The sequence below is a fragment of the Meiothermus taiwanensis WR-220 genome (assembly GCF_003568585.1).
Taxonomy (GTDB): domain Bacteria; phylum Deinococcota; class Deinococci; order Deinococcales; family Thermaceae; genus Meiothermus; species Meiothermus taiwanensis.
Genome location: NZ_CP021130.1, coordinates 2399091 through 2454659 on the forward strand (window position 1 = coordinate 2399091; position 55569 = coordinate 2454659).

General features: G+C 63.6%; 55 protein-coding genes, 2 pseudogenes and 1 riboswitch (1 of these 58 cut by a window edge). Of the genes and pseudogenes, 32 read left to right on the forward strand and 25 right to left on the reverse strand.

Annotated elements, in window-relative coordinates; all coding sequences use genetic code 11:
• The 5 genes and pseudogenes from MTAI_RS11810 to MTAI_RS11830 all read right to left on the reverse strand — a co-directional run.
• Nucleotides 1-1087, reverse strand: a pseudogene (locus MTAI_RS11810) (integrase core domain-containing protein); it reaches 70 nt to the left of the window's first position.
• Between the two features lie 156 nt (nucleotides 1088-1243).
• Nucleotides 1244-2443, reverse strand: a complete 1200-nt coding sequence (locus MTAI_RS11815; protein WP_027888842.1) for an ABC transporter substrate-binding protein — start codon at nucleotides 2441-2443, stop codon at nucleotides 1244-1246.
• Nucleotides 2444-2523: 80 nt separating this feature from the next.
• A pseudogene (locus tag MTAI_RS11820) lies at nucleotides 2524-3317 on the reverse strand (carbohydrate ABC transporter permease).
• Nucleotides 3318-3378: 61 nt separating this feature from the next.
• Nucleotides 3379-4212, reverse strand: coding sequence for a carbohydrate ABC transporter permease (locus MTAI_RS11825; protein ID WP_027888844.1), 834 nt, complete (start codon nucleotides 4210-4212; stop codon nucleotides 3379-3381).
• Between the two features lie 127 nt (nucleotides 4213-4339).
• Nucleotides 4340-5395: an HD domain-containing phosphohydrolase gene (locus MTAI_RS11830; protein WP_223299629.1), complete on the reverse strand. Its 1056-nt coding sequence runs from the start codon at nucleotides 5393-5395 to the stop codon at nucleotides 4340-4342.
• Between the two features lie 498 nt (nucleotides 5396-5893).
• Nucleotides 5894-5979: riboswitch (cyclic di-GMP riboswitch) on the forward strand.
• A gap of 150 nt (nucleotides 5980-6129) precedes the next feature.
• Here MTAI_RS11830 and MTAI_RS11835 point away from each other — a divergent pair.
• From MTAI_RS11835 to MTAI_RS11905, 15 genes are all read left to right on the forward strand, one after another.
• Complete coding sequence (locus tag MTAI_RS11835) at nucleotides 6130-7458, forward strand: S8 family peptidase (RefSeq protein ID WP_147370701.1); 1329 nt, start codon at nucleotides 6130-6132, stop codon at nucleotides 7456-7458.
• Between the two features lie 2 nt (nucleotides 7459-7460).
• A complete protein-coding gene (locus tag MTAI_RS11840) occupies nucleotides 7461-8174 on the forward strand; it encodes a type I CRISPR-associated protein Cas7 (protein WP_027888847.1) in 714 nt (237 codons plus the stop codon).
• Nucleotides 8175-8340: 166 nt separating this feature from the next.
• On the forward strand, nucleotides 8341-10449 hold the full coding sequence (locus MTAI_RS11845) for a GGDEF domain-containing protein (protein WP_245392028.1): 2109 nt from the start codon (nucleotides 8341-8343) through the stop codon (nucleotides 10447-10449).
• Nucleotides 10450-10509: 60 nt separating this feature from the next.
• Complete coding sequence (locus MTAI_RS11850) at nucleotides 10510-11973, forward strand: lyase family protein (RefSeq protein WP_036197546.1); 1464 nt, start codon at nucleotides 10510-10512, stop codon at nucleotides 11971-11973.
• Between the two features lie 299 nt (nucleotides 11974-12272).
• Complete coding sequence (locus tag MTAI_RS11855; RefSeq protein WP_027888850.1) at nucleotides 12273-13280, forward strand: isocitrate/isopropylmalate dehydrogenase family protein; 1008 nt, start codon at nucleotides 12273-12275, stop codon at nucleotides 13278-13280.
• 189 nt (nucleotides 13281-13469) lie between these two features.
• Nucleotides 13470-14606, forward strand: coding sequence for a type IV pilus assembly protein PilM (pilM, locus tag MTAI_RS11860; RefSeq protein ID WP_043983346.1), 1137 nt, complete (start codon nucleotides 13470-13472; stop codon nucleotides 14604-14606).
• On the forward strand, nucleotides 14599-15264 hold the full coding sequence (locus MTAI_RS11865) for a hypothetical protein (protein WP_027887067.1): 666 nt from the start codon (nucleotides 14599-14601) through the stop codon (nucleotides 15262-15264). Before pilM ends, MTAI_RS11865 begins: the two co-directional genes overlap by 8 nt.
• A 1-nt stretch (nucleotide 15265) precedes the next feature.
• Nucleotides 15266-15862, forward strand: a complete 597-nt coding sequence (locus MTAI_RS11870; RefSeq protein WP_027887066.1) for a type IV pilus inner membrane component PilO — start codon at nucleotides 15266-15268, stop codon at nucleotides 15860-15862.
• Nucleotides 15859-16497, forward strand: a complete 639-nt coding sequence (locus tag MTAI_RS11875) for a hypothetical protein (protein WP_245453116.1) — start codon at nucleotides 15859-15861, stop codon at nucleotides 16495-16497. The genes MTAI_RS11870 and MTAI_RS11875 overlap by 4 nt, the downstream gene beginning before the upstream one ends.
• 3 nt (nucleotides 16498-16500) lie before the next feature.
• Nucleotides 16501-17307, forward strand: a complete 807-nt coding sequence (locus MTAI_RS11880) for an IS5 family transposase (protein WP_119342530.1) — start codon at nucleotides 16501-16503, stop codon at nucleotides 17305-17307.
• 42 nt (nucleotides 17308-17349) lie between these two features.
• Nucleotides 17350-17754, forward strand: a complete 405-nt coding sequence (locus MTAI_RS11885; protein ID WP_245453117.1) for a hypothetical protein — start codon at nucleotides 17350-17352, stop codon at nucleotides 17752-17754.
• Between the two features lie 9 nt (nucleotides 17755-17763).
• Nucleotides 17764-19287 (forward strand): secretin N-terminal domain-containing protein, encoded by a 1524-nt coding sequence (locus tag MTAI_RS11890; RefSeq protein ID WP_027887064.1) that lies wholly within the window; start codon nucleotides 17764-17766, stop codon nucleotides 19285-19287.
• 88 nt (nucleotides 19288-19375) lie between these two features.
• Nucleotides 19376-20527: a chorismate synthase gene (gene aroC / locus MTAI_RS11895; RefSeq protein ID WP_027887063.1), complete on the forward strand. Its 1152-nt coding sequence runs from the start codon at nucleotides 19376-19378 to the stop codon at nucleotides 20525-20527.
• 84 nt (nucleotides 20528-20611) lie between these two features.
• Complete coding sequence (locus MTAI_RS11900; RefSeq protein WP_027887062.1) at nucleotides 20612-21157, forward strand: shikimate kinase; 546 nt, start codon at nucleotides 20612-20614, stop codon at nucleotides 21155-21157.
• Complete coding sequence (locus MTAI_RS11905) at nucleotides 21138-22190, forward strand: 3-dehydroquinate synthase (protein WP_027887061.1); 1053 nt, start codon at nucleotides 21138-21140, stop codon at nucleotides 22188-22190. The genes MTAI_RS11900 and MTAI_RS11905 overlap by 20 nt, the downstream gene beginning before the upstream one ends.
• On the opposite strand, the gene ald is transcribed toward MTAI_RS11905, so the two are convergent.
• Nucleotides 22174-23277 (reverse strand): alanine dehydrogenase, encoded by a 1104-nt coding sequence (gene ald / locus MTAI_RS11910; RefSeq protein WP_027887060.1) that lies wholly within the window; start codon nucleotides 23275-23277, stop codon nucleotides 22174-22176. The genes MTAI_RS11905 and ald overlap by 17 nt on opposite strands.
• Before the next feature lie 109 nt (nucleotides 23278-23386).
• Here ald and MTAI_RS11915 point away from each other — a divergent pair, with 109 nt between their 5' ends.
• On the forward strand, nucleotides 23387-23836 hold the full coding sequence (locus tag MTAI_RS11915) for an Lrp/AsnC family transcriptional regulator (protein ID WP_027887059.1): 450 nt from the start codon (nucleotides 23387-23389) through the stop codon (nucleotides 23834-23836).
• A gap of 3 nt (nucleotides 23837-23839) precedes the next feature.
• Here the strand turns inward: MTAI_RS11915 and truB are convergent, their stop codons facing one another.
• Nucleotides 23840-24769, reverse strand: a complete 930-nt coding sequence (truB, locus tag MTAI_RS11920) for a tRNA pseudouridine(55) synthase TruB (RefSeq protein WP_027887058.1) — start codon at nucleotides 24767-24769, stop codon at nucleotides 23840-23842.
• A gap of 64 nt (nucleotides 24770-24833) precedes the next feature.
• Between truB and MTAI_RS11925 the strand changes: the two genes are divergently transcribed.
• The 9 genes from MTAI_RS11925 (at nucleotide 24834) to MTAI_RS11965 (ending at nucleotide 33938) form a co-directional block, all read left to right on the forward strand.
• Nucleotides 24834-25640 (forward strand): enoyl-CoA hydratase/isomerase family protein, encoded by an 807-nt coding sequence (locus MTAI_RS11925; protein WP_027887057.1) that lies wholly within the window; start codon nucleotides 24834-24836, stop codon nucleotides 25638-25640.
• Between the two features lie 32 nt (nucleotides 25641-25672).
• On the forward strand, nucleotides 25673-26530 hold the full coding sequence (locus MTAI_RS11930) for a pseudouridine synthase (RefSeq protein ID WP_036196880.1): 858 nt from the start codon (nucleotides 25673-25675) through the stop codon (nucleotides 26528-26530).
• Entirely contained in the window at nucleotides 26436-26966 is a 531-nt protein-coding gene (gene hpt, locus MTAI_RS11935) for a hypoxanthine phosphoribosyltransferase (protein WP_027887055.1), read from the forward strand. Before MTAI_RS11930 ends, hpt begins: the two co-directional genes overlap by 95 nt.
• Nucleotides 26967-26976: 10 nt before the next feature.
• The gene (locus MTAI_RS11940; protein WP_027887054.1) at nucleotides 26977-27654 is read left to right on the forward strand and encodes a queuosine precursor transporter; all 678 of its coding nucleotides are present in this window, start codon (nucleotides 26977-26979) and stop codon (nucleotides 27652-27654) included.
• A 464-nt stretch (nucleotides 27655-28118) separates the two neighbouring features.
• Nucleotides 28119-29558: an FAD-linked oxidase C-terminal domain-containing protein gene (locus MTAI_RS11945; protein WP_027887053.1), complete on the forward strand. Its 1440-nt coding sequence runs from the start codon at nucleotides 28119-28121 to the stop codon at nucleotides 29556-29558.
• Between the two features lie 6 nt (nucleotides 29559-29564).
• Nucleotides 29565-30635 carry an FAD-binding protein gene (locus MTAI_RS11950; RefSeq protein ID WP_027887052.1) on the forward strand — a complete coding sequence of 357 codons (1071 nt, stop codon included), beginning with the start codon at nucleotides 29565-29567 and terminating at the stop codon, nucleotides 30633-30635.
• A gap of 17 nt (nucleotides 30636-30652) precedes the next feature.
• Nucleotides 30653-31930: a glycolate oxidase subunit GlcF gene (glcF, locus tag MTAI_RS11955; RefSeq protein ID WP_027887051.1), complete on the forward strand. Its 1278-nt coding sequence runs from the start codon at nucleotides 30653-30655 to the stop codon at nucleotides 31928-31930.
• Between the two features lie 32 nt (nucleotides 31931-31962).
• Nucleotides 31963-33213: a glycerate kinase type-2 family protein gene (locus tag MTAI_RS11960; RefSeq protein ID WP_027887050.1), complete on the forward strand. Its 1251-nt coding sequence runs from the start codon at nucleotides 31963-31965 to the stop codon at nucleotides 33211-33213.
• A 29-nt stretch (nucleotides 33214-33242) separates the two neighbouring features.
• Entirely contained in the window at nucleotides 33243-33938 is a 696-nt protein-coding gene (locus MTAI_RS11965) for an alpha/beta hydrolase (protein ID WP_027887049.1), read from the forward strand.
• On the opposite strand, the gene MTAI_RS11970 is transcribed toward MTAI_RS11965, so the two are convergent.
• The 9 genes from MTAI_RS11970 to mreB form a co-directional block, all read right to left on the reverse strand.
• Nucleotides 33935-34606: an RNA-binding protein gene (locus MTAI_RS11970; protein ID WP_027887048.1), complete on the reverse strand. Its 672-nt coding sequence runs from the start codon at nucleotides 34604-34606 to the stop codon at nucleotides 33935-33937. The genes MTAI_RS11965 and MTAI_RS11970 overlap by 4 nt on opposite strands.
• 23 nt (nucleotides 34607-34629) lie before the next feature.
• Nucleotides 34630-36303, reverse strand: a complete 1674-nt coding sequence (locus MTAI_RS11975) for an ABC transporter ATP-binding protein (RefSeq protein WP_027887047.1) — start codon at nucleotides 36301-36303, stop codon at nucleotides 34630-34632.
• A 66-nt stretch (nucleotides 36304-36369) separates the two neighbouring features.
• Nucleotides 36370-37557, reverse strand: a complete 1188-nt coding sequence (locus tag MTAI_RS11980) for a glycosyltransferase family protein (protein ID WP_223299585.1) — start codon at nucleotides 37555-37557, stop codon at nucleotides 36370-36372.
• On the reverse strand, nucleotides 37547-38332 hold the full coding sequence (lpxA, locus tag MTAI_RS11985; protein ID WP_027887045.1) for an acyl-ACP--UDP-N-acetylglucosamine O-acyltransferase: 786 nt from the start codon (nucleotides 38330-38332) through the stop codon (nucleotides 37547-37549). The genes MTAI_RS11980 and lpxA overlap by 11 nt, the downstream gene beginning before the upstream one ends.
• A complete protein-coding gene (gene fabZ, locus MTAI_RS11990) occupies nucleotides 38329-38772 on the reverse strand; it encodes a 3-hydroxyacyl-ACP dehydratase FabZ (protein ID WP_027887044.1) in 444 nt (147 codons plus the stop codon). The genes lpxA and fabZ overlap by 4 nt, the downstream gene beginning before the upstream one ends.
• 36 nt (nucleotides 38773-38808) lie before the next feature.
• Nucleotides 38809-39771 carry a Gfo/Idh/MocA family protein gene (locus MTAI_RS11995; RefSeq protein ID WP_027887043.1) on the reverse strand — a complete coding sequence of 321 codons (963 nt, stop codon included), beginning with the start codon at nucleotides 39769-39771 and terminating at the stop codon, nucleotides 38809-38811.
• A 132-nt stretch (nucleotides 39772-39903) separates the two neighbouring features.
• Nucleotides 39904-40668: a UDP-3-O-acyl-N-acetylglucosamine deacetylase gene (lpxC, locus tag MTAI_RS12000; protein ID WP_027887042.1), complete on the reverse strand. Its 765-nt coding sequence runs from the start codon at nucleotides 40666-40668 to the stop codon at nucleotides 39904-39906.
• 12 nt (nucleotides 40669-40680) lie between these two features.
• Nucleotides 40681-41673, reverse strand: coding sequence for a UDP-3-O-(3-hydroxymyristoyl)glucosamine N-acyltransferase (locus tag MTAI_RS12005; protein WP_027887041.1), 993 nt, complete (start codon nucleotides 41671-41673; stop codon nucleotides 40681-40683).
• Nucleotides 41674-41751: 78 nt separating this feature from the next.
• Nucleotides 41752-42798 (reverse strand): rod shape-determining protein, encoded by a 1047-nt coding sequence (gene mreB, locus MTAI_RS12010; protein ID WP_027887040.1) that lies wholly within the window; start codon nucleotides 42796-42798, stop codon nucleotides 41752-41754.
• A 195-nt stretch (nucleotides 42799-42993) separates the two neighbouring features.
• Here mreB and MTAI_RS12015 point away from each other — a divergent pair, with 195 nt between their 5' ends.
• A complete protein-coding gene (locus MTAI_RS12015; RefSeq protein ID WP_027887039.1) occupies nucleotides 42994-44649 on the forward strand; it encodes an acyl-CoA mutase large subunit family protein in 1656 nt (551 codons plus the stop codon).
• 68 nt (nucleotides 44650-44717) lie between these two features.
• Here the strand turns inward: MTAI_RS12015 and MTAI_RS12020 are convergent, their stop codons facing one another.
• Both MTAI_RS12020 and MTAI_RS12025 read right to left on the reverse strand, forming a co-directional pair.
• Entirely contained in the window at nucleotides 44718-45254 is a 537-nt protein-coding gene (locus MTAI_RS12020) for a phosphoribosyltransferase family protein (RefSeq protein WP_027887038.1), read from the reverse strand.
• A gap of 109 nt (nucleotides 45255-45363) precedes the next feature.
• A complete protein-coding gene (locus MTAI_RS12025; protein ID WP_013012980.1) occupies nucleotides 45364-45906 on the reverse strand; it encodes a phosphoribosyltransferase family protein in 543 nt (180 codons plus the stop codon).
• Nucleotides 45907-45991: 85 nt separating this feature from the next.
• Between MTAI_RS12025 and MTAI_RS12030 the strand changes: the two genes are divergently transcribed.
• Together MTAI_RS12030 and MTAI_RS12035 are read left to right on the forward strand one after the other, a co-directional pair.
• Nucleotides 45992-46423: a bifunctional nuclease family protein gene (locus tag MTAI_RS12030; RefSeq protein WP_027887037.1), complete on the forward strand. Its 432-nt coding sequence runs from the start codon at nucleotides 45992-45994 to the stop codon at nucleotides 46421-46423.
• Nucleotides 46420-47187 (forward strand): metallophosphoesterase family protein, encoded by a 768-nt coding sequence (locus tag MTAI_RS12035; RefSeq protein ID WP_027887036.1) that lies wholly within the window; start codon nucleotides 46420-46422, stop codon nucleotides 47185-47187. The genes MTAI_RS12030 and MTAI_RS12035 overlap by 4 nt, the downstream gene beginning before the upstream one ends.
• A 1-nt stretch (nucleotide 47188) precedes the next feature.
• Here MTAI_RS12035 and MTAI_RS12040 read toward each other — a convergent pair whose 3' ends face one another.
• The gene (locus MTAI_RS12040; protein ID WP_027887035.1) at nucleotides 47189-47515 is read right to left on the reverse strand and encodes a histidine triad nucleotide-binding protein; all 327 of its coding nucleotides are present in this window, start codon (nucleotides 47513-47515) and stop codon (nucleotides 47189-47191) included.
• Nucleotides 47516-47575: 60 nt separating this feature from the next.
• Here MTAI_RS12040 and MTAI_RS12045 point away from each other — a divergent pair, with 60 nt between their 5' ends.
• The gene (locus MTAI_RS12045) at nucleotides 47576-47941 is read left to right on the forward strand and encodes a hypothetical protein (protein ID WP_027887034.1); all 366 of its coding nucleotides are present in this window, start codon (nucleotides 47576-47578) and stop codon (nucleotides 47939-47941) included.
• A 5-nt stretch (nucleotides 47942-47946) separates the two neighbouring features.
• On the opposite strand, the gene MTAI_RS12050 is transcribed toward MTAI_RS12045, so the two are convergent.
• Both MTAI_RS12050 and MTAI_RS12055 read right to left on the reverse strand, forming a co-directional pair.
• Nucleotides 47947-49251, reverse strand: a complete 1305-nt coding sequence (locus MTAI_RS12050) for a MiaB/RimO family radical SAM methylthiotransferase (protein ID WP_027887033.1) — start codon at nucleotides 49249-49251, stop codon at nucleotides 47947-47949.
• Nucleotides 49252-49292: 41 nt separating this feature from the next.
• Complete coding sequence (locus MTAI_RS12055) at nucleotides 49293-49772, reverse strand: hypothetical protein (RefSeq protein ID WP_027887032.1); 480 nt, start codon at nucleotides 49770-49772, stop codon at nucleotides 49293-49295.
• A 261-nt stretch (nucleotides 49773-50033) separates the two neighbouring features.
• On the opposite strand from MTAI_RS12055, the gene MTAI_RS12060 reads away from it, so the two are divergent.
• Entirely contained in the window at nucleotides 50034-50948 is a 915-nt protein-coding gene (locus MTAI_RS12060) for a threonine/serine dehydratase family protein (RefSeq protein WP_027887031.1), read from the forward strand.
• Between the two features lie 6 nt (nucleotides 50949-50954).
• Here the strand turns inward: MTAI_RS12060 and MTAI_RS12065 are convergent, their stop codons facing one another.
• Both MTAI_RS12065 and MTAI_RS12070 read right to left on the reverse strand, forming a co-directional pair.
• Nucleotides 50955-52130: a M28 family metallopeptidase gene (locus MTAI_RS12065; protein ID WP_027887030.1), complete on the reverse strand. Its 1176-nt coding sequence runs from the start codon at nucleotides 52128-52130 to the stop codon at nucleotides 50955-50957.
• A 172-nt stretch (nucleotides 52131-52302) separates the two neighbouring features.
• A complete protein-coding gene (locus MTAI_RS12070; protein ID WP_342585816.1) occupies nucleotides 52303-52515 on the reverse strand; it encodes a hypothetical protein in 213 nt (70 codons plus the stop codon).
• 158 nt (nucleotides 52516-52673) lie between these two features.
• On the opposite strand from MTAI_RS12070, the gene MTAI_RS12075 reads away from it, so the two are divergent.
• Nucleotides 52674-53171 carry a hypothetical protein gene (locus MTAI_RS12075; protein ID WP_027887028.1) on the forward strand — a complete coding sequence of 166 codons (498 nt, stop codon included), beginning with the start codon at nucleotides 52674-52676 and terminating at the stop codon, nucleotides 53169-53171.
• On the opposite strand, the gene MTAI_RS12080 is transcribed toward MTAI_RS12075, so the two are convergent.
• Together MTAI_RS12080 and MTAI_RS12085 are read right to left on the reverse strand one after the other, a co-directional pair.
• Complete coding sequence (locus tag MTAI_RS12080; RefSeq protein ID WP_027887027.1) at nucleotides 53147-53785, reverse strand: thiamine diphosphokinase; 639 nt, start codon at nucleotides 53783-53785, stop codon at nucleotides 53147-53149. The two genes, MTAI_RS12075 and MTAI_RS12080, sit on opposite strands and share 25 nt — an antisense overlap.
• A 14-nt stretch (nucleotides 53786-53799) precedes the next feature.
• On the reverse strand, nucleotides 53800-54801 hold the full coding sequence (locus MTAI_RS12085) for an ABC transporter ATP-binding protein (RefSeq protein WP_027887026.1): 1002 nt from the start codon (nucleotides 54799-54801) through the stop codon (nucleotides 53800-53802).
• A 68-nt stretch (nucleotides 54802-54869) separates the two neighbouring features.
• On the opposite strand from MTAI_RS12085, the gene MTAI_RS12090 reads away from it, so the two are divergent.
• A complete protein-coding gene (locus tag MTAI_RS12090) occupies nucleotides 54870-55559 on the forward strand; it encodes a cytochrome c biogenesis CcdA family protein (protein ID WP_027887025.1) in 690 nt (229 codons plus the stop codon).
• Nucleotides 55560-55569: the final 10 nt, after the last annotated feature.

A 55569-nucleotide genomic window follows, 5' to 3' on the forward strand; every position in this document is an offset into this window, starting at 1 on the left:
TGCACTGTGATTGCTGTCAAGACGGTGTAATCGGTCAATACATTTGAGACTCCAGGGGAACCGACACCTCCTGTAGCTTAGCCAGGTACTCCACCGGCGCCAACCCCCCCAGGGCCATGTGCGGCCGGTGCAGGTTGTAGTGCTCCAGATAACCCTCCAGCTCCCCTTGAATAGCCTCTATCCCCAGCGGTAAAGCCCGCGTGTAAAACTCATCCCGAAACGTCCGCTGCAGCCGCTCTACCATCCCGTTCAGCTTCGGACTCCTCGGCGGCAAAACAAAAAGCTCTATCCCCAATACCCGACAACCCTCCTCAAACTCCGCCATGAACTCGCTGCCCCCATCCACCTGGATCGCACGGATGACACAAGGACATCGCCGCACCAGCTGCTGCAGAAAATCCAGCGCCGTCTTAGCACTCGCCCGGCTGTACACCCCCGCCGTCCCCCAGCGGCTTACCGTGTCCACCGCCGTAAACTGCCGCAGACCCGTCCCGTCCCCCAGATCCACCCACAGCGTATCCACCTGTACCAGATCCCCAGGCCGCAGCGCCGTGTACTCCGCGGGCTTCCTCCGGGCATAGGGCCGCTGGCTCTTCCTGCGCAAACGGGCCTTACGGTTTCTGGCCAGGAAAGCGCTCACCGGCTCCACCCGGCCGCTTCGCTCCAGGTAGCTCAGGATGCGTCCTACCGTGCGTTCGCTTAGGGTGTAGCCCTCTCTGTGCAGTCTCTGCCCGATGCGCCAGCGGCCCCAGGTGGGGTTTTGTTTGCGCAGCCGCTCTATGCGTATGAGGACATCGGGTTTCCAGTGTACCTTCCGGCGCAGCTTCCTGGGTTTGCGGCTTTTGGGTTTGAGGCCGGCAAGGTCTTGTTCTTCGAGTCTTTTTTTCCAGCGGTGGTAGGTGGCCTTGCTGATGCCTACCAGCTTTTGGACTTCGTCCCAGGGAACTTTCTTTTTTCTGAGGGTCTCTACCAGTTTGAGCTTCCGCAGGCGCTCGGCCACGACGGGGTCGCCGGCGCCTGCTTGTTCGAGCTGGCTGGCTTGGTTGGCGGCTTTGAGCAGGGGTTTTCCAACTGTAGTAAGCTGCATCTGGGGGAACCTCCTTTCCAGAGTCGGTTCCCCCTATTCTCTTTCGCTCAGAGTCTCACATGTATCCGGCCGAGCACAGACGGTGTAATCTTGTCTTCTCTGCACCGTCTCCCTCGTCAGAGCACGTTGGCGGCTGCCCCCAGACCAGCGGCTCTGTCAGCGGCGCTCAACGCTGTTGGCGCGGCGCTGGGCCTCTTCCAGCACCTGCTTAGCGTTGGCGTTGCCTTTCAGGGCGCGCTCGAGGGCATCCTCCAGGAAGCTGTACCAGATGGTAAACTCGGGATCCTGTAGCCAAACATCGGCGTGCTCTACCTGGCTGAAGGCCACCCGACGACGGGGGTCTTCTTTGTAAAAGTCTTCCAGCAAAGGCTGAGCAGCCCGGCGCATGGGCATGTAGTAGGTGGCCTTGACCCATTTGGCGATGTTGGCCGGCTCCATAGCGAAGCGCCAGAAGGCCACAGCACCGCGGGCCTGCTGCTCGCTAGCCCCGCGGAGCACCACTAAGCTGCCACCGGCCAGCGGCACTTTTCCACCCTCCACACGGGGCACTGGCGCCACCCCGAGCCTGAAAGGGATAGGGGCACGGTTTTCGATCAGCGGCCACAAGGTAATGGGTGCGATGCCCATAAAGGTTTTGGTGCGCAAAAAGTCGGCAACGGAGAACTGGGCTTCGGCGATGTTCCGGCTCTGGGATATGTTTTTCCGCACCATGTCCTGCAAGAACTCGAGGGTCTCCACCACCTTGGGGTTGGTAAAATCCGGGCGGCCCTGGCTGTCCACGATAGACCCTCCGCGGCTCATCACCAGCACCACAAAGCTGTAGATGTCGCTCGAGACCGTGTAACCCTTGGCGGCCCGGGTGGTTAGGCGCTGCGCCGCTGTGACCACATCGTTCCAGGTGCGCGGAACGCCCAACCCCCTCGCAGCAAACTGATCGGCGTTGTAGAAAAACACCGGCACCGAGAGGCCTATCGGCAGCCCATAGGTACGGCCCCGTAGCCTGCCGGTCTCCAAAAATCCGGGGTAAAAATCCCCGGGTAGGTTGCCGAGGTACTCGTCCAGGGGCTGGGCCACATTGTCCTGAACCATCCGACCGAGGAAGGATATCTCAGCGTGAAACAGCGCCGGCGCTCCTCCAGAGCGTAGCGCCGCCAGGAGCTTTAGGCCCCCCTCGCGGTAGTCCCCCACAAAGCTAGGTACAATCCGATAGTCCCGCTGACGGCTATTAAAATCGCGGATTATCTCTTCTAGGGGCTCCTGGCCTGGAGGCCCCGCTGTATGCCAAAAAGGGATATCGACCGGGCGCTGGGCCAAGGCCCATCCCAAACCCAACAACAGCACAACCAACCAGCGCATCTGCTTCATCCTCCGTGGTTCACCCGGCTTCAGTTTGCCATAGCCTGCATGAGAAAAAAGTTCGAATCGTCAAAAGGGGCTTACCCTTTGAGGCCTTCTTCAAAGGTTTCCACAATCCGGCGCTCATAAAGCAAGTAAATGATCACCAGGGGCAGGGTGGCGGCCAGCGCCGCTGCCGACAAAGGCCCCCAGTCGGCGGGATTCTGGCGCTGCAGGTCGGTAATCCAGGTCTGCACGGTTTTGAGTTCCTTACTACCCGCTACAATCCGCGGATATAGCACCAGGTTCCAGTGAGCCGCAAAGGCCAGCACCCCGGCTGCAATCAGTTGAGGGCGCAGAAGCGGCAACAGGATGTGCGTGAGCAAAACACGGTGACCTGCCCCATCAATCCGAGCGGCCTCGAGCAGTTCTTCCGGAACGGTGCGCATCCCCTGGAACAGCAAATACACGATGAACGGACTGGCCGCAAAGGGCAGCACCAAAGCCCAGATGGTGTCTAAAATCTTCAGCCCTACCAGCAAACCGTACAAAGGAACCAGCAGCAGTTCAACCGGAATAGCCAGCAGTACCAAAAAAACGGTAGGAGCCTGGCCCCCTCCTTGAGGGCATAGGCCGCCAGAAAGCCGGTGGTGAGCTGAAGAAGGGTCACGCTCCCGGTCAGGAGCACCGAGAACAGCAGGCGTCCCCAGAAGCCCTCCCAAAAACCCTCCCGGCCCAGCACCTCGAAGTTGGCCAGACTGAAGCCCAGTTGTCCGAAGATGTTGCCACTAAAAACCGCCTCGGGTGGAATGAAGGCCGCATAGGCCATCCAGATGAAGGGCAGGGCTACCAGGAAGGCCACCGTCCACACCAGCAGATGACCTAGCCAGCGCACAGGCACACCTCCGCGCGGAAAGCACCAAGCCTGGGTTGTGCAAGAAAAACCAGCCCAAATTTCATTTCTCCTCCCGCAGCAGCCGGGCCTGCGCCAGGGCAAAGGCCAGCGTCAACAGCAAAATGATCACCGTGAGGGCCGCAGCATAGCCGAGCCGGCCCGCTTCGAAACCCGTCTTGTAAAGATAGTAGCCAAGCACCTCGGTGCCTCCAAAGGGGCCCCCGCGGGTCAACAAAAACACCGCCGTGTAGCCTTGGAGGGTCAAAACGGTGCCAATCACCACCAGAAATGTAATTGCCGGGCGCAGCAGAGGCAGGGTGATAAAGCGGAAAGACTGGGCGGGGGTGGCACCGTCCACAGCGGCGGCCTCGAGCAGGGTCTTGGGGATTGCCTTAAGCCGGGCCGAGACCACCAGCACCCCATAGCCAATGTGCCGCCAGATGGTAAAAAGCATGATCAGGACTAAGGCCCAAAATGGACTTTGATCCCAGCGGGGCACCGGAATCAGCGAAGCCAGGGCGCCGTATTCGGGCGAAAAGAGGGTGTACCAGGCCACCGCAGCCCCTCCCAGGGTCACCAAACCCGGCAAAAAAAGCAGGGCTTTGATAGGGCGTTCGTAGGGCTGACCATCCAGGGCCAGGGCCAGCAAAATTGAAAGCACCACAAACGGTACTAAGGTCATCACGCCAAAAACCAGGGTGATGCGCAGGCTGTTGTAAAAGTCCGGGTCGCGCAGTATGTCGCGGTAGTTCTCGAGGCCAACCACCCGAGGCTCCGACAACCCCGACCAGTCCCAGGTCGAAAAGCGCAGCACGTCCAAAAATGGGTATAGCAAAAACAGTCCCAGCGAAGCGACCGCTGGAAGAGCAAACCAGAAAGCGTTATTGCGGCCCATGGGTCATCCCCTGTCTAGCCGTAGCCAAACAGCACCAGGGTACTATATCAAAACACCTTCTCGTTCTCGTGTGTTCGCTACGCATTTTTGCGCAGACCTGCTTAGCGCCTGCCCCCAGGCGGAGGGCCTACCCACCCGCCAGTGCCTCTGGTAGCAAAACATCCCCGGCACGAACGCACCGCAAGAACGCCTCAACCGCTTCGGGATCAAAATGAAAACCCGCCTGGCGCCTAATTTCTGCCACAGCCTCCGGCACCGGCCAGGCTTGCTTGAAGGGTCGTTGGCTCACCAGGGCATCGAACACATCCACCACCGCTACAATGCGGGCCTCCAACGGGATGGCCTCGCCCTTCAGGCCGTCCGGGTAGCCGCTTCCATCAAAATGTTCGTGGTGGGAGCGGGCAATGCGCTGGGCCATTTGCAGGTAAACCGACCTACCCCCCTCGAGCATCGTCGCACCCACCACGGTGTGGCTTTTCATCAGCTCGTACTCCTCGGGGGTGAGTCGGGAGGTTTTTCGGAGAATAGCGTCTGGTATGGCGATTTTACCAATGTCGTGCAGGGGTGCAGCCCGACGGATCACCTCAACCCAGCCGGCCTCCAAGCCCAAACTCTGCGCCAATCGGCTCGCGTTTTCCGCAACCCTGTGTACGTGTGCGCCCGTATCGTCATCGCGAAACTCTGCTGCATAGGCTAAACGCTTTAGCACATCCAGGTGGGCTTCATGCAGCTCCTGGGTACGGGCCCGCACCGCCGCCTCCAGGCGCAGGTTCTCGTCCTTTAGCCGCAGGTGCAAATAGCGGGTCTCCAGCAGATGGCGCACCCGGAGCACCACCTCGAGCGGATCAAAGGGCTTTTGTAAAAAATCAGCAGCCCCAAGGTTGAGGGCCCGGTGCTTGGCCTCAGCGGTGGCATCGGATGTGAGCACCAGAACCGGTAAATATCCGTTGTTCTCCCGGCGTTCTTGTAAAAATCTGAGTATCTCCAGGCTGCTCCGCTGCGGCATGTGCATATCCAGCAGGATTACGTCGGGATCAAGCCGCTGCAAAAACTCCTCGAAGCGGGTTGGGTCGGTGGTTGCGTATATGCGGGAAAATCCTACACGCTCGAGGGTTCTCTGCAGTAACGCCACGCTGGATGGTTCATCGTCCACAATAAAAACGGTCATGTCTTCCAGTTGCACGAAAAGCCCACCCCTCACAACAACACAACCTTAGCGCTTGTTGGCGCATTCAACCAACATCCTCCACAAGGGCGAAATTTTTATTATTTTACATTTCAGAAAACCTGCTGGTTTATTTGCACATACGGAAGCGATCACAAAGCCAAAGGCCTCCCACAGCGAATTTTTGGTTTATCACCCATCCCATAGCCCAGAGGTTGCGAGCGGGAGCTCCTATGGGAGTTATAGCCGTTGCGAAGGGACTTAAGAGCCTCAGCCGCTTCTGTGTGCTTTCTAAACTCAACCCCCACCCCCACCCCTCTATGCTGCTGTTGGGTGGTCAGCCATGCCAACGCTTGTAGGAAGCATCGCAATCAAACCTTACCCCAGATGCGCGGCTTGCGCAGAGCTGACCTTGGCGGCGTTGAAGACTGTTTTGCGGGATCGGGATATCGAGAACAGTCGGAGCCTGGTATGCGTCCCGGCCGTAGCTGCCGGTCTCGGTATCCCAAACCAAAAACCAAGTTCGGAGGTGATGATCCGTGATTCCCAATCTGGGCACCAAGGGAAACGGGGAGCCAGTGGTGCAACCGGCCGAACCCAAAAGTACTGCCGTTGCTTGCTGGAGAGTCCCTACAGTTAGGAGCCTTATCGGCTTCGTTATTGCGGGCTGGATCAGCCTGACCCTAACCTCGTGTACAACCAGCCAGGGCCTTTCGAGTTTTGAGGCCAGCCCCCCTTGTGCCGATGTCGGTGTGCAAAGCCCACGAAGCGCAGTCAGGACGTTCAATAAGGTGGGGCTGGGCCGCTTTGATGTTCCGCACGTAGCGGGGCGGCTGCTGGTATATCAGCAAAAAGGGCTGAGCCTGCAAAACCACAACGCCGGTGCGCAAACCCTGGGGGCTCAGTGGGTGCAGGATCTGGGTGGAGGCTGGGGCCTGTACCGCACCCAGCCGGGAGAGGAAGCCCAAGTGGCCCAAAAACTGTACCAGCAGGGCCTAGGCCAGTACGTGCAACCCGAATACCTCTACCAGCCCACCACCCTGGCCGTACCCCCCAACAACCGCAGCTACCCGACAGAGCAGGCCCTCCTATTCCAGCAGATGAAGATCGAACAGGCCTGGCAAAAGCTGAGAGCGGACATTGCGAGCTGCCAAAAACCGGTCATCGCCGTGATCGACACCGGAATGTACACCCAGCGGAGCGATCTGGCCCCCAACCTAACCCCCCCGGATAGCTGGTTGGATGTGGTGGGTAAAGACCTCAACAACCCTCGGCCTGCCCGGGGCACAGTACAGCCCGAGCCCGGTACCGGTGCCAGCCATGGCACGCAGGTGGCCAGCATCATCGCTGCCACTACCAACAATGGAACGGCCTTGGCCGGTGTGGCCTATAACCTGCTGCGCGTACTGCCCATCAAGGTATTTGATGCCGGCCAGCGGGCCGGTACACTGCAAATAGCCCAGGCGCTGGAATACGCCGCCGGAGCCACCCAAATTGCCGGTCAGCTCTTTGTCAACCCCACGCCAGCCCAGGTCGTCAACCTGTCCCTTTCCATCTCTGCACCCGGCTTTAGCGACCCTTACCTCGAGCACGTCCTGGAGCAGGTAACCCAGCAAGGCCTGGTGGTGGTGGCCTCGAGCGGCAATGCCGACTTACCCACGGTGGGTTACCCTGCCTCCTCTCCTTTCGTGATCGCGGTAGGGGCCACCGATGCCAGCCAGGCCCGCGCCCACTGGCTGAGCGGCTACGCCTCCAACTATGGTGAGGGGCTCGAGTTCGTAGCCCCGGGCACCGGCGTGCCGGTAGCCCACGGGCCCAACCAAGGCGAGTATGCCCTGGCCTATGGCACCTCGGCCTCGGCACCTTTCATCAGCGGGGCCATCGGTCTGTATCTGTTGCAACAGCAGCTGCTGCGCCAGACACCCCCCAGCAACCCCAGCGCCCGGCTGGCCCAGGTACGCGCTTGTCTCACAAGTGCCGCGCAAAACCCCTCGACCTGGGACAGTCAGATCGGCTATGGCCTGGTCGATCTAAGCAAAGTGGTGGAGCCCAGCAACCCAGCCTGCTTCCCCAGGGGGTAACCATGATTCACCGCCCCGATCTGCACCACAAGTTTGTGCTGCTGTTCGATATCAAAAACGCCAATCCCCTGGATCTATCGTTTCTGGGCAGCGCCCATCAGCTCTTGCGAGATGTGCGTTACGGGCTGGTGCCCGATGAGGCCATCAAAAAAGCGCTTAACCAGTACTTCCAGCGCAACGAATCGCTACCAGTGCTCGACCAATGGCCCATCATCGAACATGTGTATGCGACCAAAGGGGGCCGGGCTTTATGCCAAGCGTATTACAACCTACGGCTCTTTGGCGCTGCACACCCCTCGGGGCGCACCCTGCTGCCAAGCCCGGTTCGTTTCTCGCTGGCCCGCTCAATTGACCCCATCTTTCCGCTTGCCGCGGGGCACAGCACCGCTTACGGGCTGTACCGCATGCATGGGTGCTACCACCCCACCGCTGGGCTGCACAACGGCGTAAGTGCGTCTGACCTGCAGTTGCTGTGGAAGGGGCTGTCTAAAGTGTTTGTTTCGGATGCCTCGAGCCAGCCCGTCGAGGTCTCTATACGGGGTTTATGGATCTTTAGCCACGAGGCCCAGCCTATTTCAGCGAAAGAGCTGTTCGGTCTGGTACAAACCCCGGCCCTGAAATTCCAGGCTGCTCAGTTCGCCAATTACAGCATCTCCTCCCCACCACCAGGCCGCCTCGAGGCCATACCAAACGTATTTTTAGCCCGCCTGGTTTGAGGTTGCTATGAAACCCAGAGTGTGTCTGCGCGCCCACAAGCACGCGAGCGACCCCCACCCCCACACCAGCAAAAGGCTGTATAGGAGTCTGCTAATCCCAGCCTTGCTGATCTCCGCGGGAGCAGCTGTGCTCGGTTGGGGAGAGATCTTTCAGCTCTTCGGATTCATGCTCCTAGTAGGCGCTTTAGGGGCCGGCTATGGCCTGTTGCCCAGCCTCTTTACAGCGCTGGCTCTTGCGGCGCTTAACTTCTGGCTCAACCATCCATCGGCAGCCTCGAGCCTGTGGGTTTTATTGGCGCTGGGGGCCACAGCCCTGATATCTGCGGGGGTTCGAAAAGCACTGCAACAACAGCAGGAAACCCCCCATCAGCTTGCTTTGCTATCCCACGCCTTGCAGGCCCTGCTGGCCGCCAACCGTCGCGAGCAGCTGCTAACGGCCATACCCAGGCTGCTCGAACCCCTAGGCGTGCAGGTCGGGGTATGGGGGCTTCAGCACAGGGAATTGCGGCTGCATTACATCAGCGACCCACGGGAAACCGAGACCCTCGAGCAGGTAGCCATGCAAGCTCACGCCCAGGGTGCAGCGGTGTATACGCGGTGCGGGCAGTCCCTTCACAGCTGTGCGGCCATTCCCCTGTACGAGCGCAACAGGATGGCCGCCGTGGTCTGTCTAAAACGCCGCCGGGCTTTTGGGCCTCGAGCGCGAGACTACCTCGAGCAGTTTGCCCAGGCCGCAAGCAGCCGCCTGACCTCCATCATCGAGCAGGCCGAAGCCCATCTGATGCACCAGCTCTCCATTTCTTTGGTCGCGGCTGATTCGGTTACGGCGCTGGCCGAGCGGGCCCTGGCCCTGCTGACCTCAGCGTTGGGCATACAGCACGGAATTATCCTGCAACAACAGGGCAGCCGGATGCGCATCCTGGCCCGGCTTGATGTACAGCAGCCCCCAGACGATTGCTGGCAGGCCCTCATATCCGATAGCCAGGGGCCCTTTTGGACGGTTTACCGCACTGGACAGCCCATCTTTATCGACCAGCTAGAGCAAAACCTTTCGATACAGAGCATTGCCGTTCATCCCATTGGCGTTTCCGATCGGCCTCGAGCCCGCGTGCTGCTGGGGCTGGCCCACCCCCAGCCATACCCCTGGCTGCCCTGCACACAGGATTTGCTGGCTATGGCGTGCCGATCGATAGGTCTGGCACTGGAGGGGGCCATCGCCCGGCAGCGCTTGGAGCGCGTGCTCGAGCTCTCACACAAAGCTGCACTGGAAGACTCCGAGAGCCTCTACCAGCAGGTGCTAACCTCAGCCGTCGAGCTGATACCGGGTGCCGAGGCCGGCAGCCTGTTGGTGCGCAAGGGCGAACGCTTCCACTTCCAGGCTGTGGTTGGATACGACCTGGAAAGCCTGCAAGGCCTCAGTTTTAGCGAGCAAGACCACCTCAAGTGGTACGGCCAGCACCCCGCAGGGTGGTATGCCGGTGAGCCGCGCCTCCTCTCCAGCGAACAGGCCTCCATCCAGGAGCGCAGCGCCAGCAGCTCTTCAGGGCAGACGAACCTGATCGCCCATACCAGGTGCATTCAGTCCAACCTGGCCGTCCCGGTGCTGTATCAGGGCAGCGTGCTGGCTTTGCTCAACCTGGACAACTTTCACGACCCCTGGGCGTTTGGTTCGGACTCTCTGGAGGTCGCCCGCTTCTTCGCAACCCCGGTTGCAGCCCTGCTGCATCAGGCACACACCCGCCAGAGCCTTGCAGAGGCCGCCTTGAGCGATGCGCTCACCGGCCTGGCCAACCGCCGGGCTTTCAACAAGTTTTTCGATGAGGAACTGGCCCGCTCGAGGCGGTATCAGCAAGCATTTGCACTGCTTGTGTTGGATCTGCAAGGTTTCAAAACCATTAACGACCAACTGGGACACGCCTCTGGCGACGAAGCCCTGGTGCAGGTGGCCCAGGCCCTCCAGAAAACGAGCCGCAAGAGCGATGGTCTGTTCCGCCTGGGCGGGGATGAGTTTGCTGCTATTCTGCCCCGCACCACGACCGATCGTGCCATACATGTGGCCCGGCGCTATGCCAAAGCCATTCAAGCCATCCGCATCGGGGGGATACCTTTAGGGGTCAACATCGGGCTGGCGGTCTATCCACAGGATGGCACCAGCAAAGAAAACCTCCTTCACCTAGCCGATCAGCGGATGTATGCCGCCAAAGCCCAGGGCGTTAGCGTTTTGAGCCAGGACAACCCGGCTTCATACAAAACTCTGAGTTTGGCGATACCCTGAGTTTATAGAGCACACCCCCTACGGCTGGGCCGGGTGTAGGCTGGAAGCAGGGTGAACAACATGCGTTGGCACAACCTGTACCGTCGCTGGGTATTACAAAGACATTTTCGCTTCGCCAAAGAGCACCTAGGCGATCATTTTTTCGATGCCCTCACGGCCTATGCCCTGGGCCTGGGCAAGCTTGGTATTGTGGAGGCCAAGGAGGCCGCCTGGGCCCTCAGCCAGCTCCGCAAGGATCCCATTCCGGGCTTTAGTGGGCAGCTCGAGGATGTGTTTTTTACCATAGACTTCTACCTGCGCGAGCGCTTTGGCGCCGAGGTTGCCAGCGCACTGCGCCGGGGCCTCTCCCGCAACGACCTCGACCTGACGGTGTTCCGCGCCTATGCCTGCGAGCGGCTGCTGCGGGTTTTGACCTCGCTATCGGATCTAAGGCGGGAACTGCTGGGCCTGGGCCAGAACCACCGCCAGACCCTTCTCACAGCCTATACCCACCACCGCCCGGCCCAGCCCACCACCCTGGGGCACTACCTGACCGGGGTGGAAAACCTGCTCTCACGCGACTACCAGCGGCTGCGCGCAGCCTTCCAGACCACCGACAAGTGCCCGCTGGGGGCCTCAACCCTGGCCGGCAGCCCCTACCCGGTAGACCGCAAGGCCTTAGCCCAGTGGCTGGGGTTTGGGGGCACCCTCGAGCACACCTACGACGCCATCGCCGCCGGCGACTGGGCCCTGGAGATCGCCTACGCCCTGGCGGGTATGGCCACCAGCCTCTCGCGCCTGGTGGCCGACCTGTTGTTCTGGGCCGAGCAGGGGGGGTTCCTGGTGGCCGAAAAAATCAGCCAGGGCTCCTCGATCATGCCGCAGAAGGTCAACCCGGTGGTGCTGGAGCACGTGCGGGGCTTTCTGGCCGAGCTGATGGGCGGCCCCACCACCCTGGGCCACCTCAACTACAGCACCCCCTTTGGCGACGTCAACGACCACGGGCCGGGGGTGCTCGAGCCCCTTTACAACCTGTTCTATGCGGCCGAGGGGGCCGTGGCCCTTCTGCGGGTGGCCCTGCAGGAAAGCCGCTTTGTGCCCGAGGTGCTGGCCCAGGGCCTGCGCGACCGCAGCGTCCTGGCCTCCGAGCTGGTGGATGTGCTGGTAGCCGGAAAGCGCCTTTCGCTGGCCGAGGCCTACCCCAAGGTGCAGGGCATGCTGCGCGAATTGAGCAGCAAAGGCCGCACCGTGGCCGAGCTGGGCCTGGATGATCTGCAAAGCCACCTGGGGTTTGGCGACCCCGAGCTGTTGCAGGCCCTGGAGCCTGAGCGCTTTATAGCCCGGCGTAAGGTGCTGGGCGGGGCCGCCCCCGAGGCCCAGGCGGTCTATCTGGACTACGCCCTCAACCGACTCAAGCTCGAGCGCCTGGAGCTCAAGGAGCTCAAAAGCCGCCGCCGCAAGGCCCTGCGCACCCTGGCCCAGGAGCCTTTAAGCCTGCTGGGCGGCGCACATCCACCCAGTCCGGTTCAATCCTACCGAGCCTGAGCCGGCTGCAAGCCTCCGGTGCAGATCGAACGCTTCAGGGCAGCGTGGCTTCCAGGCCCTATGGTTTCGCCGAGCGTGGCGAGGGTTGTGCCCTTGGATGCAACAAGATAGCCGCTGAATGCTTTTCGTTTGAAGATTATCTTTATTGAATCCTAGAGCACTCCCTTCCAAGGGGCGGTATCGCCCTCCGCTACGCGGATAACTGCGGCCGGGTTAGTTCGCCACCATTCGGCGACGAACTAACCGAATCTGGTATCAGAAGGGGCCGGGGCAGGTTATAAAATAACCGGGGTGATATTGTGAGCAAAACCTACAGAATCTGCTTAATTGAGGGCGACGGCATCGGTCACGAGGTAATTCCAGCCGCCAGGCTGGTACTGGAGGCCACCGGACTCAAGTTTGAGTTCGTCGAGGCCCAGGCCGGTTGGGAGACCTTCGAGCGAATAGGCACCTCGGTGCCCGAGGCCACCCTCGAGGCCGTTACTCATACCGATGCCACCCTCTTCGGTGCAGCCACCAGCCCCACCAAAAAAGTACCGGGCTTCTTCGGAGCCATCCGCTACATGCGGCGCAAACTAGATCTGTTCGCCAACGTGCGCCCGGCCAAACACCACCCTGTGCCGGGCTCGAGGCCAGGGGTCGACCTGATCGTGGTGCGCGAGAATACCGAGGGGCTTTATGTAGAGCAGGAACGTAGCTACCTCGAGGGCGAGATCGCCATTGCCGATACGGTCATTACCCGCAAAGCCAGCGCGCGCATCGGCGAGTACGCCGCCCGGCTGGCGGCCAGCCGCCCCCGCAAGCAGCTCCATGTGGCGCACAAAGCCAACGTGCTACCCATGACCCAGGGCCTGTTCATGAACACCGTGCTGGCCGAAGCGGCCCGCTTCCCGGAGGTCAAAACCCAAGACATCATCATCGATAACTGCGCCATGCAGCTCGTGCGCAACCCCGAGCGCTTCGACGTGATCGTGACCACCAACCTGTTCGGCGATATCATCTCCGATCTCACCGCCGGGCTGGTGGGCGGCCTGGGCATCGCGGCCAGCGGCAATATTGGCATCAAGCACGCTGTGTTTGAGCCGGTGCACGGCAGCGCACCGGATATCGCCGGAAAGGGCATTGCCAACCCAGCGGCCACCATCCTCTCAGGCGTGATGATGCTGGATCATCTGGGCGAACACGAAACCGCCCGCCGGGTAGAAGCCGCTGTGGATAAGGTGCTCCAAGAGGGCCCCCGCACCCCCGACCTGGGGGGCAACGCCACCACCCTCCAGTTCGCCGAGGCCGTGGCCCGGGCTCTCTAGGCAACCGCCAGCCCCTTGCCCGGCCCCCTTGCGCCCAACTCCTTAGGCGAGGAGCATTAAGATTGGATGTGCAAATGCACGGCCCAAAGGTTAAGGCCTGGGCTAGAGTGGTCAACATGACCGCTGCAGCGCAGATTTATCGTGCTATACTTACAGCTAGTTTGAGATTCATGTGGGAAAGGGGGCAGCGTGCGTGATTTCTTTGGCGGGTTGCTGAGACCCAGAATCGAGGCGCTCGGCCTCGAGATCGGATCGGCCAACATCAAAATGGTCGAGCTGTCCGGAACCCCCCCCAGCCTGAAGAACCTAAGCATCAGGCCCACCCCACCAGGGGTGATCCAGGAGGGTTCGATCATCGAACCGGGCGCTCTGACCGACGTCATCAAGGAAATGCTGGCTGAGATGCGCACCCGCAAGCGCTATGTGGTAACCGCGGCCAGCAACCTGGCGGTTATCACCCGCACCTTGCAGGTGCCCAAGATGCCCATCAAGCAGATGGAGGAAGCCGTACGCTGGGAGGCTGAGCGTTATATACCCTTCCCAATTGACGAGGTGGTGCTGGATTACGCACCCCTCGACGCTTATGAGTCCATACCCGACGGCGAACAGATGGACGTGGTGGTAGGGGCTGCCCGGCAAGAGACCGTGGCCAGCCTGGTCGAGGCCCTCAAAGCCGCGGGGCTGGAACCCCTGGTGATAGACGTTAAGCCATTTGCCGGTCTGCGCACCCTGGCCGCCCGTCTGGTATCCACCGACCGCGAACCCATCACCCTCTTCCTCGAGATCGGGGCCGAATCCTCGGCCCTGGTTCTGACCCGCGGCGAGCGGCTGCTCCTGAACCGCGTTATCAACCTATCCGGCAAGGACTTCACCGCTGCCATCTCAAAGGCATTCAACATCGACGTGGTAGCCGCCGAAGATGCCAAGAAAAACTACGGCCTGGCCACCATCCCCACCGAAGACGAAGACCTGCTCCTCGACTTCGACGCCGAGCGCGAGCGCTTCAATCCAGCCCGTATGTACGATGCCATCCGCCCGGTGCTGGTCGAGCTGACCACCGAGCTGCGCCGAAGCCTGGAGTTCTTCCGGGTTCAGGTGGGCGACCTGGGGGTGGATCAGGGCTTTGTGGCCGGAGGGGGTAGCAAACTGAGAAGCCTGGTGCCGCTTTTGTCTGATACGCTGGGCATCCCACTGGAAACCGCCGACCCCTGGCAGGGTCTCCAAATCGACAAAAGCCGCTTCGATCTGGAGTACCTGCGCAGTTTGGCACCCGAGTTTACGGTACCGGTGGGCCTGGCCCTACGGGGGGTGAATCCGCTTGATTAAACTCAACCTCCTGCCCAAGAACCTGCGCCGTCGGGTTGAGCCCGGCTGGTGGCGCCTGGCCGCTGTGGCGGTGGTGCTCGCGGTGCTGGGGACGGTGGCCTTTCTCCATCTCTCTACGCTCTCACGGGTTCAGGCACTGGAGAACCAGCGCGACCAGCTCCAAGTAGAGGTGGATGTGCTACGCCCCTTCATCGCCGAGCAAAACCGCCTCAATCAACAACAGCGCGAGCTCGAGCAGCTCCTGGCCGTGCGCAACCAACTGCGCGAACGCTTCGTGCCCTGGTCGGATAATCTGGCCCTGGTCATCAATCAGATTCCACGGGAAGGCCGCCGGTTTGGGGTGGCCCTGCGCAGCATCGGCACCAAGCTTCTCACACCCCAAGAAGTGCAAAGCAACGTACAGAACGGTCTATACGACGGCAAACCGGTCAACGTGGAATTCAACCTCCAGGGCGAAGCCATCGGCCAGAACGCCCTGATTCGCTTCGTTGAGGCCTTCGAGACCTCACCGCGCTTCGGCATTAACTTCCAAAGCGCCAGCCTCGATCAGCAACGGCAGCTTTACACCTTTGGGGCCACCATCGGCCTGATTCGGCCAACCTCGGAGACGGCCAGCAACACATCGGGAGGTGAAGATAGTGGTAGCCCTTCTCGCTAGAATGGGCCAGCGTGAGTGGGCCATCGTTGCCATAGTGGCCGCCTTGTTGCTGGGCATGATGTGGTACTTCTTTGTGACCCAGCCCCTCCAAGGGCGCATCCTCGAGTTGCAGGCCGAGGTGGATCGCCTGACCGTTGAGCGCGACCGGGGCCGTGCAGCCCAGCGCGCCTTGCCCCAGCTTCGCGAGACCATCGCCCGTCTGGATGCCGAACGGCAGCAGTTTTTGCGTGAACTACCCCCCACCGAACAGCTCGGCCGGGTGTTGAGCTCCCTGGCGCAAACCGCCCGGGAAAGTGGGGTGGTGCTGCGCACCCTGAGCCGCAGCCCTGGCGACAACCAGGGAGTTGCCAATGTGCGGGCCACCAACCTGGCCTTGCAGGTTGAGTCGCCCTTCCCCGAGTTGTACGTATTCTTGCGCAGCCTCGAGGGGCTGCAGCGCTTCGCCACCGTCTCAGGCCTCAACCTTACCCTTAGTGGCAGCGGGGCTGCCGCCACCGAAGCCCAGGCCACCAACCCCATCATCAACACCAGCCTGACCATGACGGTCTACACATACACCGGTCAGGGTCAGCCCAGCCAGCCTGGAGGTCAGCCATGAACTTCCTCCAGCGCATGCCCCAGGGAGCCAAGGTGGCGCTGGTTGCAGCCCTCTTAGTAGCGGCTGTGGCCGCTTGGTACATCAGCTTCTTCCGTCCCAACCAGGCCGCCCAGCAGCCTGCGACCCCCACCCCAGCACCCGCACCGGAGCCCAGCGCTCCCCTGACCACCGCCCGGCCGCTCGAGGTGCTTCCCGTGCCCTTTCTGGTTACCGAGGCGCCCCGCACAGAACAACCACAGGAACAGGATCAAAGGCCAGCCGCTGCTGCAACCACCCAGCCACGGGTAACGGTGCCGCCCAACCCCTTTGTACCCCTGATCATCGAAACGGCGCCGACCGCTGTGGCCCAGCCCAACCCGCCAGCCCCGGCCCTCGCCAGCCGTCCAGTCAGCGCGCCGGTAACTCCGCAGCCCATCCCAAGCCAGACCACCCAGATACAGGTGCGGCAGCCCACCACCCCGCTGCCACGTCCCAGCCTGCCGGGCACCCGGCCCACCCCCAGCGCGGTCGCCCCCTCCACTCCTTCCACACAACCCCGCCTGGCCCAGGGCACCACCCGCGCCAACCTACCACCCACCATCAACCTAGAATCTACAAACCACCTTACCCAAATCAGGCACTGCAGTTATGTTTAGAGCATGAACCGCCGTGCTTACCCATCGGACGTCCGTGATGAGGAATGGGCTCTGGTGCTGCCCTATTTGACCCTCGCCCCGCTGGAAGCACCCCAGCGCAAGTACGACCTGCGCGAAGTGTTCAACGCCCTGCGCTGGATGGTTCGAACCGGTGCTCAGTGGGACTACCTGCCCCACGACTTCCCACCCCCCCATATCGTTCAGGCGCAAGCCTACCGCTGGATGAACCGGGGGGTCTTCGAAGACCTGGTACACGACCTGCGCATGACCCTGCGAATGCTCCAGGGCAAAGCCGCCCATCCCAGCGCTGCCATCTACGATGCTCGCACCCTACAGTCCACCCCGCAAAGTGGGGAGCGGGCCGGATACGATGGGTACAAACGACGCAAGGGAAGCAAAGTTCACCTGGCGGTAGATACCCTGGGGCATCTGCTGGCCCTGGTAGTAACGGCGGCCAGTGAACAGGAACGGGCCCAGGTGGGAGCCCTCAGTCAACAGGTGCAGGAAGTGACGGGGGAGCAGGTGGAAGTGGCCTTTGTGGATCAGGGTTACACTGGGGAGGAAGCGGCACAAGCGGCAGAGGCGGAAGGCATCGCCCTGTGTGTGGTCAAGGTGGAAGGGGCCAAACGAGGATTCGTGCTGCTGCCGAAGCGTTGGGTGGTGGAACGTTCGTTTGCCTGGACATCCCGGTTTCGCAGGCTGGCGCGAGACTATGAGCGGCTGGCTGAGACCTTGCGAGGTTGGCACTGGTTGGCTTTTTCGATTCTGATGACAGCGAAAACTGTGGAGCTTTTACGAACAGCTAGTTAGCAGGCTCTAGGGTCGGGTGCGCTTCCCATTCGCCTCACCCCTTTGGAACGGGAGCTGAGCAGCACAGGCGCTTCCACCACAGCCGCAGCAGCCCTGGACGTCCAGCCCACCAGCGGCGCCAGCAGCAGCAGCCTCGAGTTCGCACGGGCCGAGATCGACGCCCGGCTCACCCAGGTGCTCGAGCCCAAAAGCAGCCTGGCCCGTGCACAGGAAACCACCCAGGAAAGCAGCCTGGCCCGCTTCGTGCGCGAGCAAAATCTCAAGCTCTCGGGGGTGGTGCTGGGGCCAACCAGCGTAGCCATCTTCCAGAGCAAGGACGGTTTTACGGTGCTGCCGGTGGGCCGCACCCTTCCCGGTAGCGATGTGCTGCTCAAAAGCCTGAGCGCAAAAGAAGCCCTCTTGGTACAAGGTTCGGAAACCCTGAACCTGACGATGGACAATCCCTAGGCGGTGAATATGAAGCGTTTGATTGCTCTTTTAGTGGTGTTGAGTCTGGCGCTGGCCCAGGGTACTTTGCCCAGGGATGCCCGCTTCGACCAACCGGTCAGCAACATCGGTACCAACCTGCCTCTACCGGCCCTGCTAGACGCACTGGCCCGCAGCGTGGGGCTCTCCCCCATCCTGCGCGACATTCCCAACGTCAACGTTACAGCCGATATCGACCAAAAACCCTTCCGGCAGGTCTGGGACCTGCTCATCAACACCTACGGCGATGGTCGCATCACCTACGCTTTGCTCGAGAACAACGTAATTGTCGTGGGGCCCAAGGAAGTGGTGGATCGGGCCCGCGGCCAGACCGCCCAGCCTGCCCAAACCAGCGAGCCTGTAGCGCGTGAGTTCTACCAGGTGCGCTCGGGCGACCCGGCAGCCCTGGCTACTTTTGTTCAGCAGGAGGTGCCAGGGGTTACCGTGCGGGCCGTACCCGGACAGAATGTGCTCTCCATCAGCGGCCCGTCCCGGGCTGTAAACGACGCCCTGAACTTCCTGCAGCGCATCGATGTACCCAGGGCCACCACAGCGGCCATACCGGTGGTGCAAAAGTCGTTCGCGCTCTCACACGCCCGCGCCGCCGAACTGGCCGATGTGCTGGGCAAGGCCATCACAGCCCAGGCCCAGGGCCAGGCCGCCCCGGCCCAAGGGCAGGGGCAGGCCCAGCCGGCACCGCAGGTGACGGTGGTGGCCGAGCCCCGCACCAATACCCTGATCGTTACCGGCACCGCCGAGCAGATTGCTCTGGCCGAACGCCTGATTCCCAGCCTGGATCGGCCCGTGCAGCAGGTGCAGCTGCAAATCCGGGTGCAGGCGGTTTCGGGTGAGGTCATTCGCAACCTGGGTATCAAGTGGGAGACCGTCTCAGGGGGCAACCTGATCGCCAGCTTCCTCTCCACCGGTCTCAATCTGATTTTTGATGCCACCCGCAGCCTGGCTTCCCTTAACATCCGGGCGGTGCTGGACGCCCTGGAAAAGCAGCAGCTTTCCCGCCGCCTGAGCGATGCCAACGTTCTGGTGGAGGACAACTACGGCGCCGATACCTCCGACCTGCGGGCCACCGGGGCCAAGGGCGCGGAGATCAAGGTGGGAGGCCGGCTGCTCATTCCCATTACCATCGCCGATCAGGTCACGGTGCGGGAGTTCGATTACGGCCTGCTGGTGCGGGTGCGCCCGCAAATCTCGGCGGATGGCAACATCCTGCTCGAGGTCTTCACCCAGACCGGCGGCGACCCGGCCGATGGCCCCGCCGGCAGCATCCGTATCCCCCAACAGACCACCCTCTCCAAGCTCCGCATCCGCGACGGCCAGACCGTGGTGCTGGGGGGCCTCGTGCAAAAAGTCACCGATACCTCCGAGAACAAAATCCCCCTCCTCGGCGACATTCCCTTGCTGGGTGAACTTTTCAAACAGCGCACCTCGAGCGTCAAGGACGATGAGCTGATCGTGATCATCACCGGTAACATCGTCAAGGACTCGGCCCAGCGCTGAGCCCCGATAGCCTCTAGCAGCCGGGCCCTGTCCCGGCTTTTTTATATGGCGGTTTTGGACTTGGCCGCGGTTATGCTAGATTCTGTTCATGCGTTTTCTGACTGCTGGAGAATCCCACGGGCCCCAGCTCACTGGCATTGTGGAGGGCCTGCCCAGCCAGCTCCCCCTGACCGTTGAAGACATCAACCCCTGGCTTAAGAAGCGCCAGGGCGGGTATGGGCGCGGGCGGCGGATGGTCATCGAGACCGACACTGTGGAGTTTATGAGCGGTGTGCGGGCCGGTCGTACCACCGGCGCACCGGTGACCCTGGTCATCAAAAACTCCGACTACCGCAACTGGGTCGAGATCATGGATCCGGCTCCCGGCAACGAACCGCGCAAAAAAGCCCTTACGGCCGCCCGGCCCGGCCACGCCGACCTGGCCGGAGGGGTTAAGTACGGTCACAAAGACTTGCGGGATGTGCTCGAGCGGGCCTCGGCGCGCGAAACCGCCATGCGGGTGGCCATCGGGGCCATCGCCCATAAGCTGCTCTCGTTTTTTGGGGTGGAAAGCGCCTCGTTCGTGGATGGGATGGCCGGGGTCTGGAGCCAGGTTCCCTTCGACTGGAGTCTCAAGGAGCGCATCGAGGCCAGCCCGGTACGGATGACCGACCCCCAGGCCGAGGCCGAGGTGATCCGCCGCATAGACGAGGCCAAGGCCGCCGGCGATACCCTGGGCGGCATCATTGAAGCCCGCTTCAAAGGGCTGGTGATGGGGCTCGGCTCCCAGATGCACTGGGAGCGCAAGCTCGACGGACGCATTGCCCAGATGGTCATGAGCATTCCAGCCATTAAGGGGGTGGAGATTGGCCCCGGTTTTAGCAATGCCATGAAGCCGGGATCGCAGGTTCACGACCCCATCTACTGGGAAGAGGGCCGGGGCTATTACCGCCAGAGCAACCGTTCCGGGGGCACCGAGGCGGGTATGACCACTGGAGAAGAGCTGGTGGTGCGGGCTGCGCTCAAACCCATCGCCACCCTGATGAAGCCCCTCCCCACAGTGGATGTGGTCACACACCAGCCCGCCGATGCTGCCCGGGAGCGCTCCGATGTGACCGCAGCACCGGCGGCCAGCGTAATTCTGGAGGCCCTGGTGGGCATCGTGCTGGCCCAGGCCTACCTGGAGAAATTCGGTGGCGACACCCTGGACGAGCTGGTTGAACGGGTCGAGCGGTACAAGCAACGGGTGCTGGCCTATTAGTCGCTGCAACCCCAAAGCCGACGGCCCCCAACAGGTGAGGGATGTCCATACCACACCCCGAGGCCCATTTCCCTATCCCCTTTTATGATCGAGATTGAACGCCCCGTTACCTGGGTAGCCCTGACCGGCTTTATGGGTGTGGGCAAAAGCCGCATCGGGCGGGAGCTGGCCCGCGAGCTGATGCTGCACTTCATTGACCTCGACCGCTACATCGAACGGCAAATGGGGCTCTCGGTGGCCGATATCTTCCGCCACTTAGGGGAAGCCACCTTCCGGCAGCTCGAGGCTGAGGCGGTAAACGAGCTGACCCAAAAAGATTTCTTGGTGCTTTCCTTGGGGGGCGGTACCTTTGTTAGCCCAGAGAATCGGCAAAAACTCTTGCAGCGGGGGCCGGTGGTGGCGCTATGGGCCAGCCCTACCACCATCCTGGAGCGCATCAGCCGCCGCCCCGGTCAGCGCCCCATGCTGGACAACCCCGATCCCTACAAGCGCATCCAGCAGCTTTTGGCCGAACGTGAGGCCGTTTATCGCCAGGCCACCCTCCACGTCTCCACAGACAACCGCCGCGTTCCCGAGGCGGTCAATGAGATTATCAAGCAGCTATGGGATTATGCAAAAACTAGAGATTAGGCACCCCGTTCCCTACCCGATTCACCTGGGGTTCGCGCTCGAGCTCCCCCAAGCCCCGGGCCCCCGGGCCCTCCTCTACGACCTGGCGGTACAGGATTACGCCCAACAGGTGGCCGCCCGCCTGGAGATTCCATTCAGTCTGGGGCTGCCCGGCGGCGAGGAGGCCAAAAGTCTCCACAGCTATGGCCGGGTGCTGTCCTGGCTGGCCCAGCAGGCCCTGCCGCGCAACACCACCCTGTACGTGCTGGGCGGGGGGTGCCTGACCGACCTGGGCGGGTTTGTGGCGGCCACCTACCTGCGGGGGATCCAGTACATCAGCCTGCCCACCACCACCCTGGCCATGGTAGACGCCTCGGTGGGCAACAAAACCGGCCTTAACCTGCCCGAGGGCAAAAACCTGGTCGGGGCCTTCCACGCCCCGGCAGGGGTGTATGCCGAGCTCAGCACCCTCCGCACCCTCCCACCCCAAACCTTTAAGGAGGGGCTGGTGGAGGCCTTTAAGCACGGCCTCATTGCCGGTGATGAGCTGCTGGTTGATGTGGCGCCGATCTCGCCCGATTGGGAGGGCCTCGAGCCCTACCTGGCCCGCGCCGTCATGGTCAAGGTAAGGGTGGTGGAGGCCGACCCCACCGAGCGGAACGAGCGCCGCCAGCTCAACCTGGGGCATACCCTGGGCCACGCCCTCGAGGGGGCCACCCACGGGGCCATACCCCACGGGGTAGCGGTGGCCTACGGGCTGCTCTACGCCGCCCTGCTGGGGCGGGCCCATGGCGGGGCGGATCTGGTACCCAAGGTGCTAAAACTCCTGCAGTGGCTCTCCCCTCCGCCACCCCCCCGCCTGAGCTGGGCAGACCTTACCCCTTTCCTCAGCCGCGACAAGAAGAAGGTGAGCCAGGCCCTTAACTGGGTCATACCCATGGACATGGGGCGGCTCGAGATTCAGCCCGTATCAGAAGAGGTGCTGGTGCGCTGCTACCAGGAATTCCTCGAGGTGCTGCTTTCCCTCGAGCGCAGCCCTACAAAACCGCTTTAGGCTCGAGATAGGGCAGGCCAAAGGCCTCGGCCACCCCCCGGCAGGTCAGCCGGCCCTGGTGGGTGTTGAGGCCCTGCAGCAGGGCGGCATCCTCCCGCAGCGCATCCAGGCCCTTCTCGGCCAGCTTGAGCAGGTAGGGCAGGGTCTGGTTGGTGAGGGCGAAGGTGGAGGTGCGCGGAACCGCCCCCGGCATGTTGGCCACCCCGTAGTGCACCACCCCGTCGACCACATAAGTAGGCTCGGCATGGGTGGTGGGGCGAATGGTCTCGACACAGCCCCCCTGATCCACCGCCACGTCCACAATCACCGCCCCTTCCTTCATGGTGGAGAGCATCTCGCGGGTAACCAGCTTGGGTGCCTTGGCCCCCGGAATCAACACCGCCCCAATCAACAGGTCGGCATGGCGGATGGAGGCCGCCACATTGGCCTCGGTGGAAGCAAGGGTGATCACCCGACCGCCAAACACGTCGTCGAGATACTGCATACGGGCTTTGCTTACGTCCAGAATGGTCACCTGCGCACCCATGCCCAGGGCAATTTTGGCTGCGTTGGTGCCCACGATACCGCCACCAAGAATCACCACGCTGGCCGGGGCCACCCCCGGCACGCCCCCCAGCAGCACCCCACGCCCGCCGTGGGGCTTCTCCAGGGCCGCCGCCCCCACCTGCGGGGCCATGCGCCCGGCCACCTCGCTCATGGGGGTGAGCAGGGGCAGGGAACCGTCCTCGAGCTGCACCGTTTCGTAGGCAATGGCGGTCGTACCCCCAGCCAGCAAGGCCTTGGTAAGCGGCTCATCGGCGGCCAGATGCAGGTAGGTAAAAAGAATCAGGCCCTTGCGCAGATACTGGTACTCCTCGGCAATGGGCTCCTTGACCTTGACCACCAGGTCGGCGGCCCAGGCCTCCTGGGCGCTTACGATCTCGGCCCCGGCCTTTTGGTACTCGGCATCGGAAAGGCCCGAGCCCACCCCGGCCCCCTGCTGCACCAGCACCTTATGCCCACGCCGCACCAGGCTGGTCACCCCGCCCGGCGTGAGGGCCACGCGGTTCTCGAGCGTCTTGATCTCCTTGGGAACACCAATCACCATAACAACCTCCCGTTTTTCCCAAGCCTAGAACGCCCAAGGCGCAAAAGAAAGTAAGAAGTTAAGGACAAATACCAGATTTGCCTGAACTTTTTAAGGCATAATAGGCCTTATGCTTTCCAAACTTTTAGACAAATTCAACATCGCCATTCTGAACGAGCTACAACGCGACGGGCGGCTCTCCTTCAGCGAGCTGGGCCGCCGGGTGGGGCTCTCGACCCCGGCCGTCACCGAGCGGGTGCGCCGCCTCGAGGACGCCGGCGTTATCGCGGGCTACGGGGCCCGGATCAACCCAGGGGCCCTTGGCTACACCATCACCGCGCTGATCGAGGTGGCCACCCCGCCGCACCGCTACCAGCAGATGCTCGAGTTTGCCCAGGCCACCCCCGCGGTGCGGGAGTGCTACTTCGTCACCGGTGAGTCGTCGTTTGTAGCCAAGGTGATGACCGCCTCGGTGGAGCAGCTACAGGAGCTTATTCAGCAGCTTGGTTTTTACGGCAGCACCCGCACCTCGGTGGTGCTCTCACAGCCCATCATCAAGGAAATCTTTGAGGTGGGCTGACCGCTACGTCTTGAACACCCGCTTGATGCGCAGCTTGAAGCCGTCGCCCTCGGCGATAGCCACCAGGCGGCGCTTGGGGCCCACCAGGGCCACCAGACCCTTAGCCGGAATAGCCAGGGGAACCCCCTCCATCACCCGCTTGGCCTCGGCGTGTGTGAGTTCCACGCTGGGGCAGGAAAGGGCCTCGAGCTCGTCCAGGGTTCTGCTCACCTCCAGGCGTTCGATCTCCTGGGCCTGCTCGAGGCCAATCCTACCCACCCGGGTACGCACCAGCCCCGATAGAAAAGCCTGGGTGCCCAGCCGCTGCCCCAGGTCGCGGGCAAAGGAGCGCACATAGGTGCCGGGCCCCACCACCAGACGAATCACCGCGGTGGGGTAGTCGCCCAGCGGCTTTGGCAGTTCGACCGGGCGACCCCGTGGGGCCAGCTGCCAGCCGGTGGCCGAGGGGGCAATGCGGTGCGGTACAGGTGCGGGATCGTAGGCCAGCAGGCTCACCTCGCGGTAGACCACCGGGCGGGGGGTCAGCTCGAGGGCCTGCCCCTTGCGGGCCGCCTCGTAGGCCTTGACCCCCCCCACCTTCACCGCTGAGTAGGCCGGTGGGGTCTGCTCGGTCAGCTGCAAAAACCAGGGCAGGGCTGCTTCAATCTCGCGCTGGCTTGGATGGCCTGTATCGGGGCCCAGCACCGGCCCTTCGGCATCGAGGGTTGCGGTGGTGACGCCAAAAGAAACCCAGGCGATGTACTCTTTTTCTTCTGCGGACAAAAAAGGCACCAGCTTGGTGGAGGCCTCTGTGGCGAGGATCAGAACGCCCGTGGCCAGGGGGTCGAGGGTTCCGGTGTGACCCACCCGGCGCGTGCCGAGCAGCTTACGGGCCATATCCACCACGTCGTGCGAGGTGCGCCCCAGCGGTTTGTTCACGGCGAACAGGGCCATGCCAGCGGATTGTACCCATAAATAAGCCGGCGCGGCTAGTCGGGGTTTTGCGTAAACTCTTAGCATGAACTGGCGACAACGCTACCAGCGTCTGAGGTTTGCCGAACCCAGCGAGGGGGTGCTCGAGGTCATCCTCTCCAACCCAGGCCGGCTCAATGCCGCCGATAGCCAGATGCACCGCGAGCTGGCCTATGTCTGGCGGGATATCGATGCCGATGAAAACATCGGGGCGGTGCTGGTGCGGGGCGAGGGCGGGGCCTTTAGCAGCGGCGGCGACTTCGAGATGATCGAGGAGATGATGCGGGATTACGAGGCCCTGCTACGGGTCTGGAAGGAGGCCCGCGACCTGGTGTACGGGGTGGTGAACTGCGCCAAGCCCATCGTGTCGGCCATCGAAGGGCCGGCGGTAGGGGCCGGGCTGGCCGTGGCGCTGCTGGCCGATATCAGCGTGGCTGGGAAAACCGCCCGCATCGTGGACGGGCACGTGCGGCTGGGGGTGGCCGCTGGCGATCACTCGGTGCTGATCTGGCCCTTGCTGTGCGGTATGAGCAAGGCCAAGTACCACCTTTTGTTGAACGAGCCGCTCACCGGAGAGGAAGCCGAGCGCATTGGGCTGGTATCGCGCTGTGTGGAAGACGGCGAGGTTTACAACGAGGCCCTCAGAATTGCCACCCGGCTGGCCCAGGGCGCCGCTGCGGCCATCCGCTTCACCAAGTACGCCCTCAACAACTGGCTGCGCATGATGGGGCCCAGTTTCGACACCTCGTTGGCCCTCGAGTTTATGGGCTTTCTGGGCCCCGATGCCCAGGAAGGGCTGCGCTCGCTGCGCGAAAAGCGCCCGCCCCACTTCCAGAAGAAATCGCCCATATAAAACACGCTGGCCCGGCCAGTAATATGGTGGGTATGCGTCTACAGCAATTTTTAGCCCGCGCCGGTATCGCCAGCCGCCGCAAAGCCGAGGACTTAATCCGCGCGGGAAGGGTCACCATCAATCAGCAGGTGGCCAGCATTGGAGCGGTCGTTCAGCCCGGCGATATCGTGCATCTCGACGGCGAGCGGGTGCGGCTGCCGCAAAAAAAGGTGGTGATCGCCCTGCACAAGCCCAGGGGCTACACCACCACGCACGAGGACGAACACGCGGAGAAAATCGTCTATGAGCTGGTTCCCAAGCACCCCGGCCTGCATGCGGTCGGGCGGCTGGACAAGGACACCGAAGGGCTGCTGTTGCTTACCAACGATGGTCACCTCACCCAACTGCTCACCCATCCCCGCAACCAGGTGCCCAAGCTCTACCGGGCCTGGTGCAAAAACGGTCGGGTTAGCGTCAAAGCCTGCCAGCAACTGGTGCAGGGGGTGATGCTGGGGGATGGGCCGGCCCAGGCCCTCGAGGCCCACCCGGCCAAGAATGGGGTTAAGCTGGTACTGACCGAAGGACGCAAGCGCGAGGTGCGCCGGATGCTGAGCAAGGTAGGGTATCCGGTGGAAAGGCTGGTCAGGCTTGCAGTGGGGCCGATTGAGCTGGGGGAGCTCGAGGCCGGCGAGTGGCGCTACCTTACCCCCGATGAAATTAAGCTGCTATACGCCAGTGCCCAGCCTCAATCCCCAATTCAAAAACCCACAGCCCAAGCCGGTGTACGACCTCAAAAGAGTACCGTAGAATCTAACAGTGGACGTCTTTCGACCCGGCAACGGCAAAGTACAGATAAGCGAGGCTCAAATCTCCAGGCGCATACGCGAGCTGGGCGAACAAATAAGGCTTGATTACCAGGGCCAGGAACCCCATCTAATTTGCGTCCTAAACGGTGCGTTTATCTTTATGGCCGACCTGGTGCGGGCCATTGACATGCCCTTAACCATGGACTTTCTGGCGGTTTCTTCGTACGGCGACAGCCAGAAAACCAGCGGCGAGGTGGAGCTCATAAAAGACCTGCGCCTCCCGATTGCAGGCCGGCATGTGATTGTGGTTGAGGACATTGTGGACACCGGCATTACCATCAACTACCTGCTGCGGATGCTGGAGGCCCGCCAGCCCGCCTCGCTCAAAATTGCCGCTTTGCTCTCCAAACCCTCCCGCCGTCAGATTGAAGTGCCCATTCACTACCTGGGCTTTGAAATCGAAGATGCCTTCGTGTATGGCTATGGCCTCGACCGTAGCCAGTTCGACCGCAACCTACCCTTCATCACCTCACAGGCATAGCATGAGCCGTATGAAAAGCTATCGTTATCTCGATCTCATCACAGCCCTTTTCGTAGTGGTGTTGGTGGTCTCCAACGTCGCCTCGACCAAAGTGGTGCTTTTTGGCCCTTTTACCTTTGACGGGGGCACCCTGCTGTTCCCCCTGGCCTATATCTTTGGCGATGTACTCACCGAGGTTTACGGCTACAAAAGAAGCCGCCGGGTGATCTGGACTGGTTTCTTCCTATTACTGCTTTCTGCCCTCACCTTTGGCCTTGTGAGCGCACTGCCCACACCCACCGATGAGTTTAGTCAAAAGTCGGCCGAGGCTTTCTCTACCATCCTGGGTCTGGTGCCGCGCATCGTGCTGGCGAGCCTGGTGGCCTACTGGGTGGGTGAGTTTGCCAACAGCTATATTCTGGCGCGGCTTAAGGTAGCCACCCAGGGGCGCTTTTTGGCCTTGCGCACCATCGGCTCTACCCTGGTAGGACAGGGCCTGGACACCGCCATCTTCCTGCTGGTGGCCTTTTATGGCATCTGGGACAACAGCCTGCTCTGGACGGTGTTTGTTTCGAACTACATCTTCAAAGTTGGCATAGAGGTGCTTTTTACACCCCTTACTTACGCCGTGGTGGGATTCCTAAAGCGCGCCGAAAACGAAGACTATTACGACCGCGACACCCGTTTCAACCCCTTTGCGTTCCGCTAAGCAACTAGCCCCGCATATCTGGTAGAATGCGCGAACCCCAAGCAGGTGCCAAAACCCAGGGGGGTTCGCGCAAGCCGAGAAATCGGCCAGGGGACATTGAAAACCCGCTTTTCCTTTACCTTCCCCCACCCTGCACTCGGGCGAGAGCTCGAGTGAGGATTGAAACATGTGGGCCTTGAGCGATGCGGCCAGGGCATCCAGAGGTTGCACTCGGGCGAGAGCTCGAGTGAGGATTGAAACGAGCCACAGCCGGGACAAACCCGGAAGGACGTATCCGGTTGCACTCGGGCGAGAGCTCGAGTGAGGATTGAAACCCGGGGGTTGAAAGCTCGCTCTCGGTTGGCTGATAAAGTTGCACTCGGGCGAGAGCTCGAGTGAGGATTGAAACTTACCACTGCCTGGATCTGCCCCCGCTCGTCCCTAATGTTGCACTCGGGCGAGAGCTCGAGTGAGAATTGGGAAGCATGACCCTTCTAGAGGAGTTGGGCAGGTTTTTTCCGCCGGGGCGCTTGTTGCACAAGCCGGGTGAGCTGGTGCCCTACGAATCCGACGCCCTTACGGCCTTCCGGGCCCGGCCCCTGGCGGTGGTGCTGCCCGAGAGCCACGAGGAGGTGGTGCAGGCGGTGCGCTGGTGCGCCAGGCACCGGATACCCTATGTGGCCCGGGGCTCCGGCACCAGCCTTTCGGGGGGCTCGCTACCGATTGATGGCGGGCTTTTGATTGGCCTCAACAGAATGAACAAACTGCTGCGGCTGGATCCGCAGGAACGCATCGCGGTGGTGGAGCCGGGCTTTATCAACCTGCAGGTCTCGAACGCTGCCGCCCCCTACGGCCTTTACTATGCCCCCGACCCCTCCTCCCAGCCGGTCTCGACCATTGGCGGGAACCTGGCTTTTAACTCGGGCGGGGCCCACTGCCTCAAGTACGGCATGACCTCCAACCACGTGCTTGGGGCCAAGGTGGTGCTGCCCGACGGCGAGACCGTGGTGCTGGGCAGCGAAAGCCTGGAAAACACCGGCCCCGACTGGCTGGGCCTCTTTGTGGGCAGCGAGGGGCTTTTGGGCATTGCCACCGAGATCACCCTGCGCCTTTTACCCAAACCCGAGACCTATCACACCGTGCTGGCCGCCTACGACGCACTGGAAAAAGCCGGTGAGGCGGTGGCCGCGGTGGTGGCCTCCGGGCTTCTGCCGGGTGCCATGGAGATTATGGACTCGCTGGCCATCGAGGCCGCCGAGGCCGCAGTCAGGGCTGGTTATCCAAGGGAGGCCCGGGCCCTGTTGATTGTGGAGCTCGAGGGCGAGGCACCCCAGGTGGAGGCCGAGGCCCGCTACCTGGACGAGGTCATCCGGCGCTCGGGGGCCTACGAGGTGCGGGTGGCCCAGAGTGCCGAGGAACGCCTGAAGATCTGGAAAGGGCGCAAGGCCGCCTTCTCGGCGGTGGGGCGGCTCTCGCCCGATTACATCGTGCAGGACGGGGTGGTGCCCCGCTCCAGGCTGGGCCAGGCCCTCTCGGAGATCGAGCGGCTCTCGGCGCGCTATGGCCTGCGGGTGGCCAACGTCTTTCACGCCGGCGACGGCAACCTGCACCCCCTGATCCTGTACAACGGGCGGGTGCCGGGGGAGCTCGAGCGGGCCGAGGAGCTGGCGGGGGAGATCCTGCGCCTGTGCGTGGCCCTGGGCGGCTCCATCACCGGCGAGCACGGGGTGGGCATGGAGAAAAAAGCCTACATGCCCGAGATGTTCTCCGAGGCCGACCTGGAGGCCATGCGGCGCATCCGCCGGGCCTTGGATCCCTTTGAGCTTTCCAACCGCGGCAAGATGTTCCCCGGCGGCGAGGCCCCCGCTCTGCACCAGGCCGGGCCCCACCCCCTGGAGCGGGCCGGTATTATTTCCAGGGAGTAGCCTGCCATGACCGTGCTCCATCCCACCAGCCCCGCCGAGGTTCAGGAGGCCGTGCGCGCCCACCGCCGGGTGCTGGCCCGCGGGGGCGGGAGCAAACCGGCCCTTTCCACGCCCGCGGAAGGCCAGACCGTCCTGGAGATGAAGGGCCTCTCGGGGGTGGTGGAGTACGACCCTGGCGAGTACGTGCTGGTGGCTAAAGCCGGAACCCCCCTGGCCCAGGTGGAAGAGCTCCTGGCCCAGCACGGGCAGTACCTGCCCTTCGACCCCCCGCTGGCCGAGCAGGGGGCCACCCTGGGAGGAACGGTGGCAGCGGGGCTTTCCGGCCCCATGCGGCAGCGCTACGGGGGGGTGCGGGACTTCATCCTGGGGGTGCAGTTTGTGGATGGCGAGGGCCAGCTGGTGCGGGCCGGTGGCAAGGTGGTCAAGAACGCCGCCGGTTTTGACCTGCCCAAGCTGATGGTGGGCAGCCTGGGGCGGCTGGGCCTTCTCACCGAGCTGGCCTTCAAGGTCTTCCCCTACCCCAAGGCCACCGCCACCCTGCAGGTGGCCTTCCCCAGGCTGGAAGAGGCCCTCGAGGCCCTCTACCGGCTGGCGGGCTCCCCCATCGAGCTTTATGCCCTCGACCTGGTGCCCCCCGCCACCCTGACCCTGCGCCTGGGGGGCCTGCCCGAAGCCCTCCCGGCCCGGCTGGAGCGGCTTAGGGCCTTTGTGGGCAGGGCCGGCGACCTCCTGGAGGGCGAGGCCGAGGCCCAGTACTGGCGCAACCTGAAGCGGCTCGAGCTGGGCGAGGGCCACCTGGTCAAAGTAGCCCTCACCCCCCGGCAGATCCCCGCTTTGGAGCAGGCCCTGGGCAGCGCCCCCCGCCGGTACATGAGCGCGGGCCATCTCCTGTACCTGGCCTGGAACCACGAACCCGCCCGGTTGGATGCCCTGTTACGGCTTCAGAACTTATCGGGTCTGGTTCTAAAGGGCCCTACGCATCAGGCCCGGATTGGAATAGACTTGGAGCATACCTTCGGCCGGCGGGTGGCCGCCGCCCTCGACCCTCAAGGCCGGTTTAGCCCCACTCCACCCTAGTAAGCCCAGGAAACCCTATGCAGCACAAAATTGATGTGGAAAAGCTCGGCCCCCAGGGCGAAATCATGGCCCACGCCATCGAGGCCTGCGTGCACTGCGGCTTCTGCCTGCCGGCCTGTCCCACCTACCAGGTGCTGGGCGAGGAGATGGACTCCCCCAGGGGGCGCATTTTTCTGATGAAAGAGGTGCTGGAGGGCAACCTGAACCTGGAGGAGGCCCAGCCCTACCTCGACAAGTGCCTGGGCTGCCAGGGCTGCGTCACCGCCTGCCCCAGCGGCGTGCCCTATGGCGAACTCATCACCACCTACCGGGCCTGGAGCGAGACAAAGCGCCACCGCTCCCCTTTCCAGAGGCTCTTCCGCATCGGCCTTCAGGAAACCCTCCCCTACCCCGCACGCTTCCGCGCAGCGGTCGCCCTGGGCCGGCTGGGCCAGCCCCTCAAGCCGCTCCTGCCGCCCCTGTTGCAAGCCCCGCTCGAGCTGCTCCCCAACCAACTGCCCAAGGCCGAGCCCCTGCCCGAGCTGGTTCCCGCCGAGGGGGAAAAGCGGGCCCGGGTGGCCTTTCTGGCCGGCTGCGCCCAGCAGGTCTTGCAGCCTGGCTTCAACCACGCCACCCTGCGGGTGCTGGCCCATAACGGGGTGGAGGTGGTCATCCCCAAAGGCCAGGGCTGCTGCGGGGCCTTAGCCATGCACACCGGCGAGCGAGAGAGGGCCCTGCGCTTTGCCCGGACCAACCTCGAGGCCTTCGCCGGTGAGTACGACGCGATCATCACCAACGCCGCCGGCTGCGGCTCGGGCCTCAAGGAGTATCCCCTGCTCTTCCACGGCGAACCGGAACAAGAAAAGGCCCAGGCACTGGCGGCCAGGGTCAAGGACATCGCGGTTTTCCTGGCCGAGCTGGGCTTGAAAGCTGTGCCCCCGCTTTCGCGGCCCCTCAAGGTGGCCTACCACGATGCCTGCCACCTGGCCCACGCCCAGCAGGTGCGGGCCGAACCGCGCCGGCTGCTCAGAAGCATTCCGGGCCTCGAGCTCCTCGAGATTCCCGAGGGCGAGCTTTGCTGTGGCTCGGCGGGTACCTACAACCTCGAGCAGCCCCAGATTGCCGCCACCCTGGGCGAGCGCAAAGCCCGCAACATCATCGCCAGCGGCGCGGAGCTGGTGGTCACCGGCAACATCGGCTGCTTCACCCAGATCCAAAGCCACCTGCGCAAGCTGGGCCGGGAGATTCCGGTGCTGCACACCCTCGAGCTCCTGGATCGGGCCTACCGCCAAAGCCCCATCCTTCCAGGCCGTTAAAGCAAGCCTGCACCCCGGATAAAATGCCCCCTATGCGCGAGCTGCTCATCGCCAGCTTCCGGCAGGCCCTTGAGCAAACCCACCCCGCCCGCCTCACCGCCCAGCACCTACCGGAGGAGGTGCCAGCCCTGATCGTTTCGGTGGGGAAAGCGGCCATGAGCATGCTGGAGGCCGCCCGGGAGCGGTTCCCCCAGGTTCCCTTTATAGCGGTGCCCAAGGCCGAGGCGGGCCGGGACTGGCCGCAAGCAGAACATGGTCAGATCCTACCGGCCCGCCACCCCGTGCCCGACGAGCAGAGCGTGCGGGCCGCGCAGATCATCCTCCAGGCAGTCTCGCGTTTGCAAGCCAGCGATCTTCTGCTGCTCCTGGTCTCGGGGGGCGGCAGCGCGCTTTTGTGTGCGCCCTGGGGGATTGACCTGCCCACCAAACAGGCCCTGACCCAGGCCCTGCTGCGCTCGGGGGCCGAGATTCAGGAGATCAATGCGGTGCGAAAGCACGTCTCGGCCCTCAAGGGGGGGCGGCTGGCCGCGGCCACCCCGGCCCGCATCCGGGCGCTGTACCTCTCCGACGTGCCGGGCGACGACCTCTCGGCGATTGCCTCGGGCCCCACCGTCCCCGACGAGACCACCTTCGCCCTGGCCCTGGCGGTGCTCGACAAGTACGGCCTGGACTTCCCCGAGGTACGGGCCCACCTGGAGCAAGGCGCAAAGGGTGTCCTGCCCGAGTCGCCCAAGCCGGGCGAGGCCCTCTTCCAGCGGGTGGAGAACCGGCTGATTGGCAGCAACCAGGTTCTGCTCGAGGCCGCCCAGCGCTTCTGGCAGGCCCAGGGCTACCCGGCGGTCATCCTCTCCGACCGCTTCCAGGGCGAGGCCCGCGAGCTCGCCCGCTTTCACGCCAACCTGGTGCAGAGCATCCGCGCCCACGGGCAGCCCTTCCGCCCCCCGGTGGTGCTGCTCTCCGGCGGCGAGGCCAGCGTCACGGTGCGCGGGTCGGGCCAGGGGGGGCGCAACCAGGAGTTTCTGGGCTGGCTGGGTTTTTACTTGGGCAAGGAGGGCGTTTGGGCATTGGCCGCCGACTCCGACGGCATTGATGGCAACACCCCCGCAGCGGGCGCCATCCTGGCACCCGACACCTGGCACAAAGCCCAGGGGTTGGGCCTCGATCTCAAGGCCCTGCTACACGACAACAACGCGCACGGGTTTTTCCAGGCCCTGGGGGATCTGCTCATCACCGGCGAGACCGCCCACAACCTCAACGATTTTCGGGCACTGGTGGTGGAGTAGACCGCGCTGCGGTAAGCTGGGGCTGGCCCATGTCAAGCGTTCTGGTTTTGCACGGCTTTACCTCCCACCCCACCCTGACCATGGGGCCGCTGCCCGAAACCTTGCGCAAGGCCGGGTTTACCGTGGCCCAGCCCACCCTGCCCGGCCACGGCACCCGCCCCGAAGACCTGCGCGGCGTGCGCTGGCTGGACTGGCTCCAGACCGCTCGCGAAGCCTATCTGGCACTCCCCGAGCCCAGGGCGGTGGTGGGCCTCTCGATGGGGGGGCTGCTGGCCGGCTGGCTGGCCGCCGAGCACAAAACCGCCGCCCTGGTGGCCCTGGCCCCGGCCCTGGGCTTCAAGAACCGCCTGGCCTACCTGGCCCCGCTGCTGCACTACGTCAAACCCTGGGCCCATAGCACCCACCCCGTCGAGGTCGCCCGGCGGCAGGCGCAGAGCCCCAACTACCCCAACTTTCCCACCGTGGCCCTGGTGCAGCTGATAGCCCTCCAGCGGCGGGTGCCCGAGCTTTTGCCCAGGGTTCGGGCCCCTGCTTTGGTGCTCGAGGCCGCCCACGACGACACCGTACCGGAAGCCGCCGTGCGCCGCTATTTTGCCCTGATCGGTGGCCCCGATAAGGAGTATCGCGTTTATCAGAGCCAGCACGATATGCTCCTGGATCCGCTGGCCCCGCAGATCTCCGACGATATTGTGGCCTGGCTACGGGAAAAGCTGGGGGCGGGTTAGCGGCGCACCTCGAGCTCCAGCTTCACATTGCCCCGCTTGGTCTGGCCCAGCACCTTTTTGACCACCAGGCTGCCCAGCCCTTCGGCCAGCAGGTGGTCGCCCTCGGCTATCTCGTCCTTGGCCGAGGCGGTCTTACCCCGGAGCCTGACCTTGCCGGCCTTGACCCCCTGGGCAAAGTAGGTGCGCGAGACCCCAAAGCCCTTGGCCCCCACCACGTCCACCCGCAGGCTGGGCACCACCACGCTGCGGGTGCGTTCACGGGTTTTGGGCAGCTGCTCGGGCGTGGCCTCTTTGGCCTGGAAACCGGCCTCTTGCAGGGTTTTGAGGCCTCTGGGCAGGGTGGCCAGCAAGAAGCCTTCCTGGGTCTCCTCGAGATCCCCCAGCTGCCCCGGCTCCAAAAGCGCCCGCAGCCTGTCTTCCAGGGCCTCGAGGTCGCCCTCAAAGGCCAGGAAGACCACCGTGGTGGGGTCGGATACCGCGGGGATGTGCTCGGGGAAGAGCACCGCCACCTGCCGCGAGGCCATGGGCAGGCCCCCAAAGGTCTCGAGGCGAAGCCCTTCTTGTCTGGCCAGGCGGCGCAGCTCGTCCAGGGCCTCGGCCTCTAAAAAGGGGGTCTGTACCACCCGGCCCCCTCGAGCTTTTTTCAGGTATTCCTGCATAGAGTCCATCCTTCCGGTCGTGCCAGCTACCGTCAACTTTTCCAGAAATCCGCGTAGAGGCCGGGCACACCCATCAGCTCGGCGTGGCGGCCCACCTGCACGATCCGGCCCTTTTCCATCACCACGATCTGATCGGCGTGCTGCACGGTGGCCAGGCGGTGCGCCACCACGATCACCGTGCGGCCCGGACGGGCGGCCTCGAGGGCGGCCATGACCTGCCCCTCGCTGTTGCGGTCGAGGGCGCTGGTAATCTCGTCGAGCAAAAGAATTTTGGCCTCCCGCAGCAGGGCCGCGGCAATAGCCAGGCGCTGCCGCTGCCCCACCGAAAGCCCGCCCCCGTCGTCCTCGAGCGGGGTTTGCAGGCTAATTTCCCGGCCCAGGCCCACGGTATCCAGGGCCTGCTGCATGGCTTCCGGGCGGGCGCCGGGGGCCAGCGCGGCCAGGTTTTCCTGTACGGTTCCGGCGAACAGCAGGGGCTCCTGCGGAACCCAGGCCATGCGGGCCCGCAGCCAACCGGCCTCGTAGCTGTGTAGCTCGAGGCCATCCAGCAAGACCTGCCCCGCGCTCGGACGGTACAGGCCCAGCAACAGGCGCAGCAGGGTGCTCTTGCCCGCCCCCGAAGGGCCCACGATGGCCGTGAAGGAGCCCGGCGCGATGCGCAGGTTGAGGTTGTGCAGGATGGCCGGGCCGCCGGGGTAGGCAAAGCTAAGATCGCGCAGCTCGAGGCCCCCCGCCAGGCTCTGGGGCCGGAGCTGCCCCATGGCCGGGGCTGGGGGCAGCTCGAGCAGCTCCACCACGCGGGCCGCGGCCCCCTCGGCCTGGGCAAACCCGGTGCCGATGCGGCTCAGCACCTGCAAAGGGGTGATGGCCAGCCCCAGCAAGGTGAGGAAGGCGGTCAGATCGCCGGGGGTCATCTGCCCGCGCTGCACCGCCCCCACCCCCAGGGCCAGCAACAGGCCCAGCAGCAGCGTGGTGGCGAGCTGCCCCAGGGGCAGGTGGAGGGCCGCGATCAGGGCGCGGGTGCGCCCCAACCGGTACTGCTGCTGGTTGCTGTGGCGGAAGCGTGCCTGGGCAAAGGCCTGCAGGTTCAGGGCCCGGATCAGCTCCAGACGCCCGAACCCCTCAGCCATGCGGGCGGCCAGGCGCTCCATAGCAGCCTGGGTGCGCCGGCTGTAGCGGGTCACCCAGGCCCCAAGCCAGCCCAGGAGCAGGGCCATGAGCGGCAGCACCAAGAGCAGGTACAGGGTAAGCTGGGCGTAGTGCTGCAAAAGCTGGAATAGCAGCGCCAGGAGCAAGATCCCCTGCACCAGCAGCCCCCCCAGGCTGTAGAACAAAAAGCCCTCCAGCTCCTTCAGATCGGCCACCAGCCGCCCGGTGAGCCCGCCCGAGGCGGCCGGCAGGGCCATCAGATCGGCCTCCAAGAGCCGCCCAAAGACCCGCTCCCGCCAGACCGCCGGAATTTTCAGCGAAAGGTAGCCTATAAAGGCCTCGAGCACGTACCCGCTCACCACCAACACCGCCAGCAAACCCGCCCCCGCCCATAAAACCGCTCCGAGCCGCTCCCACTGCCCCGGCAGCACCTGATCAAACAACGGCTTGACCACCAGGGTCGGCAGCCAGGCCTGGGCCGCGGCCGGCAGCAAAGCCAGCCCGGCTGCCAGCAGAATAAGCAAGGAGAAGGGACGTAATAGCCTAAGAAGGTTCATAGAGCAACACAGGTGGACAGGTAAACAACATCACTGCTAGGGGAACTTGCAGGCCACCTCTGGGCTTCAGCAACGAGCCAGCACATACTCCACCAGCTTATCGGCTCCGGGCCGGGCCTCCAGGCGCTTTAGCCGGGCCCGGACTTCCTGCGCCCGCTCGAGCAGCTCGAGGCCCGCAGAGGCCACCTCGGCCGGGCTGAAAACCCCCCGCAGCTCCGGGAAGACCCGCTCGCCCAGCCACTGGTTGGGCAGGGCCAGGTGGGGGATGCGCGGCTCCAGACGCCGTATAAAGTTTTGCTTGAGGGCTTTGGCCCCCGGCAGCATGAGCAACCAGTGCCAGAGGCCCTCCAGCGGCAGCATCTCCGGCTTGTGCAAGGGCAAGAGCACCAGCGAGGGCAGGCCGGCCAGGGCCAGCTCGAGGGTGTTGGTTCCGGGGATGGTAATCGCCAGCTGGGCACGGCGCATGGCCGCATAGCGCTGGGGTTCATCCAGCACCAGAACCTCGAGGCCCCCGGAGGTTTGCAGGCGATCCCCCACCCAGCGGGCCCCCACCCCGCCCAGCTCCCTCACCAGCTCACCCGAAAGTGCCTCGGCCACCACCGCCTCCGGCAGCAGGCGGCTCTTCACCCAGGCAAACCGCAGGCCGGGCCGCGCTTTAGCCATCTGTTCGGCCGCCGCCAGCAAAAACCCCAGCAGGTAGCGGGCGGCAAAGGGGCGGCTACCAGCCAGCAGCAGCACATCGGTGGCTGGGGCAGGCACCGCCGGTGCCTCGTGGAGGGCGTCCACCACCAGATTGCCCACCACCTCTATGCGGGCCGGGCTCACACCTCGAGCCTGCATGGCCGCCTTGGTGCGCTCGGAGTCCACCAGCACGGCCCGCAAGCCGGGGTGATGGGCCCTGGCATCGAAGGTATAGGAAAAAGCCGGGTAGCCCGTGGCCCGGCCCAGCAAGACCGCGTCGCGGGGCGCCCCCCCCAGCAACAGCACCAGCCCGCGGCCAGGGGCCCTGCGCCCCAGCACCCTGCGCAACAGCGCCGAGCGGCCCGAGAGGGCGTCCAGTTGCAGCGCTTCGGCCTTGGTCTGCTCGGTTCCGGCGGCGAACTGGTCGCGGATCAGGAACAGCTCGATGCGGGCCCCGGGCACCCGCTGGCGCAGGCGCGTCAGCACCGGCGGCACCCAGGTCGAAAGCTCGCCAGGGCCATTGGTCAGCAGCAGGATTTCGTCCAGCATCTTGGGTTCGATTTCAGCCCTCAAAGTCCGGCTCGCCCCGCACAAAGCCCGCGAGGTGACGCCTGGAAGGCGAGGCCAAAAAGGCTTTGAGCGCGCGCACCTCTTCGGTATCGGGCAAGCCCTCGAGGGGACGGCCTTCGCGCACCGCCCGGAAGGCCTGCTCGAGGGCCCGGTAGCGCTCGCCGGTAATACCCGCCCGGCGCAGCCCCACCGTGTTGAGGCGGTAGTGCAGGGCCGGGCTGCCGTCGGCCAGGCTAAAGGGCAGGACATCCCGGGTCACCTTGGCAAGCCCACCAATCATAGCCCGGCTGCCCACCCGCACAAACTGGTGGATCCCGGCCATTCCGCCGATCACCGCATAATCGCCAATCTCCACGTGCCCGGCCACTCCCACGCCCTGGGTCAGAATCACGCCGTTGCCCACCTGGGCATCGTGGCCCACGTGCGAATGGCCCATCAGGTAGCAGCCCGCGCCGATCCGGGTGGGCACTTCTTCTTTGGTGGAGCGGTGCAGGATCACCCCCTCGCGCAAGACCGTGTTTTCCCCGACCTCGAGCCAGGTCTCCTGCCCCTTAAAGCTCAAATCCTGCGGGATTCCCCCCAGCACCGCGTGGGGCCCCACCCGCACCCCGGCGGCCAGGCGCACATACGGGTGGATGACCGCGTGGGGCCCTACCTCCACCCCCGGGCCGATCTCACAAGGGCCCTCCACCACCGCATACGGGCCAATCTTCACGTCCGGGGCCAGGTGGGCTTTGGGGGAAACCACCGCGGTGGGGTGTATGGCAACCCGGCTCACGAGGTAGCGCCTCCCGTATCCGAGCGCAGCACAAAGCTCAGGGTGGCCTCGGCCCGCAGCTCGCCCTCTACCCTGGCCTCAACCTTTACCTTCCCCAAACCCCGCCGATAGGCCAGCAGCTCCCCTTCCAGAATCAGGGTATCGCCCGGAACCACCGGCTTCTTAAAGCGGGCCTCTTCCACCCCCACCAAAAACACCAGCCCCCCCGGCTTGAATTCCGGCTGTTTGGTCACCACCGCCACCGCGCCCTGGGCCATGGCCTCGATCAACAAAACCCCGGGCATGATGGGATAGCCAGGAAAATGGCCTTGAAAATGCGGCTCGTTAAAGGAAACGTTCTTCAAGGCCCGAAAACGCTTTTCGTCGGCTTCCAGCACCCGGTCAATCAGCAAGAACGGGTAGCGGTGCGGCAGGAGTTTGAGGATCTCGTAAATGTCCACGGCTTAATACTAAGGGGCCGGGGCAGAAAATGGGTTTCAGCGGCTCATCACCGGCTGGAGGGCGTTGGAGAGCTCGAGGGCCAACTCGAGGGCCTGCAGGTCGTCCTCGAGGGTCACCAGCGAGGGCTCCCCCTTCTGAATCCGGTCTACAAAATGCTTGAGCTGACGCCGGAGGGGGTTGTCGTTGTGAATGGCGATGCGCTCGGTCTGCACCTGGGTGCGCCCGTTGGGCTCCACCCGGTCGGGGTCGGGTTGCACAGGCGGCGAGCGGTGCAGCGAGAGTTCGGTGTATTCGCTGTTGAAATCAAGCCGCAGCACCTCGCCGGGCTGGGTAATGGTCAGCGAGCGCTCGGCCTGGGGCGAGATCCGGCTGGCGGTAAACAGCGCCCGGGCCCCCGAGGGGAAGTCCACCACGGCCTGGGCGTACTCGTCCAGCCCCTCTACCTGTCGGCCCACCACGCTGTAGCGCAGGGGCTTCTCCCGCAGGAGCAAGAGCACCAGATCCAGGTCGTGAATCATCAGGTCGAGCACCACCCCGATGTCGCGTATCCGGCGGTTGTTGCCTATGCGACGGGCCTCGAGCACCCAGGGGTTCCTAACCATGCGCATGAGGTCGCCCACCGCCCGGTAAAAGCGCAGGATATGCCCCACCTGCAAAACCACCCCCCGCTGTTCAGCCAGCCTCACCAGCTCCCGTGCCTCGTGCATGGTGCGGGTCATGGGCTTCTCCAACAGCACATGCACGCCGGCCTCCAAAAACATGCGGGCCTGCTCGTAGTGAAAAGAGGTGGGTGAGGCGATCGAGACCGCCTGTACCTTGCCCAGCAGCTCTTCCGGGCTGGAAAAAGCTGGCACTTCTAGGTCTTGCTCGATGGCCGCCTGACGAAAAGGATCGGGATCAACCACCCCCACCAGACGAACCCCCGGCAACCCGGCGTATACCTGAGCGTGGTACGTCCCCATCACACCGACACCCACAACACCTACTTTTAGCTCCATAGAATCCTCGGAATACGTGCACAAACCCTGCGTCCCCAGCAGGATGATACACTTAAGCCCCGTTTACAACCACTTTTTCACCCAGCCAGGCTTTAGAGAACGCTCAGAAAAATCACAGGTGCGGGGGTTGGCTCAGCGCGATCCTGCGTCCTGTAGCAGCCTGGCCAGTTCCACGTGCAAGCGGTGCGAGGCCCGGTGGGCCACAAACCGCCCCTGGTAGGGCCTGCCCGCCAGGTACAGGTCGCCCAGAAAATCCAGGGCTTTGTGATACACAGGCTCGTACAGCATCCGGGGCGTGTTGACCAGGCCCTGCTCGCTGAAGACCAGGGCGTTCTCCAAAGAAGCACCCTGGATAAGACCACGGGCCCGCAGCGCTTCTACCTCGTGCAGAAAGCCAAAGGTGCGGGCTGGAGCCAGCGCCGTGAGCGGCGTGGGGGGGCACTGCACCTGCTGGTAGCCGATCCTGGGGTGCGGGAAAAGGATGGTGACGGCGAGGGTAAACTGCTCCGCTGGCTGGGCCAGCACACTGCTACGCCCCTCCTCAACCCGGATAGCACCGTTCACCGGCAACGGCTGGGGGCCTAGCGCCGGAAAACCCTCCAGGGCTGCCAACCATTCCTGGGCGCTACCGTCCAGAATGGGAACCTCTGGGCCGGTTACTTCGATGACCAGGCCCTCCCAGATGCCCCGCATAAAGAGGGCGGCCAGCAGGTGTTCCACGGTCATCAAGCGCAGGTTATCCCCACCCAGCACCGTGCAGCGGGCGGTGTCCACCACGCTCGAGGCCAGCGGGCGCAGCTCGAGCCCCCCCACCCAAAAGCGCACCGGCCCCTCGGACGGATGAAAGCGCACCGTGCTGGGTTCGCCGCTGTGAAGGCCGATTCCGCGCAGGGTCATAAGGCTTCCAGTTCAGCGCGACGGCTGCAAAAACTGCCGCAAAGTACGTTCCATACCGGCCAGCCAATCTAACAGCGCCAACCGCCGCCAGTGCCGGCGGGCCGGCTGCGCCGGAATCGCCCCGGCCCAGGTCTCCCCTGCCGGAACGTTCTTGGAGATGGCGCTGCCACCGGCCAACCGGGCCCCTTGGCCCACCCGCACGTGGTCGGCGATCACCACCCAGCCCCCCATCAACACCCCATCCTCCACCACAGCGCTCCCGCCAATGGCGCTGCTGCCCACCATAACCACGTTTTTTCCGATCTGAACGTTGTGGCCGATATCGGTGAGGTCGCCAATTTTGCTGTGCGCACCAATGCGGGTCTCCCCCACCACGCTGCGCTGTACCACACAGTGGGCCCCCAGCTCCACCCCATCCTCCAGCACCACCCGGCCCGTGTGGGGCAGGCGCTGCTGATCTTGAAAGCCAAATCCAATAGCGCCCAGCACAGTGCCCGCACCGATGTGGCAGTCCGCCCCCACACGGGTGCGCGGGTAGAGCGTCACCCGGGGCTCGAGCACCGTTCGGGGGCCTATCTCGGCCTGCTCACCGATATAGCAGTAGGGCGCTATCACCGCGCCGGCCCCCACCCTGGCCCCCCGGCACACCAGGGCATATGCCCCTATTGCAGCGGTGGGGTCTACTTCCACACCCGCCTCGAGGGTGGCGGTGGGGTGCACGCCCACCTCCGCCCAGATTTCAGGTCGGTTGAAAAGGGCCAGCACCAGGGGCCAGGCCTTTTGTACCGACGGCACGCGAACCCGGGCAACGGATGGGGGGCACTGGGTTGTTTCATCCAGCAGCAAAGCCGCGCCCGCCTGCAAAGCAACCGCTAGAAACCGGGCCTCCCGCACCACCACCAGCTCGCCCGGCCTGGCCCGGTCGGGCGGGGCTAAAGCGGTAATCTCGGTATCGGGGCCCTCGAGGCGACCCCCTAGACGCTGGGCAATTTCGGAGAGCAGCATAAACTTCCCAACTCCGCGCTTCTATTGTCAAAGCGACGCTGCGGATGAGTCCACACAGCCCGTCTGGGCATTGCCAAATTACCGCCTTAGCACATTATCGGAGGTCACCAGGGCATCCCGTAGCACATGCAGCATGTCCAGGGCCTTGCCGGTGCCCAGCGCCACCGCCTCTACGGCGTTCTCAGCCACCACCACGGGCACACCAGTGGCTTCTTGCAGCAGCATGTCCAGGTTGCGTAGCAAAGCCCCCCCACCGGTCAGCAGAATGCCCCGGTCGATGATGTCGGCCACCAGTTCGGGCGGGGTGGTTTCCAGAACGCTCTTCACACCCTGGACAATCTTTTCCAGGGGCTCTTTGAGGGCTTCCACCACATCCTCGGTAGTCACCTCGATGCTCTTGGGCAGGCCCGAGATCAGATCGCGCCCGCGCACCTCAGCCACGGCATCTTGCTCTCCAGGGACGCGCTTGGCCGCCCCGATTTTGATCTTGAGCTCCTCGGCGGTGCGCTCCCCGATCAGGAGGCTGTACTTGTTGCGGATGAAGCGAATGATGGAATCATCGAACTCGTTACCGGCAATGCGCAGGCTCGTCGAGCGCACGATACCGCCCAACGAGATCACCGCAATATCGCTGGAGCCACCCCCAATGTCCACCACCATGCTGCCGGTGGGTTCAGCAATCTTAATACCAGCCCCGATGGCCGCCGCCAGGGGTTCGTCAATCAGGTAGGCCCGTTTGGCACCGGCTTCTACAATAGCCTGCACCACCGCGCGGCGCTCCACCTCGGTCACCCCAGAAGGCACCCCCACCATCACCTGTGGGCGGAAAAAGCGCAGCGGGGGCAAAACCTTCCTGATAAACAGGGTGAGCATCCGCTCGGTTAGGGTATAATCGGCAATCACACCATCTTTGAGGGGACGGGCCGCCACAATGTTGCCCGGCGTACGCCCCAGCATCCGGTAGGCTTCAGCCCCCACCGCCTTAACTTCTTTGGTATCGCTGACCATGGCAATAACCGAGGGCTCTCGCAGCACAATGCCTTTGCCGCGCATATAAATCAGCACCGAGGCGGTGCCCAGGTCAATACCCACATCCTCGCCGCGAAACGAAAGCAAGCCAGCCATAGCGATTTATTCTACAGGTTTGCCCGTGAAGCACAAAGCACCACCTGGCCTTTATCGTATACACCCATCAAACCACATCCGCCTGTCGTAGGGGCTGGGCATAGGCTTGTCCGCTTCAATGCCGTATCGCATAGAAGCCCCAATTGTCTGACGGATTATCCTCCTGCTGCCTCAAATCCGTTATATAATCGGGGCATGGCACAACCCAGACCCAAGCACGCCTGGATGCGGGAGACCTACCAGAAGTCCCTGGCCAAGATGCCCGAGCGCAAGGTGGCCCACAAAACCCTCTCGGACATCGCCCCCGAGCCGCTTTATACCCCCGAAGACCTGAAGGACTTCGACTATGCCGAAAAGCTGGGCTACCCCGGCGAGTACCCCTACACCCGGGGGGTTTATGGCTCAATGTACAGGAGCCGCCTATGGACCATGCGGATGTTTGCTGGGTTTGGCACCGCCGAGCAGACCAACGAACGCTTCAAAAAGCTGCTGGCCGCCGGGCAGAACGGGCTTTCCACCGCCTTCGACCTGCCCACTCTGATGGGCTACGACTCCGACCACCCCCTCTCTAAGGGCGAGGTGGGCAAGTGCGGGGTGGCGGTGAGCAGCCTGGCCGACATGGAGATTCTCTTTGAGGGGATCAACCTGGAAGAGGTCACCACCTCCATGACCATCAACTCGCCGGCCAACGCCATCTGGGCCATGTACCTGGCCGCCGCCAAGAAAAAAGGCTACGACTGGAACAAGCTGGGCGGCACCATCCAAAACGACATCCTGAAGGAGTTTATCGCCCAGAAAGAGTTCATCTTCCCGCCCGAGCCCAGCGTCAAGCTGGTCATCGATACCTTTGAGTGGGGGCCCCGAAACGTACCCAAGTGGAACTTCATCTCGGTCTCGGGCTACCACATCCGCGAGGCCGGCTCCACCGCGGTACAGGAGCTGGCCTACACCCTGGCCGACGGCTTCGAGTACGTGGAGTGGGCCCTCAAGCGCGGGCTGGAGATTGACGAGTTCGCCCCCCGCATCTCGTTTTTCTTCAACGCCCACAACGACTTCTTCGAGGAGATCTGCAAGTTCCGGGCTGCCCGGCGCATCTGGGCTAAAGAGATGCGGCATCGCTACGGGGCCAAGAACCCCCAGAGCTGGATGCTGCGCACCCACGCCCAGACCGCCGGGGTCTCCCTCACCGCCCAGCAACCCCTCATCAACATTGCGCGGGTAGCCATTCAGGCCCTGGCTGCCGTGCTGGGCGGCACCAACAGCCTGCACACCGATGCCTACGACGAGGCCCTGGCCCTGCCCACCGAGGAATCGGCCAAGATTGCCCTGCGCACCCAGCAGATCATCGCCTACGAGTCGGGCGTAACCCATACCGCCGACCCGCTGGGGGGCAGCTACTACGTGGAGTGGCTCACCGACCAGATGGAGACCCAGGCCATGCAGATCATCGAGGAGATCCGGCGCATGGGCGGGGTGGTGCGGGCCATTGAGGAGGGCTACTTCCTGCGTGAGATCGCCGACGCCAGCTACCGCTTCCAGCAGGAAGTGGAGCGGGGCGAGCGGATCATCGTGGGGGTGAATGCCTTCCAGGACGAAGGCCTCCAGGTGCCCATCCAGCTCATTGACCCCGAGGTGGAGCGCGTGCAGGCCGAGCGGCTGGCCCGCATACGGCGCGAGCGCGACCCTCAGGCCGTACAGCAGGCTCTAGCAGCGCTGCGGCAGGCCGCCAAAGAAGGGCGCAACACCATGCCCTACTTTGTGGACTGCGCCCTGGCCTACTGCACCCTGGGTGAGATGATGGACGAACTCCGGGCGGTGTACGGGGTTTACGAGGAGCCGGTGCTGGTATAAGGAACAGCTACCCCACCAACAGCAAGCCCCAGACCAGCCGCCGCCGGCCTGGGGCGGAGGGCCTGGCGCTAAGCCGTTTGCAGGATGGGAATCTCCGAGAGGAAGGTGATGGGCAGCTTGCTGTTGCCCTGGTGGAAAGCAGCCAGGCGGGCTACCACGTTGGCCCCGGCCTTTTGGGCCACCTTCTCGAGCGCGTTCATGGTGCCTCCCGAGGAGACCACGTCGAAGACCAGGGCCACATTCTGGCCCATCAGCTTTTCGGCCATGCGGCTGTCCAGCCAGAGGGTCTCGGTTACGCCCAGGGTCAGCGACTCCACCTCCTGAATGATGGGGTCTTGCATATAGGGGCGGCGCTTGCGGCGCACCACCACATAGGGCTTGCCGCAGATGGCGCTCATGGTATGGGCCAGCACGATGGGGGAGGTCTCGAGGGTCAGCAGGGCATCGGTCTCGGGCGGCAGGTGCTTGACCAGCCCTTCAGCGGCTGCCTGCACCAGTTCGACATCGCCCATAATTTCAACCAAGGGGATGTGAACGCCCGGCAGGGTTTCCACCACCGGTACATGGCGGGTGATTTTGCCTATTGTGATGGGGTAAGTTTCCATAGTTACACTCCCTTGTTGCACCAAGGACTTAGCCTATTCGAACACCATGAGTATACGTGTGAATAGCCGTATACGAAGGTCATCCTGACCCCGCGCTTGGGGCATTCGTTCAATCCGGTTTGAAGAGCGGCAGATGCCCCAGGGCGATCACATCTTCGCGGGGGGAACCCTCGGTAAACACGGCCAGCACAGCGGCCACCTGCCCGCCCACGTCGGTGATGAGGTCGGAAAGGCCCTTGAGCGTGCTCCCCGTCGAGACCACATCGTCCACGATGGCCACCTTTTTGCCCTTGATAAGGGGTACGTCGGTTCCATCCAGCACCAGAAGCTGGGGCTTGCCGGTGGTGATGGAAATCACCGTGCGCGATACGGGGTTAATCATGTAGGGTTTCTCGGTTTTGCGGGCCACCACATAAGGCTTCCCGGTCAGGCGTGAGAGGGCATGGGCCAGGGGCACCGCCTTAACCTCCGGCGTCACCAGGGTTTCGATCTCGGCGGGCATCCGCTTGGCCAGGGCTGCGGCTGCCTCCTCCACCACCTCGGTATCGCCTAGCATGTTGAACAGGGCCACCGCCACATCGGGGCCCACCTGCACCACCGGCAGCTCACGACGAACCCCGGCTACTTCCACCGCATAGGTTTTCACGGTCATAGTTTATAGGGTTCTGGAAGATTGACAAGCACTGTGCATAACCTGCAGCACACATGGCCTCGAGCCAGTTGCGTATACTCAAAGCATGGTACCCGCACGCATCGAAGGAATGGGGGTAGATCCGGGAAATGGCAACCTGATCGTGATGCTCAGGGCCGAGAACGAGCTGCTCCTGCCGGTGGTGATCGGGGCCTTGGAAACCCAGAACATCATGGTGCACCTCTCGGGCGAGAAACCCCCCCGCCCGCTGGGCCCCGATTTGTTCTACAACACCCTCGAGCTGCTCGGGGTGAAGGTACTGCGCCTCGAGATCGTCGAACTCAAGAACGGCACCTTCTACGGAAGGTTGGTGCTGGAACAGCGCGGCCTGGAGTACGAGATCGACTGCCGCCCCTCCGACGGCATGGCCCTGGCCATCCGCGCCGGGGCCCCCATCCTGATTGCCGAGCAGGTGCTCGAGCAGGCCGGGATTAAAGAATCGCAGCTAAACCGCCAGGGCGAGCCGCCCAAGGCATGAGGCGCCTGCTGGCTCTCTTCCTTGGGCTGGCCCTGGGCCTGCCGGGGCTGGCCCAGCGGCTGGCCGTGCTGGGCGACTGGGGGGCCGAGACCCCGCACCGCCCCCTTGTCGCCGGGGCCATATACGAGCAGCATCGGCAAAAGCCTTTCGCGGCCCTGCTGACCTTGGGAGACAACTTCTACCCTCGAGGCGAGCCCGTGCGCCGCTATCTGGACGAGCTGCCCCCGGTACGCATTTATCCCGCATTTGGCAACCACGATGTACCCGCCCTGGCCCAGCAGCTCGAGCTGTTTGGGGTCGAAGGGCCCTACTACACTTTCCGGCTGGAAAACCTCGAGGTCTTCGTGGTCTACTCGGAGCATTTTAGCCAGGCCCAGCGCCGCTGGCTGGAGGCTGCCCTCAAAGCCTCTAAGGCCCCCTGGAAAATTCTGGCCTTGCACCGCCCCCTCTACTCCTCGGGCCCGCATGGAGGCGCCCGCAGCCTGCGGCAGTCCATCGAGCCCCTCCTCATCCAGTACCGCGTGCCGCTGGTGCTGGCCGGGCACGAGCACAGCTACGAGCGGCTCGAGGCCAGGGGCATCGTTCACATCGTTTCTGGCGGCGGTGGGGCCTGGCTGCGGGGTTTCCTGAGCGTGCACCCTCAAAGCAAAGTGCGGCGCCAAAGCCCCAATTACCTGACCCTCGAGGCCAGCGCCGAGCGGCTTTTAGTTACCGCCTACAATGAGAAGAACGAGATGATTGACCGCCTGGAGCTAAAAAGATAGTTCAGGCATCCGAGCGCAGGTGCACGTGGACGTGGAACACCTCCTGCCCGCCTTTCTCGCCCACATGGATGCGGATGAAGTAGCCCTCGAGGCCCAGCTGCCTGGCGATGCGGTTGGCCGTGAGCATCAGCTTGCCCAGCTTGAGCGCACCCTCCGGGGTGTCGGGGTAGTCGGCCAGGGTGGGGATATATTCTTTGGGGCAGACTAAAATATGCACCTTCGAGCGCGGGCGGATGTCTTTGAAGGCGATAAATTCCTCGTCTTCGTACACGATGTCGGCCGGCAGTTCGCGGCGGATGATCTTACCGAAAACCGTGGGGTTCTCCATATCGCCTAGACTATAACGCTTCTGAAGCGGGGCCTGGCAAAATAGTGGGGAGGTAAGTCTATGGGATCACTACCGGCAAGGGCCCTCTGGACGGGCGTTTTTCTAATACTGGTCTCCACCCTGGCGGTTATGGGCTCCAAGCTCACCCCCACCGCGCTAATCCCCGGAATTCTGGGCCTCTTGATTGCCTTGATGGGCATCTGGGCCAACAGAACCCCCAGCCAACAGCCACTGGCCATGAACATCGCGCTGGGGCTCTCGCTGCTGGGCCTGCTGGGTTCGCTGCGCGGCATCCCGGACTTCATCACCCTACTGGGGGGCGGCACGGTGGAGCGACCGGTGGCCGCCATGGCCCAGTTTGCCACGGTGTTTATCTGCCTGGGCTTCGTCCTGCGCTGGCTGGTGGAGCGGCGCCGCAAGGCCTAGTCTTTTCAGACCACGGGCAGCAGGTAGCGGGCTGGTTCTTCCTTGATGGCCTCGAGCCGGCCCTGCAGGGTGTAACCCTCGATGGCCTCCACGCGCACCCAGGCGGTCTGGCCGATGCGGGCCTGTCCGGTGCACTCGACCTCGTAGTAGTCGGGGGTATGACCGTAGGCCTTGCCCCCGCGGAAACTTTCGACCAGCACCTCCACCGTACCACCCAGCTTGGGCCGCACCCGCGCCTCGGCCAGGCGGGCCGCCAGGGCCTGAAGCTCTTTGTTGCGGCGCTTACGGACTTCGATGGGCACCTGCGGTAGCGAGGCCGCGCGGGTCTTGGGGCGTGGGGTGTAGGTGAAGACATGCACGCGGCTGGGCCGCACCTCCTCCAGGAAGGCCAGGGTCTCCTGGTGCTCGGCCTCGGTCTCGGTGGGGAGACCCGCAATCACATCGGTGGTGAGGGCAAACCCAGGTATCCAGTCGTAGGCTTTCTGCACCAGCGCGCGGTAGTAGTTTTTATCGTAGCGGCGGCCCATCAGGGCTAAAAGCCGCCCCGAACCCGTCTGCAGGCTCAGGTGCAGGTGGGGGCGCACCTGGGGGGCAAAGCGCTGCATTACCTGCAGAAGCTCGTCCCCGGTGTCCTCGGGTTCGATGGAAGACAGGCGCACCTTGGCCCCCATCAGAGCAAGTTCCTCTACCAGGCCGGCAATCCCGCGGGGGTGGCCTTTGTAGGAGCCCAGCCGCACCCCGGTCAGCACGATTTCCTGCACCCCCGCTTCCAGCAGAGCCTCGGCTTCCGAAAGCGCATCGCGGTGCCCGCGGTGGCGTTCGCGCCCGCGCAGGCGGGGGATGATGCAGTAGGCACACCCCGCGTTGCAGCCGTCCTGCACCTTGAGAAAGGCCCGCACGTAGTTGTTCAACAGGCCCCGCTCGCCGGCCCCCCAGAACTCGTTGGGCGGGGTGGTGATGGGGTCGGCGGGCAGGCCAAAGTGTTGCAAGATCAGGCCCGGCAGCTCGGCCTTGCGGTTGTTGGGCACCACCGCGTCGGCCCCCAGCTCGGCCAGTTGATCGGGAGCCAGCTCGGCATAGCAGCCCGTCACCACGATGAAGGCCGCAGGGTTGGCCCGGCGGGCCCGGCGCACCTCTTTGCGGGCGTCGGCCTCGGCAGAGGTCGTGACCGCGCAGGTGTTGATGACCACCAGATCGGCCCCTGCTTCGGGGGGCACCACCACCGGCTGCAAAGGTTTAAGCAGGCCCACCAGGGCATCCGATTCGACCTGGTTAACCTTGCATCCTAAGGTTTTGACCGCCAGCCGCACCCCTTCCATCAGGGGCATTGTGGGCCACGGCCCGCCTCCGGTCAAGGGTCGGTGAGCACCAGACCCGACACATCGTCGTCGGAGGCATAATCGTCCAGGGCACAGACCGCCTTGAGCTTTACCACCTGGGCGGGGAGATCGTCGGGGCCAAACTCGCCGGTGGTGGTGCTGCGGGCCACGCGAGCCACCTGCTCCTCGAGCAGCGCCAGCAGCTCCGGGGTGGCCTTGCGTACGCCAACGGGCAGGTTTTTTAGCACATGGAAGGCCACCGGGTATATGTCCTCGAGGCAGTGCAAAGCCTCCAGCACCTCCGAGCTGGAGGCCAGACCCCGCCCAACGGTGTTGCGCATCCGTTCTGGCAAGGTTTCCTCTTCGGTCTCCACAATGCTGGTTACGTATAGATCGAAACCCGTGTGGTGCCGGTGAATCCAGATCTTGAGCAGTTCACGCAAGGCGGGGGTCTGGCCGACCAGCATAGAGCCGGGCTCGAGTTCGTAGATCGCCTCGGCAAGTATTCGCATACAACCACTGTAGAACAGACACCCTTGGGACAAGGCACACCCTGAGCGTTACGCGGGCGCTGAGCGTTACGCAGGCTCCTGTTATACCGGATTCAAAAAGATAATCTTCCAAAGCAAAGACCTCCAGAGGCTATCTTTTTGAATCCTAGAGCACTCCCTTCCAAGGGGCAGTATCGCCCTCCGCTACGCGGATAACTTCGGTCGGGTTAGTTCGCCACCATTCGGTGACGAACTAACCGAATCTGGTATTAGCATGGGGCTGTGCTAACCCTGCAAGATATCCAACACGCGGCCCAGCGCATTGCCCCCCACATCCACCGTACCCCGGTATTTACCAGCCAGGGGCTGGACAAGCTTCTGGGCCGCCGCTTTTTTTTCAAGGCCGAGCACCTGCAAAAAACCGGCAGCTTCAAAGCCCGGGGGGCCCTGAACGCGGCCCTCCAGCTACAAAACCCCAGGGGCCTGATCGCGGTCTCCTCGGGCAACCACGCCCAGGGGGTGGCCTATGCGGCCCAGGTGATGGGGGTGCCGGCCCTGGTGGTGATGCCGGAGGACGCCTCCCCCACCAAAAAAGCGGCCACAAGGGCCTACGGCGCCGAGGTCTACGACCAGGGGGTGACGGTAGAGAACCGCGAGCAGGTGGTGCGCGCGCTGGCCGAGGAGACGGGTTTTGCGCTCATCCACCCGTTCGACGACTTGCGGGTGATGGCCGGCCAGGGCACCCAGGCCCTGGAACTTTTGCAACAGGTGCCCGATCTGGACGCGGTTTTGGTGGCGGTGGGTGGGGGCGGGCTGATCTCGGGCATTGCCACGGTAATCAAGAGCCTGCGGCCCGCGTGTGAAGTGATCGGGGTGGAACCCGAAACCGCCAACGATGCCCAGCAGAGCCTTCAGGCGGGGCGGCGCGTGAAGCTGTCGCAGGCCCCCAGAACCGTGGCCGACGGGGTGCGCACCCTGGTGGTTGGCGAGAAGACCTTTCCGGTCATGCAGCGCCACGTAGACCGCATCCTGACGGTGCCGGACGAGGTTACCTTGGAAGCCCAGCGCCTGATGATGCAAAGGCTCAAACAGGTGGTGGAACCCACCGCCGGGCTGGCCTTGGGGCCGGCCCTGATGAGCTACGACCTACCCGAGCGCATTGCGGTGATTGTGTGCGGCGGAAACTGGATGCCCTGAAGGGGGCTAGCGCAGCAGCCTTTCCAGAACCCCCCGCACCACCCGACCGGTCTGGGCCATCAGCACGGGGTCGGCGAAAGTATCGGTGGGGCGGTGGTAGTTGGGGTCGAGTCCGCGGAAGAAGAAGAGCACCGGCACCCCGGCTTGGGCAAAGGGTACGTGGTCGCTGCCCCCGCCCGGCGCACTGCCACAGGCCACCTGCAGGGCGTTGCAATCGGCCAGCGCCCGCAGCTCACCGCTCCCGCCGATGCCCAGGGTGCCATTCACGTTGACGCCCACCATATCCAGGTTGAGCATGCCCTTCAGGCCCCGCACAATTTCGGGGTTCTGTTCTACAAAACGCCTCGAGCCCCACAGCCCATCCTCTTCTCCATCAAAAAACATGAACCAGATCTGCGCTGAAAGGGGGCTATCGGCCAGCTGGCGGGCCAGCTCGAGCACCGTCACGGTGCCGGAGGCGTTGTCGTTGGCCCCGGGGCTGCCCGGCACCGAGTCGTAGTGGGCCCCCACAACGACCAGCGGATTCTGGCTACCGCGCCTGGCGATCACGTTGCGCCCCTGTACCTCCTCGGTCAGGATGCGCACGTCCAGCACGGCGCGGGTTCCTGCTTGGCTGAACAGCCCAGCGCCATCGCTCTGCGAGAGGGTCACCCCCGGAATGGGGCTGTTGCCGCCAAAGGTGAAGCGGGTGCCGCTGGGCTCCTCGGTCAGCAGGACAATGCCCACAGCCCCCCGCTCGGCGGCCAGCCGGGCCTTCTCGAGGCCGGGAATCCCACCCCGGCGCACCACTGCAATGGCCCCCTGCAGGTTCAGGTTGGCGAAATCGGCGGCCAGCCCCGCCCCCGGCACCACCGCCAGCGGCCCCTCCACCCGTCGGCCCGGGCTACCCGCGATGCTGCTGACCGGAAAGGTGGCCGCGCCCACCTGGAGGCTCGAGCCCTGGTCGCGGGTACGGCTGTAGGTGAAGGGCTGGAATTCCACCATGTAGCCCACCTTGCGCAGCTCAGCAGCCAGGTATTCCCCAGCCGCAGTGGTAGCGGGCAGCCCCGCGACCCGCGGCCCCTGGGATAACAGGGCCTCTAGGTCGGCCTGCATGCGCTCGGTAGAAAAAGCCTGGGCCAGGGCCAGCAGCCCGATGGTCACCAGCCCCAGAACCCCCCGCGAAAACAATTGCCGGCTCATGCCCCAATTCTGCCATCCGGCCCATGAGTTGGATGGGGTGGGGTTATCATACCTGCCCCCCAGGCAGGGCGAACCAACCCGACCGAAGTTAGGGCCCTACCGCCCCTTGGAAGGGAATGCCCTGGGATGCAAAAAGATAGCCCCTGGAGGTCTTTGCTCTAGGAATCCGGTGTCAATCCTTGAACAGGTTATCGAAAGCCGACTGGCTACTGCTCTTGCGCTTGAGGCGAAAGAGATCGTTTTTTAGCTCGATCCGGTCTTCTTGCAACAGCAGCTCGAGGGTGCGCCGCAGCTCATCCCTGGACAGGGTCTCACCCTCTTCGTCCAGCCAGTGCATTATGTCCTTCTCGCTGGCAAAGCGCAGCGTCTCGATAGCTTTTAGCACCCAACCCCGGGTATCCATACCTGAATATACCGTGTCGGTAAACCAAATTGGGTGAAGCCCCGCCCAAGCGCGTTCGGGCGCAAAAAGTGGCTCCCGGGGCGCGTTCTATATCCCACAACGTCTTTCATTAAGCCCCCATCTTGTCGCACAATAGAGGCGTGGATCCCTTCAGGGAGTACCAGGACTACGTCATCGCGCACCGTCTGCGCGAGGCCCTGGACTTCTTTCCGGGCAGGCTCTACTCGCTGAGCGAATACGCCACCCTGCGCCTTCGTCGCAGTGAGTTGGTGCGCAAGCTGGTAGGCCGCCAGGGCGATCCTGCGCTTTTATCACGCATTGAACAGATCTCCGACGACCTTAATTTTGGCTTTTGGTCCAACCCCGGCCTGCTTAAGGCCTTCCTGAAGCGTTTACCTCCCCAACGGCACCCCTTGTTGTGCAGCCCCGAAGCCTTCGAAACCCTCCTCTCGCACACCGAGCGGCTTCGGCTCAAGGAACCTGGCCTGGCCGGGCGCTATTACCTGGGATGGCTGCGCCTGCCGGCCCTGCTGGACGAGCCCCAGGTATTCGAACACGCCATGCTCGAGCAGGAACGTCTGGCTGAAGCCCTGGGGCTCTTCCTGGACGATTTTCACAAGGTTGCCGGTTCAGGGTAGGCCACCACCACCCCATAGCCGGCCTCGAGCTCGATCTCCACAGGGCCCAAAGCCAGATTGGAAAGGGTCTGGGTACTCCCCAAGGGCACGCTGGCTCTGTGTAAAGACCAGCGCGTCCCACGGAGGCTCAGACCGGAAAAACCTCCCAGCGGCAACAGGCTTAGCCTGCTATGGGGCGGCAGGTTCAGCCGCAGGATTCCCGGCAATAAAGGATGGGCTTCCTCGTTGCCCGAGGTCAGCAGGGTCGGCACCCCCTGCTGAGCCAGCCGGATACCCAGCAGCAGATGGGCCAGGGTCTGGTCGGTCTGGCCCCCCATGGCCCCCACCAAAACAAGTTGCTCGGCCCCCCGGGCCAGGGCGGCCTGGACGGCCAGTTCACCATCGGTGAAGTCCTTGGCCGCTGGATGAACCTCGCGGGGCACCTGGGCATAGGCCTGCTGAAGCTCCGGGGAGGCCGAGTCGAAATCACCCACCCATAGCTCGGCCGCGAGCCCCAGGGCCTGGGCGTGGCGCATACCGCTATCGGCAGCAATAACCCGGCTCCCAGCCACCTGGGCTTTGAGCCGCTCGGTCGGGGTAACCAGGCCTCCTAGCAGAATGGTGAAGCGTTGCATGGGGTACAGGGCGCTTAGTGGGCTCGAGGGGCTTCGAGTGACGTATGCTCAGCCCCCGGGCCGTCCTCCAGCACAACCACCTTAGACCAATCGACCTGTAGCTGGACGGTATCGCCAGGGCGAAGCCCCAGCTCGGGGCCCTCCAGGTACAGCCTACAGCCTCGCCAGACCAGCTCGAGGCCCACCACAAAACCCTTAAAAACCCGCTCTTCCACCCGCGCCTCTTCCCCATGGCCCAGGGTGATGGCCTCCGGCGGCAACAGGTGCGGGCGGGCCGGCAGCCCCACCTGTTGGCTCTGCTGGGCCGACAGCAGGTTGCGGTGGCCCAGAAAGCCGGCCACCCAGGCGTTTTTAGGGTTGCGAAAAAGCTGTTCGGGCGAGCCGGTCTGCACAACAGCACCGTTCCTCAGCAGGGCCACCTGATCGGCGATTACAAAAGCCTCGGACTGATCGTGGGTCACCACAATGGTCGGCACCTCGGTCTGCCGTAAAATGGCCCGCAGTTCCCACAGCAGCTCATTCCGCAGCTTCAAATCCAGGGCCCCCAGCGGCTCGTCCAGCAACAACAGGCGGGGCCGGCTGGCCAGGGCTCGAGCCAGCGCAACCCGCTGGCGCTCACCGCCCGAAAGCTGGTGGGGGCGTTTTTGCGCGTGAGGCCCCAGATGGGTCAGATCCAGCAGTTCGGTCAGGCGCTGCCGGATGCTGGCCCCATCCCAGCGGGCCTCCCGCAAACCAAAGGCTATGTTTTCCCAGACCGACAGATGCGGAAACAAGGCATAATCCTGAAACACCAACCCCACCCGGCGCGCCTCCGGGGCCAGGAAGGTGATCTCGCTTCCATCCAGCCAGATTTCCCCAACCTCCGGGGCCTCCAGACCCGCTATCAGCCGCAAAAGCGTGCTTTTACCGCTGCCCGAAGGCCCCAGCAAGGCCAGGGTCTGCCCCGCCTCGACCTCGAGGGAGACCCGCAGCCGGAACCCCGGATAGCTTTTGCCGAGCCCCACCAGCCGCAACATAATCCTAGCCTACAGCCAAGCGAATCATACCCTGCATTGTATGAATGTCCTGGCACTTCAGTTCTATGATGGCAGCTATGAGCCTGGTGGCGGCTTTTCTAGCTGGCCTGCTTTCCTTCCTCTCCCCTTGCGTCCTACCCTTGGTGCCCACGTACCTGCTGTATTTGGGTGGAGAACGGGGACGACCCCTGTTCAACGCCCTTTTCTTTGTGGGTGGGTTCTCGCTGCTGTTTTTGCTACTGGGGCTCCCCTTCACCCTGCTGGGTGGTTTTTTATCGGAAAACCGGCAATTGCTGGGTCGGGCAGGCGGCGCAATCCTGGTGCTGTTGGGGCTGTATATGCTGGGTCTAAAACCCAAATGGGGCGTTAACTGGCGATACCAAGGGGACGCCAGCCGCCCCTGGGGGGCTTTTGTGCTTGGTGCCGTTCTGGGACTGGGCTGGACTCCCTGCATTGGCCCGATTCTGGGGGGGATTCTCACCCTCACCGCGGCCGGGGGTGGGATCGGCTTCCTATTGGCTTACATCCTGGGGCTGGGTGTTCCGTTTTTGCTGGTAGCCCTGTTCACCGACCGCATCCGCCCTGTGCTGCGTCAGGCAGGCCGCATCTCCCGCTGGGTCGAAGCCGCAGCGGGTGTGGTTCTGGTGGCGGTGGGCCTGCTGATGTTCACCGGTACTTTCACGCAGCTCAATAGCTTCTTCCTAAAAATCACACCCGAGTGGCTGTGGAACCTCGAGAAAAACCTCATCAGCCCTTAAGCGGCGTGTA

What these genes read in the sequence shown, in the direction of transcription:
- mreB (WP_027887040.1), bottom strand. Translation starts at nt 42,798, where the DNA reads ATGGCTGGCTTGCTTTCGTTTCGCGGCGAGGATGTGGGTATTGACCTG.
- glcF (WP_027887051.1), top strand. Translation starts at nt 30,653, where the DNA reads ATGCAGCACAAAATTGATGTGGAAAAGCTCGGCCCCCAGGGCGAAATC.
- MTAI_RS12005 (WP_027887041.1), bottom strand. Translation starts at nt 41,673, where the DNA reads ATGCTGCTCTCCGAAATTGCCCAGCGTCTAGGGGGTCGCCTCGAGGGC.
- MTAI_RS11900 (WP_027887062.1), top strand. Translation starts at nt 20,612, where the DNA reads ATGATCGAGATTGAACGCCCCGTTACCTGGGTAGCCCTGACCGGCTTT.
- MTAI_RS11825 (WP_027888844.1), bottom strand. Translation starts at nt 4,212, where the DNA reads ATGGGCCGCAATAACGCTTTCTGGTTTGCTCTTCCAGCGGTCGCTTCG.
- aroC (WP_027887063.1), top strand. Translation starts at nt 19,376, where the DNA reads ATGCGTTTTCTGACTGCTGGAGAATCCCACGGGCCCCAGCTCACTGGC.
- MTAI_RS12090 (WP_027887025.1), top strand. Translation starts at nt 54,870, where the DNA reads ATGGCAGCTATGAGCCTGGTGGCGGCTTTTCTAGCTGGCCTGCTTTCC.
- MTAI_RS12030 (WP_027887037.1), top strand. Translation starts at nt 45,992, where the DNA reads ATGGTACCCGCACGCATCGAAGGAATGGGGGTAGATCCGGGAAATGGC.
- MTAI_RS12085 (WP_027887026.1), bottom strand. Translation starts at nt 54,801, where the DNA reads ATGTTGCGGCTGGTGGGGCTCGGCAAAAGCTATCCGGGGTTCCGGCTG.
- MTAI_RS12025 (WP_013012980.1), bottom strand. Translation starts at nt 45,906, where the DNA reads ATGACCGTGAAAACCTATGCGGTGGAAGTAGCCGGGGTTCGTCGTGAG.
- MTAI_RS11875 (WP_245453116.1), top strand. Translation starts at nt 15,859, where the DNA reads ATGAACTTCCTCCAGCGCATGCCCCAGGGAGCCAAGGTGGCGCTGGTT.
- MTAI_RS11905 (WP_027887061.1), top strand. Translation starts at nt 21,138, where the DNA reads ATGCAAAAACTAGAGATTAGGCACCCCGTTCCCTACCCGATTCACCTG.
- MTAI_RS11930 (WP_036196880.1), top strand. Translation starts at nt 25,673, where the DNA reads ATGCGTCTACAGCAATTTTTAGCCCGCGCCGGTATCGCCAGCCGCCGC.
- MTAI_RS12080 (WP_027887027.1), bottom strand. Translation starts at nt 53,785, where the DNA reads ATGCAACGCTTCACCATTCTGCTAGGAGGCCTGGTTACCCCGACCGAG.
- MTAI_RS12015 (WP_027887039.1), top strand. Translation starts at nt 42,994, where the DNA reads ATGGCACAACCCAGACCCAAGCACGCCTGGATGCGGGAGACCTACCAG.
- MTAI_RS11840 (WP_027888847.1), top strand. Translation starts at nt 7,461, where the DNA reads ATGATTCACCGCCCCGATCTGCACCACAAGTTTGTGCTGCTGTTCGAT.
- MTAI_RS11890 (WP_027887064.1), top strand. Translation starts at nt 17,764, where the DNA reads ATGAAGCGTTTGATTGCTCTTTTAGTGGTGTTGAGTCTGGCGCTGGCC.
- MTAI_RS11850 (WP_036197546.1), top strand. Translation starts at nt 10,510, where the DNA reads ATGCGTTGGCACAACCTGTACCGTCGCTGGGTATTACAAAGACATTTT.
- ald (WP_027887060.1), bottom strand. Translation starts at nt 23,277, where the DNA reads ATGGTGATTGGTGTTCCCAAGGAGATCAAGACGCTCGAGAACCGCGTG.
- MTAI_RS11815 (WP_027888842.1), bottom strand. Translation starts at nt 2,443, where the DNA reads ATGCGCTGGTTGGTTGTGCTGTTGTTGGGTTTGGGATGGGCCTTGGCC.
- MTAI_RS12020 (WP_027887038.1), bottom strand. Translation starts at nt 45,254, where the DNA reads ATGGAAACTTACCCCATCACAATAGGCAAAATCACCCGCCATGTACCG.
- MTAI_RS12055 (WP_027887032.1), bottom strand. Translation starts at nt 49,772, where the DNA reads ATGCGAATACTTGCCGAGGCGATCTACGAACTCGAGCCCGGCTCTATG.
- MTAI_RS11870 (WP_027887066.1), top strand. Translation starts at nt 15,266, where the DNA reads ATGGGCCAGCGTGAGTGGGCCATCGTTGCCATAGTGGCCGCCTTGTTG.
- MTAI_RS11960 (WP_027887050.1), top strand. Translation starts at nt 31,963, where the DNA reads ATGCGCGAGCTGCTCATCGCCAGCTTCCGGCAGGCCCTTGAGCAAACC.
- MTAI_RS11880 (WP_119342530.1), top strand. Translation starts at nt 16,501, where the DNA reads ATGAACCGCCGTGCTTACCCATCGGACGTCCGTGATGAGGAATGGGCT.
- MTAI_RS11925 (WP_027887057.1), top strand. Translation starts at nt 24,834, where the DNA reads ATGAACTGGCGACAACGCTACCAGCGTCTGAGGTTTGCCGAACCCAGC.
- MTAI_RS11995 (WP_027887043.1), bottom strand. Translation starts at nt 39,771, where the DNA reads ATGGAGCTAAAAGTAGGTGTTGTGGGTGTCGGTGTGATGGGGACGTAC.
- MTAI_RS11915 (WP_027887059.1), top strand. Translation starts at nt 23,387, where the DNA reads ATGCTTTCCAAACTTTTAGACAAATTCAACATCGCCATTCTGAACGAG.
- lpxC (WP_027887042.1), bottom strand. Translation starts at nt 40,668, where the DNA reads ATGACCCTGCGCGGAATCGGCCTTCACAGCGGCGAACCCAGCACGGTG.
- MTAI_RS12065 (WP_027887030.1), bottom strand. Translation starts at nt 52,130, where the DNA reads ATGAGCCGGCAATTGTTTTCGCGGGGGGTTCTGGGGCTGGTGACCATC.
- MTAI_RS11845 (WP_245392028.1), top strand. Translation starts at nt 8,341, where the DNA reads ATGCTCCTAGTAGGCGCTTTAGGGGCCGGCTATGGCCTGTTGCCCAGC.
- MTAI_RS11975 (WP_027887047.1), bottom strand. Translation starts at nt 36,303, where the DNA reads ATGAACCTTCTTAGGCTATTACGTCCCTTCTCCTTGCTTATTCTGCTG.
- MTAI_RS12040 (WP_027887035.1), bottom strand. Translation starts at nt 47,515, where the DNA reads ATGGAGAACCCCACGGTTTTCGGTAAGATCATCCGCCGCGAACTGCCG.
- MTAI_RS11970 (WP_027887048.1), bottom strand. Translation starts at nt 34,606, where the DNA reads ATGGACTCTATGCAGGAATACCTGAAAAAAGCTCGAGGGGGCCGGGTG.
- truB (WP_027887058.1), bottom strand. Translation starts at nt 24,769, where the DNA reads ATGGCCCTGTTCGCCGTGAACAAACCGCTGGGGCGCACCTCGCACGAC.
- MTAI_RS11945 (WP_027887053.1), top strand. Translation starts at nt 28,119, where the DNA reads ATGACCCTTCTAGAGGAGTTGGGCAGGTTTTTTCCGCCGGGGCGCTTG.
- MTAI_RS11950 (WP_027887052.1), top strand. Translation starts at nt 29,565, where the DNA reads ATGACCGTGCTCCATCCCACCAGCCCCGCCGAGGTTCAGGAGGCCGTG.
- MTAI_RS12045 (WP_027887034.1), top strand. Translation starts at nt 47,576, where the DNA reads ATGGGATCACTACCGGCAAGGGCCCTCTGGACGGGCGTTTTTCTAATA.
- MTAI_RS11940 (WP_027887054.1), top strand. Translation starts at nt 26,977, where the DNA reads ATGAAAAGCTATCGTTATCTCGATCTCATCACAGCCCTTTTCGTAGTG.
- MTAI_RS11965 (WP_027887049.1), top strand. Translation starts at nt 33,243, where the DNA reads ATGTCAAGCGTTCTGGTTTTGCACGGCTTTACCTCCCACCCCACCCTG.
- MTAI_RS12035 (WP_027887036.1), top strand. Translation starts at nt 46,420, where the DNA reads ATGAGGCGCCTGCTGGCTCTCTTCCTTGGGCTGGCCCTGGGCCTGCCG.